This window comes from Kitasatospora sp. NPDC096140 (assembly GCF_040303045.1).
Lineage (GTDB): Bacteria > Actinomycetota > Actinomycetes > Streptomycetales > Streptomycetaceae > Kitasatospora.
Genome location: NZ_JBEOUW010000059.1, coordinates 1 through 49,215 on the forward strand (window position 1 = coordinate 1; position 49,215 = coordinate 49,215).

A 49,215-nucleotide genomic window follows, 5' to 3' on the forward strand; every position below is an offset into this window, starting at 1 on the left:
GGTTTTTGCGGGCCGCCGGCGTCCGTGGCACGGGCGGCCCGATGCCCTCGGGCCGCCCGTGCCGCACCCGGTCCGGCCGCACCCTGTCCGGCCACACCCCGGTCCCACCGCCGGGCTAGGACAGCAACTGCGCGGGGACGTCCGTGGCCCGGGTGAACACCGAGACCGGGTGCTGGGTGTCGCAGTACTTGTTGCCGGTGGAGACCACGCCGATCAGGACACCGCCGACCACCAGCGGCCCGCCCGAGTCCCCCTTGCAGACGCTGTCCGTCGTACCGGCCTGCGGCAGGCCGCAGACCTTGAGCAGCGGCGAGTCATCGGACGAGGTGAAGGGGTCGCAGGAGGCCGGCGGAGCCAGCGTCAGCACCGCCTGCTTGAGGTGCGTGCCGGGGCCGTCCGCGCCGGTGCGCCCGAATCCCAGCAGGGTGGCCTGGTTCCCGTACCGGTACAGCGCCTCGTCGCCCTTGCGCGCCACCCGGACCGTCTTGGACGGCAGCGGACGGTCCAGGACGAGGACGGCGGAGTCGTGGTCCAGGCCGGAGGTGAAGCGGGGGTCCACCCGGTAGTCCTTCACCCGGCGGACCTGGCCACCGGAGCCGGTCAGGTCGGTGCGGCCGGCGATCACCCGCAGCGAGCGCGGGTCGTCCGCCTCGCTGACGCAGTGGCCCGCGGTCAGCACCTTGGTCGGCGCGATCAGCGCGCCGGTGCACCACTGCTCGCCCGCGGCGGTCTGCAGCGCCACGACGAACGGGTGGGAGGCGGTCGTGGTGTCCGATCCGCCGTGGACGGCGGCGGCCGGCGCGGCCGCGGCGGCCACCAGGGCGGCAGCGGCCAGCAGGACGGTGACCGAGCGTCGGTTCGAGGTACGCATTGAGGAGGGCTTCCTTCCGATGTCGAGGCCCACAGACTGGCCGCCGGCCCGTCCCGCCTGCCACCCCTGCCCGGCGATCCGGGACGCCGGAACACCGCCACCCACCCTGACCTGCGGATTCGCCGCCGCCTGGAACGCCTCGACGGAACGTCAGGGGGCCTGGAACGGACCTCCGCCCCTCCTCACACCCGCCCCCGCCCCCGCCCGACCACGGTCGTGCAGCGCTGCTACCCGGCGGCGCGCCCGCTGCCGTCCCCGTCCGGGCCCGGGGTGTCCAGCCCCAGGCCCAGGCGGATCGCCGTCTCCACGGGCGAGTACGCGCCGTCGGCCCGCTCCAGTTCGTACGGCGCGGCCGGCATCAGCGGCGGCTGGGCCATGAAGCGCGGCCGCGCGCCGTGGTGCGGTTGCGCCGCGTGCACCAGGAACGGATGGCAGAGGTAGACGTCGCCCGGGGACCCGGTGGCGAGGGCGATCGGCCGGTGGTCGGACGCCGCCACCAGATCGGGCGCGATGACCAGCCCGCTCGCCCCGTCCTCCCCGTGCTTCTCCAGCACCTTCGGCACGTCGAGGTGCGAACCGACCCGGATCCTGGTGGGGGCGTCCCCCTCACCGACCTCGCTGAACAGGAACAGCATCAGCAGCGCCCGCCCCCGGGAGCGCAGGTTCGTGAAGTACCAGGTCTCGCCCTCCGGCAGGTAGCTCCCCTCGATGTGCCAGCCCGCGTCGTCCGGTTCCTCCTCGTGCGGGAAGCGCAGCGGGAACGTGCCCAGCGAGTACCGCGGCTCCCACCGTCCCGCGCCGACGAGCAGGTCGTACGCGCGGTGCAGGGACGGGGAGTTCGGGGCGGCGGCGAACGGCCCCTGTGCCATGCCGGCGACCCAGTGCACGGGCTGCGTCCACGTCGACGGGTCGTCCGGGTCGCAGCCCGTCTCCCGCCACAGCAGCCGCGCGCAGTCCTCCGCCACGCGCGGCGCGACGGCGCCCTCCATCTTCACGAAGCCGTCGCGGAGGAACCGGGCTACCAAGGTCGTGTCATCCATGCCCCCATCGTGCGGCGACACCGGTCCCGGCCGCCCGACATTTTCCGTACCGCCTTCGTCGGGTGGATCGCCCGATCCCGCTGACCCATGACGCTCCGACGGCCTTGACCTCAAGCGCACATGAGCTTCTAGGGTCGGCGGCATGATCTTCACCGACAGGGAACGCACGTACCTCGCCGCCCAGCCGCTGGCCCGCCTGGCGACCACCGGTCCCGACGGCGGTCCGCAGGTCCGCCCGGTGGGCTTCCGGCTCAACGACGACGGCACCATCGACATCGGCGGGCCGGCGAACGCCCGCAGCCGGAAGTACCGCAACGCCCAGGCCCGCCCCGAGGTCTCGGTACTGGTCGACGACCTGGCCCCGGCCGACGACCCCGTCGCCGGGGGGTGGGGGCGCGGCATCGAGGTCAGGGGCCGGGCCGAGGTGCTGGCCGTCGACGTGCCGCCCGTGTCACCCGACCACTTCAGCACGGACATCATCCGCATCCACCCCCGCCGAGTCATCACCTGGAACCTGGAATCGCGGGGGACCACCGCCCGCGACCTCGACTGACACCCCGTCCGTCGACGCCACGGTGACGCCCACCGCGATGCGAGCAACACCAGGACTTCGAAGGAGTACGCACATGGATCTGGCCGGCAGGACCGTGGTGGTCACCGGGGCCGGGCGCGGGTTCGGAAGGGCGTTCGCGCTGCAGGCGGGTCGGCTGGGTGCGCACCTGTTCCTCTCCGCCCGCACTTCGGCCGCCGCTCGGACGGTGGCCGAGGAGGTGGTGGCCGACAGCGGTGCGCGAGTGGACGCGTTCGCCTGTGATCTGGCAGACCCGGCCACCGTACGGGGCTTCACCGAGGGGGTCGCCGCGCATACCGACCGGGTGGACGTGTTGGTCAACAACGGCGCCCGGTACCTGGCCGGACCCGACCTGTGGGACGCCGACGACGAAGCGATCGCCGACACCGTCGCCTCCGGGGCCACCGGCACCCTCCTGACGGTCAAGCACTTCCTGCCCCTGCTGCGCGCCTCCGAGGGCGCGGACGTGGTCAACCTGGTCTCCTCGGCGGCGGAGGCCCGGGACCACCGGTCCCCGGCGCACCCCGCGTTCTACGCGGCCAAGGCCGCCCAGGCGGGCTTCGCCGACGTCCTCTCCCACCGGCTGCGCCCCGAGGGCATCCGCGTCATCTCGCTCTACCCGCCGGACTTCACGGACGGCGACCCGCTCCACGCCGGCTGGGACGGTGCCTCCCGGACCGCACGCGACCCGCTGACCGCCCGGTCCGTCCTCGACTGCGTCCTCTTCGCGATCGGGCAGCCGCGCGACTGCTTCATCCGTTCCTTCCACTTCGAGCAGCTGTAGAGCGGTCGGTCGCCTCACGGCTGCGCGAGCAGTTCCGTCGTCCACGCCCGCTGTTCGGCGGTGTCCGGGACGGCGAGCCCACGGGCTCGTTCGATCAGGTTCCAGGCGGTGTCGGGATCGACGCCGTCCAGGACGAGGAGTGCGGCCGCGAGCAGGGACGAACGTCCGATGCCGGCCCGGCAGTGGGTGACGACGTGTGCCCCGTCGCGCAGCCGTCCGGCCAGCCCGTGCAGGGTGGGCAGGACCGCGGCGCGATCGGGGACGGTGCGGTCGGGGACGGGTATCGCGACGAACTGCAGCCCGGCCGCGGCGGCGGCGCGGGGTTCGTCCGCGAGGCCGAGTTCGTCGAGTTCGGGTCCGGTGAGGGCGCAGACCAGGACGTCGACGCCGTGGTTCCTCAGCGCGGCCATCTCGTCGTCGAGCCAGTCGTGGCCACGGGGTCTGGCCATGGTGCTCAGCCGTCCCGGGCCGGGGTGGTCGACGGTGAAGAGGACGGGTCGCATGTCGGCAGCACTTTCGGTCGGTGGGGTCGGGTTCGGTGGGATCGGGTTCGGTGGGGTCGGGTGGTGATCGGACGGTCGAGCGGGCCGCGGTCGACCGGGGCGCGGCAAGTCGGCCGCGGCTTCGACGGGTTCGACCTTCGACGTTCGACGGGTTCGACGGGTTCGACAGGCTCGACGGGTTGGACGTCGTCGATTCCCTGATGGCGCGGAACGCGCAGCGGACGCAGGCCGTCCGGGGGCCGGCACTGTTCGAAGAACGAGTGGCAACGCGGCCCCGTGGCCGAGATCGTAGTACTGCCGTGCTTCACCGATGTCCGCGCCCCCGATCCCCCGCGACCCACCGATCCCCCGATCCCCCGCGGCCCCCGGCCCCGCGGCCACGCCGGGTGCCCCTGTGCTTGGGTGGTGGGGTGACATCTGCCGAACGCCTGACCTCCCGAGCCCGGCACGGCGGGCACCGCGAGGTGCTCCCCGAACTGCTCGCCCTGGCCACCGATCCCGCCGCACGACCCGACCCGGCGTGGGAGGCCGGAGCCGCGGCCGTCCAGATCCTCTGCTGGGAGGACCGCTTCGCGGAGGCGGGCGAGCTGGCCGAGCTGCTGATCGAGCGTCAGGGACCGGACGGCGGGGACCTGTGCGACCAGGACGTGCCGTTCGACGAGGCGTTCCTGGTCGCCCAGCTGTACGCGGGCGTCCCGGCGCAGCCCAGGCTGCGCGCCGCGGCCGCCAGCGTTCCGGAGGGCCGGATCCTGCGGGACCGGCTGCTCTGGCTGGCCGAGCAGCTCGACCTCCGCCCGGTGGAGTGGCTGCTGCCGTGCCACTACGACTGGGGCGGGCCGCTCGTACCGCGGGAGGGCGTGATCGGCGAGTGGCTGCTGGACCGCGAGTTCGCGGCGCTGGCGCCGCGCGAGAAGCGGGTCGCCTGGGAGGCGGTCGCCCGGACCAATGACTTCGCCCGTGCCCGCGAGCTGGTCGAGTCGCTCGGCGAGCTCCCGGAGCAGTACTACCTCTGCCTGTGGCTCGCCGGCTGGTACGCCGTCGAGGGCGATGTCGAGGGCGGCGAGCGGATGCTGCTGGCCGCGCACGGGCGGTGGTGGCCGTACATGCGGTGGGACGCGATCCCGACCTCCGAGGTGGTGCAGCCGACACTGCGGCGGGTGGTCACCGACCGGGTGCGGGAGCACTTCCTCACCAGGCCGATCGGCCCCGAAGCGGCGGCCCTGGCCACCCGGACGGAGTAGGCCCGGGCCCGGCGGCTCCCCCGCCCCGGCGCCGTTCGCGTGCGGGACGCCCGAACCCCGGCAGAATCGATGGGTGGGGGCGGCCCCGGCTGCGCCGCAGGCGCTACGTGAGAGGACCATGTCATGCCCGACTTCCACCCGAAGCACGACCACCTGATCGTCAAGCCGATCGGCGGGGCGGCCCCGCAGGACCCGGACCGGTGGAAGGGCGAGGTGGTGGCGGTGGGGCCCGGCCGGCCCCTGGGGAGCGGCAAGCCGCACCCGGTGGACGTCAAGGTCGGCGAGCGGATCCTCTTCAACCTGCGCGCCGGGGCGCAGTTCGAGGCGGACGGAGAGCAGTACGTCGAACTCCCCGAGGACGAGGTCCTCGCCCTCTCCGCGGAGTAGGAGGCCCGCCATGACCGCACAGGCACCGGCCCGGATCGGCGTCACCGGCCTGGCCGTGATGGGCCGCAACCTGGCCCGGAACTTCGCCCGCCACGGGCACCGCGTGGCCGTGCACAACCGCACGTGGGCGCGGACCGCGGCGCTGCTGGAGGAGTTCGGGCACGAGGGCGACTTCGTGGGCGCCGAGACCACGGAGGCGTTCGTCACGGCCCTGGAACGCCCCCGGCTGATCGTGATCATGGTCAAGGCCGGGGCGCCGACCGACGCCGTCATCGACGAACTGGTGCCGCTGCTCGACGCGGGCGACGTGCTGGTGGACGGCGGGAACGCGCACTTCCCCGACACCAGGAGGCGCGAGGCGGCCCTGCGGGAACGCGGACTGCACTTCGTGGGCAGCGGGATCTCCGGCGGCGAGCAGGGTGCGCTGGAGGGCCCGAGCATCATGCCCGGTGGCACGCCGGAGGCCTACCGGCTCGTGGGGCCGCTGCTGGAGGACATCGCGGCCGAGGTCGACGGCAAGCCCTGCTGCACCCACGTCGGGCCGGACGGCGCCGGCCACTTCGTCAAGATGGTCCACAACGGGATCGAATACGCCGACATGCAGCTCATCGCCGAGGCGTACGACCTGCTGCGGCACGGAGCCGGACTGCAGCCCGCCGCGATCGCCGACGTCTTCCGGGCCTGGAACGGCGGACGCCTGGAGTCCTACCTGATCGAGATCACCGCCGAGATCCTCGCCCACACCGACGCGGCGACCGGCAAGCCCTTCGTCGACGTGGTGCTCGACCAGGCCGAGCAGAAGGGCACCGGCCGCTGGACGGTCCAGAGCGCGCTGGACCTCGGCGTGCCCGTGAGCGGGATCGCCGAGGCGGTCTTCGCCCGCGCGCTGTCCGGCAGCGTGCCGCTGCGCCGGGCCGGCCGGGGCCTGCCCGGCCCCACCGAGACCTGGCTCGACAGCGCGGCGGCGGACCGGTTCGCGGAGGACGTCGAACAGGCCCTGTACGCCTCCAAGATGGTGGCCTACGCCCAGGGCTTCAACCAGATCCAGGCCGGCAGCGCGGAGTACTCCTGGGACATCGACCCCGGGGCGATGGCCACGATCTGGCGCGGCGGCTGCATCATCAGGGCCCGGTTCCTGGACCGGATCAGGGCCGCGTACGAGGCCGACCGGGAGCGCCCCACGCTGCTGACCGACGCGCACTTCCAGGAGGCGCTCGGCTCCGCGCAGTCGGCCTGGCGGCGGGTCGTCTCGGCGGCCGTCCAGCTGGGGGTGCCCGCACCCGGTTTCGCCACCGCGCTCGCCTACTACGACGGCCTGCGGGCGGGGCGCCTGCCGGCCGCGCTGGTGCAGGGCCAGCGGGACTTCTTCGGCGCGCACACCTACCACCGGGTCGACCGGGACGGGACCTTCCACACCCGCTGGGAGGTCCCGGACCGCCCGGAGGAGGAGCGCTGAGGCCCGGGAGCGGGCGGGCGCGGCACGGGATCGGGCGGGCGCGGCACGGCGCCCCGGGGCCGGTCGGGCCCCGGGGCGCTGCGGGGGCACCGGGCGGGCGGCGGCTCAGACGACCAGGACCCGGCGCCCGCGGGTGTGGCCGGCCCGGCTGTCGGCGTGCGCCGCGGCGGCCTCGGTGAGCGGGTAGGACTTCTCGACCGGGATGTGGAGCCTGCCCCGGGAGATGAGGTCGACAGCCTCGGCGAGCGCGTCCGGCACGCTCCCGGCCGCGCCGGAGAAGCGGACGCCCAGCTGCGGGGCGCCGAGGTCGGCGATGGAGACGACCTTGCGCGGGTCCCCGGTCAGCTCCACGAGTTCGGGGATCACGCCCGAGCCGGCCAGGTCGAGGGCCGCGTCGACCCGGCCCAGGCGCCGCACCCGTTCGACCCAGCCCTCGCCGTAGGTCGTGGCGAGGGCGCCCAGGCCGCGCAGGTAGTCCTGGTTCGCGGCCCCGGCCGTGCCGATCACCGTGATGCCGCGCTCGCGGGCGATCTGCAGCACCGCCGAGCCGACGCCGCCGGACGCGCCGCTGACCAGCAGCGTCTGCCCGGGCCGCACGCCGACCTCGCGGATGATGCGCAGCGCGGTCTCCACCACGGAGGGGTACCCGGCCGCCTCCTCGAAGGTCAGTCCCGCGGGCATGCGGGCCCAGGCGGACAGCACGGCGAACTCGGCGTACGTGTCGGTGCCTTCGCCGAACACGTGGTCGCCGATCTCGACCCCTTCGACCCCTTCGACGCCCTCGCCGACCTCGTCGACCACGCCGGCGGCGTCCAGCCCGACCCCGGCGGGCAGCGTGACCGGATGGGCTCCCAGGACCTGGCCCTCCCGGATCCTCCAGTCGACGGGGTTCACCCCCGCCGCCCGTACGGCGATGCGTATCCGGCCGGGGCCCGCGTGGGGTTCCTCGGCTTCCACCAGGTGCAGGACGTCGGGACCGCCGAACTCGGCGAAGCTGATTTTCCTCATGCAGCCGAAAATAGCCCTAACGGATAGCGTTTCGCAACGGTTAGTGATTCGTACCTGGTAGTGTCACGGCATGACCGAGCCGCCCGGACGCCGGGAACGCAAGAAGGCCGCGACCCGCCGGAAGATCGCCGACACCGCGCTGCGGCTCTTCCTGGAACGCGGGTACGACGCCGTGGGCATCCGTGACGTGGCGGCCGAGGCCGATGTGGCCGTCACCACGGTCTTCGCCCACTTCGCCTCGAAGGAGGCCCTGGTGTTCGAGCGCGACCAGGACTTCGAGCAGCGCCTCACGCAGGCGGTCACCGACCGCGGCCCGCACGAGCCGCTCATCGGGGCGCTGCACCGCGAAGTCCGGGCCCTGGTGGGGCACTGCACCGCGGAGGGCAGCGCCCCGGTCCGGCGCATGATCGAGGGATCGCCCGCCCTGCGGGAGTACGAGGAGTCGATGGGTCTGCGGCACGCGCAGGCGCTGGCGGCGGCGCTGGCCGCCGATCCCGGCCTGTCCCGCAGTACGACGGCCTGCCGGGCGACCGCACGGTTCGCCGTCGACGCCTACGCGCTGGCCTGCCAGGCGGACGATCCCGGGGCCACGGTGGACGAGGTCTTCCGGATGATCGAGGCGGCCTGGGAGGCCACCGCGCCCTGAGCCGGTGGCCGCACCCCGGCCGGGGCAGAGGTGCGGCAGAGGTGCGGCAGGGGCACGGCCGGGCGCCGGAGGGCCCGCCCGCCGTGCGGGCGTTCAGGCGGCCACCGGCGTGAACGGCCTGCTCAGTGGCCGACCGCCGCCCGCACGAATCTGCGCAGGTGCGCGCGGACGGCGTCGGGCTCCTCCAGCCAGGGCTCGTGCCCGGCGCCGTCGATGCGGGTCAGTGGCACTCCGAGCGTGCGGGCCAGGGACTCCAGCGCCGAGACGGGACGGGGATCGGCGGCGCCGCCGAGGATCTCCGTTCTCGGCGGCAGGCACCCCCGCAGCTCGTCCAGGTGCTGCTCGATCGGGTCCGCCCGTCGCTCCGCACCGAGTTCGCGGTTCATCTCCCAGTTGACGGGACGGCGTCGGCGGGCGCTCCGCACGGCCCGGCGCCAACCGTGGTCGGGGTCGGCGTGGTCGGTGAACCAGGACAGCGCGAGCAGCTCGACCTCCTGGTCGTCCGTGCGGCGCGGGATCCCCTCCAGCTCGCGGAGCCGCTCCTGCCGGGCCGGGGACATCCGGCGGTCGCGCTCCGCCCGGTACCCGGGACGGCCCTCATCGGTCATCGGCCCGCACATCAGCAGCACCGCGGCCACCCGTTCGGGGTGGGCCAGGCAGAAGCGGACGGCCAGGTCGGCGCCGTAGGAGTGCCCGATCAGCACGGCCTGCGGTGCGTCCCACCCGTCGAGCAGCTCGGCGAGGTCCGCCACGTGCCGGGCGAACGTGTGGCGGCCCTGCCACCGGGAACCGCCGGTGCCGCGCTGGTCGTAGCGGTGCACGGGCGCGAGGCCCGCGATCGCCGGGGCGACGTCGCCCAGGTAGTCCGGCAGGCCGGGGCCGCCGTGCAGCATGACCACGGGTGGTCTCCGCGTGCGGGCACCCGCCGCGGTCCACCGGATCAGCGCCCCGTCCGTCATCGACGCGAGGCCGTGTGTCTCGATCAAGGTCTCCTCCAAAAGGTCGCGGGGCCGGCGGGCGTCCCACGGTGACCTCGGCTCGGCGCGCCGCAGCTCGCCGCCCGACCGCCTGCCGAGGACACTGGACACTGTGACTGACGTGCGCGAGACCCTGGACTACCAGACCTTCGGCCGGGCGGTGCGCGAACTCGCGCAGACGATCGCCGCCGACGGGTACGAGCCCGACCTCATCCTGAGCATCGCCCGCGGCGGTGTGTTCGTGGCGGGCGGTCTGGCGTACGCGCTGGACTGCAAGAACGTCCACCTCGTCAACGTCGAGTTCTACACGGGCGTGGGCACCACCCTCGACATGCCGGTCATGCTGGCGCCCGTCCCCCAGGCGGTCGACTTCACCAGCAAGAAGGTCCTGATCGCCGACGACGTCGCCGACACGGGCAAGACGCTGAAGCTGGTGCACGACTTCTGCCTCGACCACGTCGCCGAGGTGCGGTCCGCCGTCATCTACGAGAAGTCGCACTCCCTCGTGCAGTGCGAGTACGTGTGGAAGCGGACGGACGACTGGATCGAGTTCCCGTGGTCGACGGAGGGCCCGGTCGTCAAGCGGCACGGCCAGGTGCTCGACGCCTGACCGGCGCCCGCGCCCGAGGACCGGGCCGGCCGGGGTTTCCGACCGTGACCGCCTCCTGGGCCGACGGCGGGTCATATGATCTTGGGCATGGCGACCCGACTCGTGCAGATCAACATGAAGGCCCAGGACGACGCTGCGCTCGGCCGGTTCTGGGCGGAGGCCCTCGACTGGGGCATCGACAGCGAGGCACCCGGCGTGACCAACCTCGAACCCGTGGGCTTCGCCTACCCCGACCCGGTGGCCGTCTGCATCGACATCGTCGCTTACCCGGACCCCAAGACGGTCAAGAACCGGGTCCACCTCGACCTGGCCACCACCTCGGCCGCGCACCAGGCGGAGCTGGTCGCGCGCCTGACGGACCTCGGTGCGCGGCCCGCCGACATCGGTCAGGGCGACGTCCCCTGGACGGTCATGGCGGACCCGGAGGGCAACGAGTTCTGCGTCCTGGATCCCCGGCCGGGCCACCAGGGCACCGGGCCGATCGCCGCGGTGGTGGTCGACTGCGCCGATCCGCGGGCGATGGCCGGGTTCTGGGGCGAGGCGATGGACTGGACGCTGCACGAGGTCACCGACGACCACGCGACCATGCGTTCCGCCCGGGGTGTCGGCCCCTACCTGGAGTTCCTCCGTACCCCCGACACCAAGAGCGGGTGGAACCGCGTCCACCTCGACGTCCGCCCCTACCGCGGTGACGACCCGGCCGCGGAGGAGGCCCGGCTGCTCGCCCTGGGCGCCACCGACCCCGGCGTCGACCGGTCCGCGATCTCCTGGACGGTCCTGGCCGACCCGGAGGGCAACGAGTTCTGCCTCCTCTCGCCGCTCTGACCTCGATCGGCCGGCGGCGGGGGCCGCCGGCCGCGGGGCCGAGCGCGGTGAACGGCGGGACGGGCCGGTGCGGCTGTCGGCTCAGCTCAGTCTTCTGGTCGTCCCGACGCACAGCGCCCAGATGACGAAGGCGTTGATCGCGATCAGGACGACCGCCCAGAACGGGTAGTGCGGGAGCCAGACGAAGTTGGCGATCATCGCGAGCCCGGACGCGATGACACCGACGACCCGCGCCCACACGGCACCCCCGCCCCCGACGAGCGCCGTCCCGGCCAGGACGAGGACGACGCCGAGGACCAGATCGATCCATCCCCAGCCCGTGGTGTTCATCGAGAACGTGTAGTCCTTGGTGACCACGACCAGGTCGTCGTGCGCGATGCCGGAGATCCCCTGGAACACCGCCATGATGCCGCCGAAGATCAGCATGATCCCGGCGAACGTGGTCAACCCGCCCGCGAAGGCACGCTCGACGGTGCGGCCACTACTGCCACTGCCACTGCCCGTGGTGCCACCAGCCATGGCACGGACTCCTTCGAAAGCACCGTGTCACCCGCGCGGGCGACCTGCCCGGAGACTCCACCTCCAGGCTGCCATGCACCCGCACCACCCCGCGAGGGCAGGACCGTACGGGAGCGGTCCCGCGGTGCGCGGCTCACCGGCGGCCGGCCACGGAGCGTACGTTGGACGGCCCCGCGGCTTCGGTCGCTTCAGTCGCTTCGGTCGCTTCGGTCGCTTCGCCGGGTTCCGGCCCCCGACCTCAGAGCAGACCGGGCGGGGGCGGGATGCGGACCAGGAGTTCACCGGCGGCCCGGGTCAGGTGCGCGGTGATCTCGTCCGGGGGCAGCTGCGGCCGGACCTGGGTCGTGTACGTCACCACCGCGTCGACCATCGGCGCCAGCTCCTCGCACGCCCCGTAGGCCTCGGCGACGTTCTCGATGATGAGCACGGCCCCCTCGTGGGGATCGAGCCACCCCCCGACGATCTCGGCGGCCCACCAGCGGGCGAGCGCCAGCCGGCCCTGCCAGTAGTCCTCGTGCTCCCCGAGCGGGTGGAGGCCGAACCCGAGCTCGTCCATCACGCGGCCGAACAGTTCCGGGGCCTGGTCCTCCTCACCGCTGAGCAGCCAGGCGAGGAGCCACAGCGACGGGGTGTCCACGCCGGAGGCCAGGGCGCGGAGCGCCGCCTGCATCAGGAAGTCCGGCTCGGCGTGCCGGCCGTCGACCCACCAGTGGGCGATCCCGCGCAGTTCCCGCACCGCCTCGGCCGCCGTCCCGGGGGCTCCGCTCGTCGTCATGACGGCATCCTGCCGGGCGCCGCCGACCGCAGGCCAGCGGATATCCCGCGGCCGGCCCCGACCGCGGCCACCGACACCTGACGTCGGCCGCCGAACGGCTGACGGCCGTACCGCGACGGCCGCCCTGCCGGGACCACGGGTCCGGCAGGGCGGCCGTCAGCGGGGAACGCAGCGTCAGGCGCTCACCGGCACCGCTTCCAGGCCAGGTGGTACACGGACGTGATGCTGCCGTCCGTCGAGTCCATCTCCATGAAGCTGGTGGCGCTCGGGCTCGACGTGCCCTGATCGACCTGCAGTTCGGTGTTGATGTCGAGGTTGCGTTCGGCTCCGCAGGGGGCGAAGACGCGGGCGCGGACGTCCACGCTGTCGGTCACCTCCCAGTCGTCGTTGAACGCGCCGTCGAAACGATGGGTCGAGTTGGTGGTGCGGTTGCTGCCCTGGAAGTGGTAGCCGGCCCGCTGGATCCCGGACGCGCCCGGCGCCAGTGACGCGAAGCCGCGGTAACTGGCGGACACGACCGCGTAGGTGTAGCCACCCGGGACGTGCACGACGAGGCTGAGCTGACAGTTCTTCCGGTAGTCGGTCGGCGACGACCCGGGCCCCACCTGGGCGAGGTACGTGCTGTAGGTGACGGTGAAGGCGGTGTTGTCGGGGGACACGCTCACGGCGGCCGTCCCCGTCGGGCAGCCGGAGCCGTTGGCCGTCACGCTGTCGATGACGATCGGGACCGGCGGCGGGTGCGGGCTGCCGCCCAGGCCCGACGAGCCGAACAACGATGCGGCGACACCGGTGGCGGCCAGCGCGCGGAGCAGCATGGGGGTTTCCTTCCGTGGTCCACGGCCCCGGGGCGGGCGTCGCGTCCCGAGCCCGGCCCCCGGATCTCACGTGGGCATCGCACCACACCTTGCGCCCCGAGCCTCAGAAGGTGACGCTCCCGTCACTCCAACGGCCTTCCGGACGTCGGCCGACCGCACCGCGCGTCCCCGGCCGTTCGCTCCCGGGTGCCGGCCGGGACCTCCTCCTTCCCCCGCGCCGTGCGGCGCCGCACGGCACCGCACAGCACCGCGCGGTTCGCGTCGCTTCGCTCAGGCTGCCCGGAGCACGCCGAGCAGGCGGGCGACCTCGACGGCGACGGAGGCGCGGCCGGCGCCCAGGTAGTGGCGGGTGTCCACCAGGTCCGGGCGGCCGTCGAGGCAGGCCCGTACGGCGGTGGTGAACGCCTTGTTGAGGTGGGTGGCGATGTTGACCTTCGTCATGCCGTGGTCGACGGCAGCGGCCAGGTGGTCGTCGGCGACTCCGGAGGAGCCGTGGAGCACCAGGGGCACGGGGACGGCGCTGTCGAGGGAGGCGATGAGCTCCAGGTCGAGGACGGCGTCGCGGGTGAGCATGGCGTGCGAGCTGCCGACCGCGACGGCGAGCGCGTCCACGCCGGTGCTCGCCACGAAGGCGGCCGCTTCGCCCGGGTCGGTACGGGCCCCGGCGGCGTGGACGCCGTCCTTGCCGCCGACCTCGCCGAGTTCGGCCTCGACCCACACGCCCTCCGCGTGGCAGCGGGACACGACGGCGGCGGTCGCCCGGACGTTGGCCTCGTAGTCGAGCGTCGAGGCGTCGAACATGACGGAGGTGAAGCCGAGTTCGACGCCCTCGCGGACCAGGTCGGTGGAGGTCACGTGGTCGAGGTGGACCGCCACCGGCACGGCGGCGGCGCGGGCCACGGCCAGCGTGGCCCGGCCGATCGGGGCCAGCGCGCCGTGGTAGCGGACGGCGTTCTCGCTGATCTGCAGGATGACCGGCGCTCCGGCCCGCTCCGCGCCGGCCACGATCGCCTCGGCGTGTTCGAGCTGGATGACGTTGAAGGCGCCGACTCCGTGTCGGCCGCGGGCGGCGGGCTCGACGATCGAGCCGGTGGCTACGAGGGGCATGGCTCTCCTTCGGGGGAGGGGGGAAGCGGGGGCGGGGGCGTGCTCGGCGGGTACACGGGCCGCACCGTGACCAGCGGGAGCAGCCGTCGGTGGTCGGCCGGGTCGAAGCTGCCGGCGAGCGGGGCGAGGACGGTGGCCGCGGACAGGGCGACCGCCTGGGCGAGTCGGTCGGGCCAGGGGGTGCCGGCGACCAGGCCGAGGGTGAGGGCCGCGACGGCGGAGTCCCCGGCGCCGGTCGGGTTGCCGTGCACCTGCTGCGGTGGGCGGGCCCGCCAGTCGCCGTCCCGGGTGCTGGCGAGCAGCCCGCCGGGGCCGAGGGAGACGACGACGGCCCGGGCACCGGCGGCGCGGAGCATCCGGGCCCCGGTGAGCGGGGTCACCGGGCCCGCGGTGGCCACGAGTTCGGCCGCGTTGGGCTTGACGAGTGCGGGGCCGGCGGCCAGCCCCGCGCGCAGGGCGGGGCCCTGCGCATCGAGGACGGCCGGGACACCGGCCCCGGCGGCGAGGGCGACCAGCGTGCCGTAGGCGTCCGGGGGGACGCCGGCGGGCAGCGAACCGGAGAGCACCACGGCCTCGGCCGTGCGCAGGAGCCGGCGGTACCGGGCGGTGAAGTGGGCCCACTCGTCGGCGCTGACGACGGGCCCCGGTTCCAGGTAGACGGTCGCGTCCCCGGCCGCGGCCTCGACCACCGCCACGGTGCGCCGGGTCGTCCCGTCGACCGTGACGAACTCGTCGCGCGGTCCGGCGGTGGCGAGGTCGGCGCGCAGGGCCTCGCCGGTGGCGCCGCCCGCGAGGCCGGTGGCCACGGTGTCGTGGCCGAGCGCGGCGAGCACCCGGGCGACGTTGACGCCCTTCCCGCCGGCCCGCTCGGCCACCGCGTCGACCCGGTTGCTGCCGTGGTGCGCCACCCGGTCGAGGTGGTAGGTGACGTCGACGGCCGGGTTGAGCGTGACGGTGAGGATCACCGGGGGCCTCCGGGTGCGAGGTCGAGGGCGAGCAGGGCGGCGCCGAGACTCCCCGCACGGTGGCCGAGTTCGGCCCGTAGCAGTCGGGGCGGCGGCCGGAACGCCAGGCGTTCGGCGAGCGAGGAGCGCAGCGGGCCGAGCAGGTCCTCGCCGGCCCCGGCCAGTCCGCCGCCGATGACGATCCGTTCGGGGTCGAGCAGGACGGTGGCGGCGGCCAGGCCGTCGGCCAGGGCGTCGACCGTCTCCGCCCAGATCCGTGCGGCCTCGCGCTCGCCGCCGTGCACGCGGCGGTGCACCTCCTCGGCGGTGGTCCCCCGGCGCCCCGTGAGGAGCGCGTACCGGCGGGCGACGGCGGAGGCGGAGGCGACGGTCTCCAGGCAGCCCCGGCCGCCGCAGGCACAGGGGTCGCCGCCGGGCCGGACGACGAGGTGGCCGAGTTCGCCGGCCGCCCCGAGGGCGCCGGTGACGGGCCTGCCGTCGTGCAGGACGGCGGCCGCGATGCCGGTGCCGACCGGGACGAACAGGAAGGAGTCGCTGCCGCGGCCCGCGCCGAGGCGGGCCTCCGCCAGGCCGCCGGCGCGGACGTCGTGGCCGAACGCGACGGGCAGGCCGAGGTGTTCGGCGAGCCACTGGCGGATCGGGACGTCGTACCAGTCCACGTTGACCGCCCGCAGGACCGTCCCGGCGGCCTCGTCGACCAGGCCCGGCACGGCGAGACCGGCCGCCCTGGGCGGTGTGCCCGCGCGGCGGGCGAGGTCGGCGAGTTCGGCGGCGCAGCCGAGGACGGTGTCGATGACGGCCCCGGGGCCGCGGTCGGGCCGGGTCAGCCAGCGCTCGGACTGCAGGACGGTGCCGTCGTCGGCGACGACGGCACCCTTGAGTTCCGTCCCGCCGACGTCGAGGGCGATGACGGTCACGGCTGGGCGAGGATGATCGAGCGGGTCAGGTTGCGCGGCCGGTCGGGGTCCAGGCCCCGCGCGCCGGCCACGGCGACGGCGAGCCGCTGGGCGCGGATCAGCTCGGCGAGCGGGTCGAGGTCGGAGCCGATGACGGTCGCGCCCGTGGCGCGGACCTGGTCGAGCAGACCGGCGGGCGGCTCGCCGAAGAACCAGACGACGCGTCCGGGCGCGCTGATGCTGACCGGGCCGTGCCGGTACTCCATGGCCGGGTAGGACTCGGTCCAACTCCCCGAGGCCTCCCGGAGCTTGAGGGCCGCCTCGTGGGCGAGGCCGACCGTCCAGCCGGTGCCGAGGAAGGTGAACTGCTCGGCGGCGAGGGCGCTTTCGGGCAGTTCCCGGTCGACGGCCCGGCGGGCCTGGTCGGGCAGGTCGGCCGGGGCGAGGCCGAGGTGGCCGCGCAGCAGGGCCAGGGTGGTGGTGGCGAAGCGGGTCTGCACGACGGACTTCTCGTCGGCGAACGAGAGGTCCACGACGGTGTCGGCCGCGGCGGTGACGGGGGTGTCGAGGTCGCCCGTGATCGCCGTGGTCGGGGTCTGCGACGTCCGCCGGAGGGCGTCGATCACCTCGGTCGTGGTGCCGGAGCGGGTGATCGCGAGCACCCGGTCGTAGCGGCGGCTCTCCGGGAAGGCGGAGGCGGCGAAGGCGTCGGTCTCGCCGAGGCCCGCGCCCTCGCGCAGTTCGGCGTAGGCCTGCGCCATGTAGAGGGAGGTACCGCACCCCAGGACGGCGACGCGCTCTCCGGGTTCGGGGAGGCCTTCGGGCCTCGACTCCAGTGCCCGGGACCAGCAGGCGGGCTGGCTGGCGATCTCAGCGGCGACGTGTGACATCGAGTCTCCTGCGCAAAGTTGCATGAAGCTGCTTGAAGATGCTTGAAGCTGAGCACAAGATAGACCATTCGATCAGAAATGAACACCTTGACCGAAGCATCACTCCCCGCCGATCACGGCCGACCCCGCACAGACGGCCCTCCAGGCGGTTCACACCGGCCCCGACCAGGCTTTTGATCGTTTTTCGATCGTGCGATACGATTCGATCGCTTGCCGGCAGTACAGGAACGACCAGGAGGCGACACCGTGGCCATCTCGGCGGAAGAGCGTCGGGCGCGAATCCTCGACGTCGTGCGCGAGTCGGGCTCCGTCCGCGTGACGGAACTCGCCGAGCGGCTCGGCCTGCCCACCGTCACCGTCCGCCGCGACGTCGCGGCACTGGCCGAGAACGGCCTGCTGCGGCGCTCCCACGGATCGGTCTCCCTCCCGCAGGGCGGTACGCCCGGCCACCGACGCGCCGGCGGCGCCGGACCGGTCGTCGGCATGCTGGTGCCGACCGTGGGCTCGTACTTCGACGAGATCATCGAGGGCGCCCGGTCGGCCGCGACGACGGCCGGCGCCCGCCTGGTACTGGGCATCTCCCCGTACGAGGCCCAGGACGACCGGGCCCAGGTGGAGCGCATCCTCGGATCGGGGATCGACGGCCTGCTGTTCACCCCGAACTGGCGGCCCGGCGCCCCGGACGAGGGCGACTGGCTCACCAAGCTCCCGGTCCCCACCGTCCTGGTCGAGCGCCGGGCGGCGGCCGGGGCCGTCGCCGCCGACCTCGACGCGGTGGTCTCGGACCACCGGCACGGGGTGCTGCTGGCGCTGCGTCACCTCGCCGCCCTGGGGCACCGGTCGGTGCTGCTCGCCGCCCGCAACGACACCTGGACCGCGCACGAGGTCCGGGCGGGCTACGCGGAGGCCGCCCGGGTGCTCGGGATCGAGGCGCACCCGGTCGTCGACGTCCATCCCTGGGGCACCGACCCGATCGCCCCCGCCGACCCCCAGTGGCTCGCCGACCGACTCGCCGACCACGCCGAACAGGGTGTGCGCGCCGTCCTCGTGCACAACGACCGGGACGCGATCCAGCTGCCGCAGCTCCTGCGCGCCCGCGGGCTGCGGGTCCCGGAGGACCTGGCGCTGATCTCCTACGACGACGTGTTCGCCGCGCTGACGACGCCTCCCCTGACGGCCGTCGCGCCGCCGAAGCAGGCCGTGGGCACCGTGGCCCTGGACCTCCTGCTGCGCCGGATGTCCACCGGCTCCGACCTGCCGGCGCACCACATCGGCCTGCTGCCGACCCTGGTGGTGCGCTCCTCCTGCGGCGCCCTGCCCGTCCGGGGCTGATCCCGCCGGGCGGGAGCGGTCCCGCGTCCGCGCCGGTCCGGGCCGCCGTCGGCGCCCGGCGTGCAGGGCCGCGGAACCCGCCGCGAGCCGCCGTCAGCCCCCGGCGCGCCACGCCGCGAGCCGGCGGGCCCCCTGCGCCAGGAGCGGGGCCAGCGGGGCCGCGGCCGGGTGCCACGGCGCCTCGTACTCCCAGCAGACCCAGCCGTCGGGCGGGAGCAGCCGTACGCACGCCGCGATCGGCAGGCAACCGGCACCGAGCGCGAGCGGGGTGAGATCCTCGGGCGCGGCGACGTCCTTGACCTGGACGTGGCCGAGGCGCCCGGCGAGTGCGGTGTGCGTGTCGGCGGGCCGCTCGCCCGCGAGGTGGGTGTGCATCAGGTCCCAGAGCGCACCCGCCGCGTCGTGCGGGACGCCGTCGAGCAGCCGGGCCACGTCGCGCCCGGCGCGGTGCGAGTCGTGGGTCTCCACCAGGACTCGGACGCCGAGCCTGCGGGCCTCCGGCGCGACCGCGGTGAGCCTGCGCGCCGCCCGCCGGTCGGCCTCGGCCACCGGGCCGTCGCCGCCCTGCGGGAAGACCCGCAGGGCGGGGCACGCCAGATCGGCGGCCAGGCGCAGCCGCGAGCGGAGGGCGTCCAGGACGGGCCGGTCGTCGCCGGGAGCGGCCACTCCCACGTAGGTGGCGAGGAGGACCGGGGCCACCCCGGCGGCCTCCAGGGCCCGGACGGCGCCGCGGCGTTCGGCCGGCGTCATCGCCGGGTGGACGCTCTCGCCCTCGGCGCAGCGCAGTTCGAGCCCGTTCCAGCCGGTGTCGGCGGCGAGGCGGGCGGCGGCGGCGAGGGGCAGGCCGGGGAGGCCGAGGGTGGACAGGGCGAGTGGCACGGGGGCTCCTCAGAGGGTGCGGACGGTGACGGATCCGACGGCGAGTTCGGCCCGCTGACGGGTGCCGTCCGGCCAGTCCACGGTCAGCCGGTGGCCGTCACGCGTCGGCTCGGTGCGCACGCGCGGCTGCTCGGTGCACACGCGCGACTGTTCAGTGCGTACGCGCGGCTGCTCGCCGGCCGGTGCGGGCTCCGCGGTGAGCCGGCCGGCGGAGACGAACAGCCGCGTCCCTTCGCCGGTGGTGCCGAGGAGGACGGGGACGGCGGCCGCGGGGCCGAAGGCCGTCCCTGCGGGGACGGGGTCGACGGACGCCCGGGTGTAGCCGTGAACTCCGGCGAGTTCCGCGGTCAGCCGCCGCTCGGTGCGGGCCCCGGCCGACGGCCGCTCGGTGCGGACCCTGGCCGACAGCCGTTCCGTGCCGGCCTCGACACCGGTGCCGGCGACGGCCCAGCCGCTCTCGCGGACGGTGGTCCCCGCCTCGGCGCCGGTGACCAGGTGGGCCCGCACCTCGTCACGGCCGCGGGCCAGGACGAGGGAGGTGACGGTCACTCCGGGAAGTGCCCCGCCGCCGGCGCGGGGCCGGTGGGAGGAGGCGGCCCAGCCCGGCCCGGTACCCAGCGGGCGGATGCGTCCGCGCTCGCTGGGGCGGCCGTCGACGAGCAGGGCGAAGTGGTTGTCGGCGGGGCCTTCGTGGACGGGTGCGGTCGCGGTGGAGTGGGCGAGCCGGGCGTACAGCGGGTCGTCGGCGTGGACCCGGTCGGCGGGCTGGTCGTCGCTGCCGTGGTTGTGCAGCCGGACGAGGCCGTCGGCGGCGGTCGACTGGACCAGCCAGCCCGGCTGCGGCAGGGGCACGACGGCGTCCTCCCGCTCGGCCGGGCCGGGTTCCTCGGTCGCGGTCCAGGCCGGGTGGTCGGCGGGGAGCAGCAGTCCGAGGAAGCCCTTGCTCGCCCAGTAGGGGGAGGCGGGGCCGGAGTACTCCTGGACCAGCGGGGGGTGGGCGGCGTACCAGCCGAGCGGGAGGAGGCCGTCGGCGGTGACGGCGCCCCGGTCGAGGAAGTGGCGCAGTGCGCCGGAGGCGATCCGGCGGGTGGTGCCGGGGGCGAGGGGGGTGTGGCCGGTGAGGGCGCCGGCCCACAGGGGTGCGGCGGCGGCGAACCGGTAGGTGAGCGAGCGGCCCTGGTGGACGGGGGCGCCGTCGGCGCCGAAGAGCCGGGCGTAGCCGTCGAGGTGGGCTTCGAGCCGGGCGCCGTAGCGGGCGAGGAGGGCGGCGTCGCCGGCGAGGTGGGCGTGCAGGACGGGGTAGAGGTGCAGGGCCCAGCCGTTGTAGTGGTCGAAGGCCCGGGGGCGGCCGTCGGTGTACCAGCCGTCGCCGAGGTACCACTGCTCGATCCGGCCGAGGCCGCGTTCGACGGCTTCGCGGGCGGCCTCGGTCTCGATGCCGGCCTCCGCGAGGAAGCCTCCGACGGTGAGCGGGAAGAGCCACCAGTTGTTGTCGACGGGCGTGCGCCGGAGCGCCTCGGCCAGCCAGGCGCCGGCCCGTTGGCGGACGGCGTCGTCGAGCCGGTCCCAGAGCCAGGGGCGGGTGAGGCGCAGGGCCAGGGCGACGGAGGCGGCCTCGACCATGGGCTGGGAGCGGTCGGCGATCACTCCCCAGGATTCGGCGTCGCCGTCGGCGAGGTCGCGTTCGAGGGTGGGGCGGCGGGTGCCGGCGTCGAGGCCGGCGGCGTAGCGGTCGAGCAGGCCCTGCGGGTCCGTTCCGTGGGCGCCGGCGGTGCGGAAGGCCGCGAGGAGGAACGTGCGGGCGTAGCCCTCCAGTCCGTCCGACCGGCGGCCGGAGATGCTCGGGCGGGGGCCCGGCAGGTGGATCAGCGCCTGGCCGGGGCTGGCGTGGGGGCGGACCGCGGCCAGCAGGCCGTCGGCGACGGCCTCCCAGTGGGCCCGGGTCCACCCGGTGTACGGGCTGCAGCGGCGGTCCTCGGCGGGCAGGTGCATGGGCGGTCCTTCGTCGGCTGGCTGACGCGCCGCCGAATGTAGGCAGGTATCGATCGTTCGTCAAGATCTTTGATCGAATGATCGAGCTGAGAGGCCGTCGACGTCCCCTCCGGAAAGCCTCTCCCCGGCCATCATCCATGCTCAAGCACTGGCCTGCCGAGCCGTCGGCCGACCATCTCCGAGCGCAATTAATCCAGATCATTCGATCAAACGGTCTTGACGTCGATCGAATGCCGGGGTCAGGATGGCCCCGCCCCGCTCGGCCGATGCTGAGCCCTCGGGTTCCCTCCGGCGTCTGCCACCTTCACCCTGGAGCTGAACCATGCCCTCCCCCACCCCCCGTCGCCGCAGAGCTCCCCGGCTCACCACCACCGCCGTCGTCGTCGCCCTCTCCACCGCCCTGCTGGCGGGATGCGGCAGCACCGGCGGCACGCAGGACCAGCCCGCCGCCGACGGAAAGCCCGTCACCATCACCTTCTGGGGCTGGGCCAAGGGCACCAAGGACGTGGTCGCCGCGTTCAACGCCTCGCACACCGACGTCAAGGTCGACTTCGAGGAGATCCCCTCCGGCGTGGCCGGCGGCTACGCCAAGATCTCCAACGCGGTGAAGGCCGGCAACGCCCCGGACGTCTTCAACACCGAGTACCAGCAGCTGCCCGACTTCGTCAGCCAGGGCGCGGTGCAGGACATCAGCAAGCTCGTGACGGCCGAACTCAAGGCCGACTACCTGCCGCAGGCCGTCGACCTCACCACGCTCGGCGGCAAGTCCTGGGCGCTGCCGCTGGACGCCGCACCCCAGGCCTTCTACTACCGCAAGGACCTCTTCGCGCAGGCCGGCATCACCGTCCCCAGGACCTGGGACGAGTTCCGCACCGCCGCGCAGAAGCTCAAGCAGGCCGACCCCGCCACCCGGATCGCCACCTTCTTCCCCGACGACCCGAGCCCCTTCGAGGCCCTGGCCTGGCAGGGCGGCGCCCGCTGGTTCGACACCGCCGACGGCGCCTGGAAGGTCGACATCGACTCCCCCGCCACCAAGCGGGTCGCCGACTACTGGCAGCAGCTCATCGACGACGACCTGGTGCGGGTCCAGCCTTCGTTCAGCCAGCAGTGGACCGCCTCGCTCCAGAAGGGCGAGACCGCCGGCTACGTGGGCGCCTCCTGGGGCGGCGGCGTGCTGAAGAGCACGCTCCCGGACGCCGCCGGCACGTGGGCCGTCGCCCCGGTGCCGACCTGGGACGGCACGCCCGCGAGCGGCATGCTCGGCGGCACCACCTTCGCCGTGTCCAAGGACAGCAGGAAGGCCAAGGCCGCCGTCGCCTTCGCCACCTGGGCGACCACCACACCCGAGGGCATCAAGGCCCGGATCGCCTCCGGCACCTCCTCAGCCTTCCCGGCCGCGCCCGCGCTCGTCCCGGTCGCCAAGGCCGCCTTCGACACCGGCTTCTACGGCGGCCAGGACGTCTACGCGCTCTACGCCGACGCGGCCAAGTCGATCCGCACCACGTGGACCTGGGGCCCCACCATGGGAGCCACCAACAACTCCCTCAAGGACTCCTTCGCCAAGCTCACCTCCGGCGGCGGCATCGCGCAGAGCGACACCACCGCCCAGCAGGCCACCGTGGCCGAGCTGAAGAACCGCGGGCTCAAGGTCGCCCAGGGATGACCGCCCGCACCCCCGCGGCCGACCGCCGCCAGGGCTCCGTCCGCGCCTCCACCGTCAGGCGGCGCGGACGGCTCGGGGCCCCCGCCCTGCTGCTCGCGCCCTTCCTGCTCCTGTTCACCGCCTGCACGCTGGTGCCGATCGGCTACGCCGTCCACCTCAGCCTGTTCACCGAGCACCGCTCCGGCCTCGGCTTCGGCGACGCCGAGACGGTCTTCACCGGCCTGGCCAACTACACCCGCGCCCTCGGGGACGACGCCTTCCGCAACGGCCTGCTGATCACGGCCGGCTACTGCCTGCTGTACATCCCGCTGATGGTCGGCCTCTCGCTGACCCTCGCCCTGCTGCTGGACTCGGCGCTCGCCCGGGCCCGCCGGTTCTTCCAGCTGGCACTGTTCCTGCCGCACGCCGTTCCCGGCATCATCGCCGCACTGATCTGGATGTACCTCTACACCCCGGGGATCAGCCCGGTCGTCGACGCCCTCGGCTCGGCCGGCGTGCAGCCCGACCTGCTCGGCCACCCGCTGCCGGCCGTCGTCAACATCGCGCTCTGGGAGTGGACCGGCTACAACATGGTCATCTTCTACGCCGCCCTGCAGGCCGTGCCGCGCGAGGTGCTGGAGGCGGCCGTGGTGGACGGCGCCGGACCGCTGCGCACCGCCCTGGGCATCAAGGTCCCGCTGATCCGCGCCTCGATCGCGATGGTCGCGCTCTTCACCCTGATCGGATCGCTCCAGCTGTTCACCGAGCCGATGATCCTGCACGGCGTCGCGCCCGGCGTGATCAGCACCTGGACCCCCAACATGTACGGCTACACCGCGGCCTTCGACCGCAACGACTACAACCTCGCGGCCGCCTCCTCGGTCCTGCTCGCCCTGCTCGCGGCCGGCCTGTCCTTCGTGGTCACCCGTTTCACGGGCGGCTCGCGGCCGAAGCGCAAGGAGTCCCCGGCATGACCGCGATCGCCCCCGAACGTCCCGCGTCCGCCACCCGCCCGCGCACCCCGGCACCGGCCCGGCGCCGGCCCTGGACGCTGTCCAGGGCGGCCGTCAACGGCACCCTGCTCCTCGCCACCGCGTACACCCTGCTCCCGCTCGGCTGGCTGCTGGCCGCCGCCGCCAAGAACACCGGGGACCTGCTCGGCGGCAACACCCTGAGCCCCGCCCGCTGGCACCTCGGCGAGAACCTGCACCGGCTCGCCGTCACCGGCGACGGCATCTACTTCCGCTGGTACCTCAACTCCCTGCTCTACGCCGGGATCGGCGCCCTGCTCTGCGCGCTGCTGTGCGTCGCGGCGGGCTACGCCTTCCACGTGTACGCCTTCCGCGGCAAGGAGAAGCTGTTCGGGCTGGTGCTGCTCGGCGTCCTGGTGCCGACCACGGCGCTCGCCCTGCCGATGTACCTGCTCGCCTCGCAGCTGCACATCGTCAACACCTTCTGGGCGGTGTTCCTGCCCTCCCTGGTCAACCCGTTCGGCGTCTACCTCGCCCGGGTCTTCTGCGAGGGCTACCTGCCCGGCGAGGTGCTGGAGGCCGCCCGGATGGACGGCGCCGGCGAGCTGCGCACCTTCCGGTCGATCGGGCTGCCGATGGTGATGCCGGGCTTCGTGACGGTCTTCCTCTTCCAGTTCACCGCGATCTGGAACAACTTCTTCCTGCCGCTGGTGATGCTCTCCGACAACCGGCTCTTCCCGGTCAGCCTCGGCCTCTACAGCTGGAACAGCCAGACCCACGCCTTCCCCGAGTACTACCCGCTGGTGGTCACCGGCTCGCTGCTCGCCGTCCTCCCGCTGGTGGTCGCCTTCACCGTCCTGCAGCGCCACTGGAAGGCCGGACTCACCGCGGGCAGCGTCAAGTGACCCGCCCCACCACCTCCGCCGAACGGGAGCCCCTGGTGCCCACCGCACCCGCCACACCGCCCGACGCCCCGCGCCGACCCCGCGCCCTGCTCGCCATGCAGCCCGGCCTGGCCGAACGACTGATCGCCCCCGCCACGATGGCCCGGCTCACCGAACTCGCCGTCCTCGACCCGGCCCTGGTCGTCGACGACTTCACCGCCCCCGAGGCGGCCGCCGCGCTGCGCGAGACCGAGGTGATCATCAGCTCCTGGGGCTGCCCGCCGCTGGACGCCCCGGTGCTCGCCGCGGCACCCGCCCTGCGGGCCGTCGTCCACGCCGCCGGCTCCGTCAAGCACCACGTCACCGAGGCCTGCTGGCGTCGCGGCCTGCAGGTCACCTCGGCGGCCTGGGCCAACGCCCTGCCGGTCGCCGAGTACACCGTCGCGGCCGTGCTCTTCGCCAACAAGCAGGTCCTGCAGCTGAGTTCCGCCTACCGCAGGGACCGCGAGGACTTCAGCCCGCACGCCGACCTCGGCGCCATCGGCAACTACCGGCGCACCGTCGGCATCGTCGGCGCCTCCCGGATCGGCCGGCGCGTCCTGGAACTGCTGCGCCCGTACGACCTGGAGCTGCTGGTCCACGACCCGTACCTCGGACCGCTCCAGGCCGCCGAGCTCGGCGCCCGCGCCGTCGACCTGGACACCCTGTGCGCCACCGCCGACGTGGTCAGCGTCCACGCCCCCGAGCTGCCCGGGACCAGGCACCTGATCAGCCGCGAACGGCTCGCCGCCATGCGCGACGGCGCCACCCTGGTCAACACCGCCCGCGGCTCCCTCGTCGACCAGGACGCGCTCACCGCCGAACTCGTCGCCGGCCGGCTGAACGCCGTCCTCGACGTCACGGTGCCCGAGCGCCTGCCCGTCGACTCCCCGCTCTACGACCTGCCCAACGTCCTGCTCACCCCGCACGTCGCCGGCTCCCTCGGCGGCGAACTGCACCGGATGGCCGCCGCCGCGGCCGACGAACTCGCCCGGTACGCCGCGGGGCTGCCCTTCGCCCACCCCGTGCTGTCCTCCGACATCCACCTCACCGCCTGACGGACCGTCGGCACCACTATCGGCACCACCACCCAGCACCAGAGGAGAACCCCCATGTCCCGCAAGGTCATCGGCGTCGTGATGAACGGCGTGACCGGCCGGATGGGCTACCGCCAGCACCTCGTCCGCTCCGTCCTCGCCATCCGCGAGCAGGGCGGGCTCCCGCTGCCCGACGGCGACGTCCTGTGGCCCGAGCCGATCCTGGTCGGCCGCAGCGAGGCCAAGCTGCGCGACCTCGCCGAGCGCCACGACCTCGCCCACTGGACCACCTCGCTCGACGAGGCCCTGGCCCACCCGCTCGCCGAGATCTACTTCGACGCGCAGGTCACCCCGGCCCGCGAACCGGCCATCAAGGCCGCCATCGCCGCCGGCAAGCACGTCTACACCGAGAAGCCGACCGCCGAGACCCTGGCGTCCGCCCTGGAACTGGCCCGGCTGGCACGGGAGGCCGGGGTGGCCAACGGCGCCGTGCAGGACAAGCTGTTCCTGCCCGGCCTGCTCAAGCTCAAGCGGCTGGTGGACAGCGGCTTCTTCGGCCGGATCCTGTCCGTGCGCGGCGAGTTCGGCTACTGGGTCTTCGAGGGCGACTGGCAGCAGGCCCAGCGGCCGTCCTGGAACTACCGCGCCGAGGACGGCGGCGGCATGATCCTCGACATGTTCCCGCACTGGCGCTACGTGCTGGACAACGTCATCGCCCCGGTGCGCTCGGTGTACGCCCACACCGCCACCCACATCCCGCTCCGCCACGACGAACGCGGCGAACCGTACCGGGCGACCGCCGACGACGCCGCGTACGGCATCTTCGAGCTGGAGGGCGGGATCACCGCCCAGATCAACTCCTCCTGGGCGGTCCGGGTGGACCGCGACGAGCTCGTCGAGTTCCAGGTCGACGGCACCGAGGGCAGCGCCGTCGCCGGGCTGCGCAACTGCCGCGTCCAGCACCGGGCCACCACCCCCAAGCCGGTCTGGAACCCGGACCTGCCGGTGACCGAGTCGTTCCGCGACCAGTGGCACCAGGTGCCCGACAACGACGCGTTCGACAACGGCTTCAAGGTGCAGTGGGAGCTCTTCCTGCGCCACGTCGCCACCGGCTCCCCGTACCACTGGGACCTCCTCGAAGGCGCCAAGGGCGTCCAGCTGGCCGAACTCGGCCTGCGCTCCGCCCACGAGGGCCGCCGCCTCGACGTCCCCGCGCTGGAGCTGTGATGACCGAGATCCTCCTGCCCGGCCACGGCCGGCTGCGGCTGCGCGACCCCGAGCCGCTGCACCTGCCCGCGCACCCGCCGCGCTCGCGCACCGCCTTCGCCGCCGCCCACGTCGTCGCCGACCCCCTGGGCGACAACGCGCCCGGCGCCCCGGCCGCCGTCGACTGGGACGCCACCCTGGCCTTCCGGCGCCACCTCTGGTCGCTCGGCCTCGGCGTCGCCGACGCCATGGACACCGCCCAGCGCGGCATGGGCCTCGACTGGGCCGCCACCCGCGAGCTGATCGTCCGCTCCGGCGCCGAGGCCCGGGCGTTCGAAGGGGCGGCGCACCGCGCTTCCGGCCAGGCTGGTGGCGGGCGACGCGAGGGCGCCCTGCTCGCCTGCGGGGTCGGCACCGACCACCTCACCGCCCCCGCCCCCACGCTCGCCGACATCGCCGCCGCCTACGAGCAGCAGCTCGCCGTCACCGAGGAGGCGGGCGCCCGCCCGATCCTGATGGCCAGCCGCGCCCTCGCCGCCGTGGCCACCGGCCCCGAGGACTACCTGACCGTCTACGGCGGCCTGATCCGCCAGAGCGCCCGGCCGGTGATCCTGCACTGGCTCGGCGAGATGTTCGACCCCGCCCTGGCCGGCTACTGGGGCTCCCACGACCTCGACCGGGCCACCGGGACGGTGCTGGACCTCGTCCACGCGCACGCCGACCGGATCGACGGCATCAAGGTCTCCCTGCTCGACGCCGCACGCGAGGTCGCGCTCCGCCGCTCCCTGCCCGCCGGGGTCCGCCTCTACACCGGGGACGACTTCCACTACCCCGAGCTGATCAAGGGCGACGACCTCGGGCACAGCCACGCCCTGCTCGGCGTGTTCGACCCGATCGCGAGCCGGGCCGCCGCCGCCCTGCACGCCCTCGACGCCGACGACCCGGACCGCTACGACGCGCTGCTGGCCCCCACCGTGCCGCTCGCCCGCCACCTGTTCGGCGCGCCGACATACCACTACAAGACCGGCATCGTCTTCCTCGCCTGGCTCGCCGGCCACCAGCCGCACTTCACCATGGTCGCCGGAGCCCAGAGCGCCCGCTCGACCCGCCACCTGGTCGAACTCTTCCGCCTCGCCGACGCGGCCGGCGTCCTGCCCGACCCCGACCTCGCCGCCGGCCGGATGCGCGACCTCCTCAAGCTCGCGGGGGTCACCGCATGACCAGGCTCTCGCTCAACCAGATCACCACCCGCGACTGGAGCCTGGCCGAGGCCGTCGACGGCTGCGTCGCCGCCGGGATCCCCGCGATCGGGCTGTGGCGCGACAAGGTCGCCGAGACCGGCCTCGCCCGCGCCGCCCGCCTCGTCCGCGAGTCCGGACTGGCCGTCAGCAGCCTCTGCCGCGGCGGCTTCCTCACCGCCACCGGCCCCGAGGCCACCCGGGCCGCGCTCGCCGACAACCTCGCCGCCCTGGAGGAGGCCGCCGAACTGGGCACCGACACCCTCGTCATGGTGGTCGGCGGCCTGCCCGACGGCAGCCGGGACCTCGCCGGCGCCCGCGCCCGGGTCGCCGACCTCCTCGCCCGGCTCGCCCCGCACGCGGGCGACCTCGGCGTCCGGCTGGCGATCGAACCGCTGCACCCGGTGTTCTGCGCCGACCGCGCCGTCGTCTCCACCCTCGGCCAGGCCCTGGACCTCGCCGAGGCCTTCCCCGCCGACCAGGTCGGGGTGGTCGTGGACAGCTACCACGTCTGGTGGGACCCCCAACTCGACGCACAGCTCGAACGCGCCGGACGCGGCGGCCGGATCGCCTCCTACCAGGTGTGCGACTGGACCCTCCCGCTGCCCGCCGACACCCTGCTCGGGCGCGGCCACGTCGGCGACGGCCACATCGACTTCGCGGCGCTCACCGCCAAGGTCACCGCCGCCGGCTACACCGGCTGGGTCGAGGTCGAGATCTTCAACGAGCAGGTCTGGAACACCCCGGGCCCGCGGACCCTGAGCCTGCTCGCCGAACGCCACCGCACCCACGTCGAACCGCACCTCGCACCGGCGGCCGCCCGATGAGGGTCGTCCTGGCCCCCGACTCCTTCAAGGGCACCGCGACCGCCGCCGAAGCCGCCGCCGCCCTGCGCGAGGGCTGGCTCTCGGTCCGGCCGCGCGACGAACTCCTCACCCGCGCCATGGCCGACGGCGGCGAGGGCACCACCGCGGCCGTCCTCGCCGCCACCCCGCGGGCCGTCGTCCGCCGGGTGCCCGGCTGCACCGGACCGGACGGCCGACCCGTCACCGGCTCCTACGCGCTCCTGCCGGACGGCACCGCCCTCGTCGAACTCGCCGTCACCAGCGGCCTGCCGCTGATGGCCGCCCCCGCCCCGCTCACCGCCACCACCCGCGGCACCGGCCAGGTGATCGCCGCCGCGCTCGCCGCCGGAGCCCGCCGGCTGACCGTCGCCCTCGGCGGCTCCGCCTCCACCGACGGCGGCGCCGGGCTCCTCGGCGCCCTCGGACTCCGTCTGCTCGACGCGGACGGCAACCGACTCCCGGACGGCGGCCATGCCCTGACCGCCGCCGTCCGGGCCGACCGCTCCGGACTGCTCCCGCCCCCGCCGGACGGCGTGCGGCTCCTCACCGACGTCACCGACCCGCTCCTCGGCCCGGACGGCGCCGCCGCCGTGTACGGGCCGCAGAAGGGCGCCGGACCGCAGAACGTCCGGGCCCTGGAGGCCGGCCTCCGACAGCTCGCCGCCCTGCTCGGCGGCGACCCCGCGGCCCCCGGCGCCGGGGCGGCCGGCGGGACCGCCTACGGACTGGCCGCCGCCTGGGGTGCCGTCACCACCCCCGGCGCGGCCGCCGTCGCCGACCTGCTGCACCTGGACGAAGCGCTCGCCGACGCCGACCTGGTGATCACCGGCGAAGGCCGCTTCGACGCCACCAGCCTGCGCGGCAAGGCGGCCGGCGAGGTCCTGTACCGGGCCCGCCGGGCCGGCACGCCGGCCGCCGTCGTCGCCGGGGACTCCGCCGTCCCGGCGGTGCTCACGCTGACCCGGCTGGCCGGGTCCGCGGAGGCCGCGTGCGGCCGGCCGCTGCACTGGCTGCGCCGCGCGGGCGCCCTGCTCGCCGCCCGCCGCTGGGCGCTCGCCGAGCACCCCCTGACCAGCCGCCGCTGAGCGCCCACCCCCTGACCACCCCCCTCCTCCCTGCCCACCAGACCCCCCAAGGAGCCCCCGTGCGACGCAACAGACTGCCCGCACTCGCCGCCGCGACCCTCGTCGCCGCGGCCGGACTGACCACCGGCCTGCCCGCCCAGCCGGCCGCCGCGGAGTCCGCGCCCGGCAACATCGCCGACCACACCCTGCAGGCCACCCCCACCATGATCGTCCGGCCCGGCAGCTGGCGGCAGACCAACGACGCGCTGGTGCGCGCCGACACCGACGCCGTCGTCGCCAACGGCCTGGCCGCCAAGGGCTGGAACATCATCGCCGTCGACGACGACTGGATGATCAAGGACAACGGCCAGGACTGGAACGGCACCCAGGTCGTCCCCGCCGCCCAGCACGGCCGCGACCAGGCCGGCAACCTGATCACCTCCCCCAGCAAGTACCCGCAGGGCATCAAGGCCACCATCGACTACGTCCACAGCAAGGGCCTCAAGTTCGGCATCTACGAGGACGGCGGCGACCTCACCTGCGACGGCGGCTCCGGCAGCTACGGGCACTTCACCCAGGACGCCGAGTACTTCGCCTCACTGGGCGTCGACTACATCAAGATGGACTACTGCTACCCGCACACCCGCACCTCCACCTCCGGCCTGCTGCTCACCACCGACCACGACGCCGACGTCGCCATCGACGCCTACCGGCAGGCCGCCCGAGCCATCGCCAAGGCCAACGCCGCACACGGCACCCACATGACCCTCAACTGCTCGGCCCCGGCGTACTTCAACTGGGACAACCAGAGCACCGGCTCGCCCGTCTTCCAGAAGGTCATGGCCGGCATCGGGCAGACCTCCCAGGAGTGGCGGATGGCCGCCGACGTGGGCGGGAACAACTGGGCCGCGACCCTCACCAGCCTGGAGCAGACCGACGCCACCGCCGGCTACGCCCGCGCGGGCCACTTCAACGACCCGGACCAGCTCGCGCTGGGGCAGAGCTCCATGACGCCGGACCAGCAGCGCGCCCAGCTCAGCATGTGGGCGATGTACTCCGCGCCGCTGAACATCAAGATGACCGGCGCCGCGGCGTTCACCCCGCAGGTCGTCGCCGACGCCGGGAACACCGACATCATCGCCGTGGACCAGGACCGCCTCGGTGTCCAGGCCACCCCGGTCGCCTCGGACGACGACACCGCCGTCTACGCCAAGCCCCTGGCCAACGGCGACGTCGCGGTGGCCCTGCTCAACAAGTCCGCCACCGTCCGGACCGTCTCCACCACCGGCGCCGCGGTCGGCACCTCGGCCTCCGGCTTCACCCTCAAGGACCTGTGGAGCAAGGCGGTCACCAACAGCTCCGGCACGATCTCCGCCACCGTCCCGGCCACCTCCGCCGTCGTCTACCGGCTGCACCCCGACGCCGGCGCCACCTACGCGGACTGGACCACCGCCCTCAACTCCACCGCGATCAGCGACGACGACGCGGCCACCGCCGGCTCCTTCGACCGTGCCGGCGACAGCTTCTCCTCCGACGCCCTGGCCGCGGCGGGCGTGACCCGCGGCTCCACCGTCGCGGCCGGCGGCCAGACCTTCGCCTGGCCGGCCGGCGGCTCCGGGCAGTTCGACAACATCGTGGCCCGCGGCCAGACCATCGCCTTCCCGACCGACGGCAGCACGATCGGCTTCCTCGGCGCGTCCAGCGGCGGCGACGTCTCCGGCGCCCTCACCCTCCACTTCACCGACGGCACCAGCGGCCAGGCCACGCTCGGCTTCCCGAACTGGCTGACCGCCGACCCGACCGCCTTCGGCGACAGCACCGCCGTCACGACCACCCACCGCAACAGCCCGCACGGCCCCGACCAGTTCGGTACCAGGTACGTGGTCTCCTACGCGTCGGTGACCGTGCCGGACGGCAAGACCCTGCAGTCCATCACCCTGCCGGACAACGCCGCCCTGCACATCTTCTCGCTGACCGACTACTGATCCGACCGGACCCCCGGACCCCTGGCCACCCCAGACACCGTGACGGCGGCGCGGTGCGGCCAGGTCCCGGAAGGCGGCGCTGCCCCAACAGCGCCGCCTTCCGCTCGTCCGCGCCGACCACTCCCGGAGGTGCCTCCGCATGACCACCACTGACCGTGACCGTACTGTCCTGGCCGGTGCCCGGCTGGTCCTGCCCGGCGGTGTCGTCGACGACGGCCGCCTGACCGTCCGGGGCGACCGCATCACGGCCGTCACCAGCGGTCCGACCGAACCCGGCGACCTCGACCTGACCGGTCACACCGTCGTCCCCGGCTTCGTGGACCTGCACGTCCACGGCGGCGGCGGCGCCTCCTACGCCTCCGGCAACGCCGAGGAGGCCCTGCTCGCCGCCCGGACCCACCTCCACCACGGCACCACCACCACCGTCGCCTCCACCGTCACCGGCGAGATCGACGAGCTCGCCCGCCAGGCCGCCGTCCTCTCCGAACTCGTCGAGGACGACGTGCTGGCCGGCATCCACTTCGAAGGCCCCTTCATCTCGCACAACCGCTGCGGCGCCCACCGCCCCGATCTGCTGCGCGAGCCCGACCCGGCCCTCGTCCGCAAGCTCGTCGACGCCGCCCGCGGCCACGCCACCATGGTCACCCTCGCCCCCGAACTCCCCGGCGGCCTCGACTCGGTGCGCATGCTCGCCGACCTCGGCATCATCGCCGCCGTCGGCCACACCGACTCCGACTACGCCACCACCCTGCAGGCCATCGACGCCGGCGCCACCGTCGCCACCCACCTCTTCAACGCCATGCCCGCCATCGCCCACCGCGCCCCCGGCCCGATCGTCGCCCTGCTGGAGGACGAACGGGTCACCGTCGAGCTGATCAACGACGGCGTGCACCTGCACCCCTCCGTCCTCGACCTCGCCTACGGCACCGCCGGCCCCCACCGCGTCGCCCTCATCACCGACGCCATGGCCGCCGCCGGCATGGGCGACGGCCTCTACCCCCTCGGCCCCCTCCAGGTCCGCGTCACCAACGGCATCGCCATGCTCCCCGACGGAAGCTCCATCGCCGGCTCCACCCTCACCCTCGACCAGGCCTTCCGAAGAGCCCTCACCATCGGCAAACTGACGCTCCACCAGGCCGTCCAATCACTGTCCACCACCCCCGCCCGCCTCCTCGGCCTCGACCACCGCACCGGCTCCCTGGAAACCGGCAAACTCGCCGACCTCGTCATCGTCGACTCCGAGAGCTTCGACCTGGTCGCCGTCATGCGCCACGGCCACTGGGCCCGCGGCGCCGACCGCTTCCGAACCGTCCGAACCGTCCGAACCGCCTGAACGAGGATCCGTCACCCTCCTCCGGGGAACACCTTGCCCACGTTCCTCCTGACCGTGCCCAGCTTCCTGAGCACCTGCGCGACGTGCTTCTCCACCGTCCGCTGGGACAGCACCAGGGCCCGGGCGATGTCGTGGTTGGTGGCACCCCGGGCGAGCAGTTCGGCGACCTGCTGCTCGCGCGGGGACAGCCGGTCGCCGTAACCGCGCCCGCTGCTCGACGGCTCGGGCCGCGCCAGTCCCAGCCCGCGGACCGCGCGCCCGCACCGGGCGGCGTCGGCGCTCGCGCCGAGGCGGGTGAACCCGTCCAGGGCCTGCGCGAGATACCCGCCCGCCTCCTCGGGCCGCCGCTGCGCGAGCGCGCGGCCGAGGTGCTCCGCAGCGCGGGCGCAGTCGTACGGGCGGCCGATCCCGAGCCGGATCCGGTGCGCGTCCGCGAAGTGTCCGGCCGCCGCGTCCGGTTCGCGTTCCAGGAGCAGGAGGCCCCGGGCGAGGGCGAGTTCGGCCTCGGCGGCCGGGGCGTCGCGCCCGGCGAGGCCGGCTTCGACGTCGCCGGCCAGGCCTTCGGCGACGTCCCGGTGGCCGGTGCGCAGTGCGGCGTCGACGGCCGCCGGGACGAGGCCGATGGCCTGTGCCCAGGTGCCGGCCTCCCGCAGGGAGGCGACGGCGGGGACGGCGGCCGTGTACGCCTTTCCGGGCTCGTCCTGGGCGAGGCGGACGGTGGCGAGCCCGGCAGCGACGTTCAGCGCGTAGCCGACCTGGGCGTGCTGCCCCGCGCGGGCGGACGCGGTCCGCAGGTGGTCGACGGCTCGGCCGAACTTCCCTTGGGCGGAGGCGAGTTGCCCGAGCAGAAGCTCCTCCTTGACCTCGGCGAGCGGAGCCATCTCCGGGTACTCGGCCCGCAGTGCGGCGAGGCGTTCCGCCAGGCCCGACCAGTGTCCGCCGAAGAAGTCGAAGTGCAGCAGGGCGAACCGGCCGAAGCACACCGTGTTCGTGAGACCGAGCCGTTCGGCGAGCTCCAGGCTTTCGGCCAGCAGCGGCGCGGCACGCCGGTCGTGCCCGGCCATGATCAGCCCGCTGGCCGCGTTGAACAGCGCCCGGGCCGTCTGCGCGAGGACCGCGGTGTCCTCACCCTCGCGGGGCAGCCGGTCGAGCAGGGGCCAGATGCCGGGGTCGGCGTCGCGGGCCAGCACGGTGAGCCTGGTGGCCCGCACGGTGGCGCGGGCCACCTCGTCGGTGCTGTCGAGCAGCACCAGGTCGGCCCGGTCGAGCCGGCTCCGGGCCAGGGCGGTGGCGCCGTCGCGTTCGTCGAGCGCCAAGGTGCTCAACACCCGGGCCACCAGGTCCGGGCGGGTGGCGAGTTCGTCGACCGCCCGTTCCAGGTCCTGGAAGCCGGTGCGGTCGCCGCCCTGGTTGGTGGCCAGCACACCGAGGGCGAACCGGATCTCGCCCCGGACGGCCACCGGCAGCCGCGGATCGTCGAGGAGCAGGCGCAACCGTCCGGCGCTCGCGGAGAAGTCCACGCCGTTCACGGTGATCCCGGCCAGTGTGAGGGCGGCCTCGGCGCGGCGGGCGTCGGGCAGTTCGGGCGCGTCGAGGATCTGCCGCAGGAGCCGGGCCGCCGTTCCGTCGTCGCCCAGGGCCACGGACTCGCGGACCGCGTCCTGCGCCCGGTCCAGCCAGGCGCGGCGGTCTCCGGTGGCGAGGGTGTGGTGGGCGATCCGGACCAGGGGCGCGGGCGTCTGGGCCCGCAGCACCCGCACGGCCCGCTCGTGCAGCCGCACCCGGGACGGCCCCGGGACGTGCCGGTGGGCGACCTGCTGCGCGAGGACGTGCCGGAAACCGTAGTGGCCGGGCTCGGCCTCCGCCAGGACCGCGGCCCGGAGGGCGGCGGTGAGCCCGTCGGCCGCCGGCTCCGGGTCCAGCCCGGCGACGGCGGCGAGCACCGCCTCCGTGCCGGGCACGGCGAGGACGGCGGCCGCGGCGGCGATCGACGTGCCGTTCGGGGGCAGCGCGTCGAGGCGTTCGATCACCGCCTCGCTCAGCCCGGCCGGGACCCGGGCGCTCCGGAGCCGGCCGACGAGGTCGCGGCCGGCGCCCTCGTCGCGCAGGGTGCGCAGGTCCTCCTCGACGACCAGGGGCAGGCCCTGGCTGCGCTCGTACAGGGCGGCTCCGAGCTCCGGTGTGGCGTCGTGCCCGAGCACGGCCTCGGCCAGGGCGCGCACGTCCGGGCCGGTCAGCCGTTCCAGGGCGATGGTGGTGCCCCCGACACCCGGCGGGCGGCGGTAGGCGGCTCCGAGCGCGGGCGTTCCCGGCGGGAGGTCCTCCGTCCGGACGGTGAGCAGCAGGCTCAGCCGCCCGGGCAGGTCCCGGGCGAGCAGGAGGAGCAGTTCGCGCGTGGCCTCGTCGGCCCAGTGCAGGTCCTCGACGACCAGGACGGCCGGTCCGATCGCCGCCAGCAGGGACCGGACCCCCAGGACGATGCGGTGCTGCCGGGCCAGGGGGCCGTGCGGAGCGGGCGGGGGCGGCGGCAGCCGGTCGGCGACGTCCGGCAGCAGCTCCGCGAGCGCGCCCGCCGTGGCCGGGATCCGCTCCGTGGCGGGCAGCAGCGCGCCAACCCCGCGCAGGGCGTCCACGACGGGGCCGTAGGGGAAGGGTTCGCGCAGCGGGTGGCAGGACCCGGCGAGCACGGGCCGCCCCTCGGCGGCCAGGGCCGCGGTGGCCTCCCGCACCAGCCTGGACTTGCCGATGCCGCCCTCGCCCTCCAGCACGGCCACGGCCGGCGGGTGGCGGAGCGCGTCGAGCAGCAGTCCCAGCTCGCGGTCGCGTCCGACCAGGGCGAACCCCCACCGGGGCGTCGGGGCGTTGTCGCGTCCCACACTCCGCGTCACACGACCACCGCCCTTCCCGGCCACGCTAGTGCGCGGCGGCGGACCGGGCAATCGTGCGCCGGAGGCGGTGAACCCGCTGGTCAAGCGCGGTCGGGGTCGGCGGCGACGGTGGCCACCACCCGCGTGCCGGCCGGAGACAGGAAGGCCAGCCACCCGTCCGTCACCCGGGCGACCAGGTCGAGCCCCCGCCCGAACGCCGCGTCCGCGTCCTCGGGCATCCGGCGCGGCACTTCCCGGGCCTTCCACCGTCCGGAGTCCTTGACCTCGACCGTGAGCTCGGCGCCGCGGTAGGTGATCAGCACGGTGATGTCCGGGCTGCCGCTGTGCAGGACCGCATTGGTCACCAGCTCGCTGACGACCAGGGCCAGCGCCCTCCTGCGCGCCGGCGGGACGGACCACCGCAGTGCGGTGTGGCAGGCGAACCGGCGCAGCGCCGGGACGGCTTCCAGGGTCGCCGGCATGCTGCTCAGCGCACTGGTCGTCGGCGGGAGGGAGACCGCGTTCCGGCGGCGGGTACGGACGGCCGCGGGCCGGAGGGCTTGGGTGATGACCATGATCAGGCTCCTGGATCGCCCCGCCGTCGGTGCATCGGCGGGCCTGCCTCGACCGTGCGGCAGCGCGGGTCGGCCGGGCAATGGGGGCGGCCGGAAAGGCGTATGCCCAAAGTGCCCGACGTGCCGCTCCCCGGCGATGGGTAGTGCCGTAACAACACCTCCGGGCACCACCCCGAGGACTTCACAGGCCTCGACGATCAGCGATCTTTTCATCATCTGTCCCCGGAATGCACGGTTCCCAGGAATTCTGGCCGACCTGTCTGCCGGTCGTACGTCGCGAAGGCCCGAAAATTCCGGTCACGAGCCCGGCTCACATATTCCGAGAGTGCTGCTCGTGGAAGCACAGACCTTCCGGGACGCGTCGCCGACCCCGCCGCGCCAGCGCTACCTCCACTCCCGTTCGTGGGCGCGGACAGCCCCGGCGACAGCGCCGCAGAGGCTCCTGGCCTGCGGCGCAGGCGCGCGGAGCATGGTGACATACGCCGGAGTGCGCCCCGATGCGGCAGATGGTCGACACCATCCGACGCCTTCCGAGAAGGGCCATCCGTTCACGATCCGAATATCGTGTGCATGACCTTTTCGCGACATGGATCGAACAACACATCTCGCGTCGCACATTCCTCGACTCCCCCTCCCTTAAAGGGATGCGCAATACGTTGGCAACGTGCACAATCATCACCTCCGCGCATTCTCAACATTGCTCCGGAAAGGGGGAGGATCTGTCATGTCCGAGCAGCAGCAGCCGGAATCCGGCGGTCCCGAGACCTCGGGCGGGATCTCCATCGTGGCGAGGTTCAAGGGTCTGACCAGGGAAGGAAGGGTGGCCGTCTCCGCCGGAGCCGGCGTGCTCATCCTGCTCTGCGCGGGCGTTCCGATCGTTCTCTCCCGCGGCAGCGACACCCCTCAGCCACCGCCACCGCCCGCGACGACGGTGGCAACGGCATCGGTCGGCGGCGTCTCGGGGGGCCCGACCGTTCCACTCCCGCCCTGCGGCGAGTCGAAGTCCGGTGTCAGCCTCGGCAGTGCCGACGTCGTCACCGAGCGAACGAAGGCCGAGGTCAAGGCCGAGATCAACTGCGCGGTCCAGCCCGGCGGCCACCTCGTGTGGATGATCGTCCGAGACGGGATGGGGACACCGGAACCACACACCAACTACTACCCGAAGGGAGAGCTGCCGGGTATCAACCCCCTCACGATCCCGGTGTCCGGGGACACTCCCGGGACGGTCCGCACCGTGCAGGTCGCCATCCTGAACCAGGAGACCTTCGAGGCACTGGCCCGCAAGGCCGCCCAGACCACGGACGGCGCGATCCCGGAGAAGGAGATGCCGCCAGCCATGCGCTGGGCATCCAACCCGATGCGCGTGGTCCGGGGAAGTTAGGGCCCGCCACCGGCCTGCCGCTCGGCGGGCCGGTGGCGTACTTGCCCTGGCATACGGGCAGTTGCGGCACGGCGCCGAGCCGAATTGGGCTGCCGTCGGTGGGGCCGAGCGGGCGGTGGGGCCAGCGGTCGGCGCTACCCGGTGAGGATGCCCAGGGCGTTGGGGATCGGGCGCTCCCGGCCGTGGTCGAGGTGGTTGCGCACCGTCAGCTCGCCGGTGGCCCGGTCGCGGGTGACGAGTGTGGCGGAGGCGCCGCCGTCCAGGTAGGCGCCGTCCGGACAGCCGAGGTCACGCACCGTTCGGGCGAGTTCGGTCAGCGTCAGGCCGGTGGAGGTGCCCTCGCGTCCGTCGGTGGACACCAGCGTCAGCACCCGCCCGCCGTCCGCGAGGCCGAGCGCGCTGCGCGGCTCGGCGACCGTGTCGTCCAACCCGGCCGGCGCCTCCCCGCCGCGCAGCAGCCGGTGGGCGCCCAGCGCGAAGCGGAAGGGCACCGGCCCGCTCGACGCCAGCCGGTAGTCCACGGCGACCGGCGTGCCGACGGGCAGGCCCGCCAGCGCGCGGGCGCCCGCCTCGCGGCCGAGCAGCACGGTGCTCCCCGCGGGGATCGGACCCGTCCCCGGGGTCGCGGAGACCGCCGCCACCCGGCCCTGGCGGACCGTCACCTCCCAGGTGTCCGCCGTGCAGGGGGCCTTCCGCGACTCGTCGCTCCCGCATGCGGCGCGGGCCCGGGACACCGCGCCCCAGTCGGAGGTGAACACGCCGATCGAACCGACCGGGAGGGCGTACTGGTTCAGCCCGCCCAGCGGCCAGGCACCGCCGCCCGCGGCCCGCAGCCGGCCCCGCAGCACCAGACGGCCCAGGCGGGCCACCCCGTCCACACCGACCCCGAGCACGTCCTCGGCCGTGTCACCCGGCGGCGGTTGCCAGCCGAACCGCTGCGCCTCCGGGACGGCCGCCTTCAACGCCCGGCCCCGGTACACGGCCGGCCCGGAGGTCGCCCCGGTGACCTCGACGCCCGGGTGCTGTGCCTCGCTGATGTCGAAGAAGTCCCCGTTCACCGCCGCCACCGCCCGGCGTGCGCCGGCCAGCACGGTCAGCGGCGCGCGGGCGGCCACCGCGCCCGGAAACAGCAAGTCCGCCCGCACGCCCGGCCGGCGCAGGTCGGCACGGACGGCGTACACCCGCGCGCTGCCGTGCGGGGTGTGCACCGTCAGCTCCCGGTACGCCACCCCGGGCGCGAGCGCCGTCCAGCCGGACGCGGCCCCGGGCCCGACCGGCTCCGCCCCGGCGGGCGGGACGACCGGGCCGGCCGCAGCCACGGCCAGCCCCAGGGCAACCACACAGCGCAGCGCATGCCTCACACCGCCATGCTGACGGCCGGTACGGCGGTCCCGCCGCACTGCCGTCGGCGCGTCGCGCATCGGCCCGGCCGCCGTCGGCCGTCCGCCGTCGAGCGGGCCGACGGACGGAGAGGGTCACACACACCTGAGTACGCGTACTCAGGCGCGGGGATCGCCGGTCCGGTGAGCATGGGCGGATGAGCGAGGGGCGCCGCGGGCCGGCGAAGGTGAAGCAGTTCCTGGGCGGCGCCGCCGTCATCGCACCCGTCCTGCTGCAGGCGGCTTTCGGCTCCGGCGTGCCCGCCGCGTGGCGGCTGCGGCGGCTGTCCCGTTCGAAGGCCGTCCGGCAGGCCTGCGAGGACACCGAGGCACAGCTGCGGACGCGGCTGGCGGCGATCGCGCGGACGTACGAGCTGTGGCCGGTCTTCAGCCAGGCGGTCGACACCTGCACCTGATGACCACCCCGCCACCGCCCGGGAGGGACCGGCACCGCCTGCGCCGGCGGGTCTCGACCGATCCGGCCGGCATGACCGTGGAACGGGCCCGGGAGGAGCACGGCCCGCTCATCGCCTGGACCCTCAGCGCCACGTACTACACGAAGGCGAAGGCCCGGTAGCCCCGCGGCCCTGTTCCTCAGCCGTGTCCCAGAGGCCGAGGAGGACGGACGGTACGGCGGCCGGATCGGCGACGCGCAGGAGGAGGTGCCCGATCCCGGCGGACCCGATCATGAGCGACGGGCTGTCGGCGCCGCCCGGCGAGCCGGAGCGCAGCTCGTCGAGGGAACGCCCGGCCAGGCGGAGCGCGGCGTCGCGTGCTGCGGCGAGGAGGTCCGGGCGGCCGAGGAGGTGGCCGGCGGTCCACAGGACGTCGATCAGCCCCGCGAGGCCGTGGCAGAGGGTGGCGTCCGAGTCGACGAGTGCGATCCGTCGCTGCAGGGTGCTCAGGGTGGTGGCCAGCGCGGCCTCGGTGGAGTGGCGGTAGGCGGCGCGCCGTTCGGGGTCCAGTTGCTCGGCGCGCAGGCGGGTCAGGGCGATTCCGGGGGCGCCGTTGCACCACGCCACCATGAACGCCGGGCCGCCGGAGGTGTCGTAGGGGCGTTCCCGGTGGTCGGGCCAGTTCCCGGCCGCGGGGTCGAACTGGCCGTCCTCGGCGGCGAATCCGTCCCGGGCGGCCCGCAGGAGGGTACGGTCCCCGGTGCTCCGGGCGAGCGCCATGAGGGCCAGCGCGACACCGGCCGCGCCGTGGGTCAGGCCCGTCCACGGGGGTGTGTCCGGCGTGCGGTTCCGTCCGGCCGGCCCGGATGCGGTGACGTGGGCGAGGAGCGCGGACCCGAGTGATTCCGCCCGGGCGAGGGCCGGGCCCGGCCGTCGCCAACCGGGTGCCTCGGCGAGTTGCAGGAGAGCGAGGACGGCTCCGGCCCGCCCGGCCATCAGGTCGTCCTCGGCGTCGCCGTCCGGGTCGTCGACGAGGCTGTCGAGCAGCGGCTCGACGGGACCGGTGCCGGGGGCGTCGCCGAGCAGTCGGCGGATCCGTACGGCGGCCAGGAGCACGCCCGGCAGGCCGGTGTACAGACCGGGTGGGGCCGGGGTGGAGCGGGTGGGGCGTTGTGCGGCGGCGAGGGCCGCGGCCAGCGCGCCGTGTGCGGTGCGGGCGAACTCCTCCTCGCCGGTGCCGGCGGCGAGTTCGGCCAGGAAGAGGGCGGTGCCGGCGGTGCCGGAGTAGAGGTCGGGGCCCAGCGTGCCCGATCGCGGTGTGAAGGCGTTCGGGCCGACGCGGCCGGTGAGGGTGCGCGCGATCCACGTGCAGCGGGTCCGGGTGGACTCCCAGCGGGCGTCGGCGCAGATCGACCGGCCGATGCGGCGGGCGGTGGCGAGCAGGGCGTCCGGGTCGGCGGTACGGGGCGGGGGCGCTGCGCTGCCTGGTGGTCCGGCGCTGGGTGACGGTCCTGTGCTGCCCGGCGGTCCCGGCCGGTGGCCGCGGGGTCCGGGCCGTCGGCCCTGGCCGGGCCACTCGTAGCCGGTGCGCGAGTTCGCGGCCAGGTGGGGAGCGAGGGGGTCGAGACCGCGGCGCCGGAACTCCGCTGCCACGGCTGCGGTTGCCCGCTCCGGGCGGGTGGGGCCCTGCGGACCGTCCTCGTCGTACAGCCGCCACAGTGCGTCCGCCACCAGCCGGCAGCGGTGCCGACCGAAGCTGGTGCCCGGGCCGGGGTCCTCGGCCAGTCCCAGGCCGTGGTCGAGGCGGAGGGTGAGCAGGGGCGGGTCGGCCCGCAGGTCCGGTGCCAGGCGCCGGTGGACGCTGCGGAGGACGGGGAGCGCCTCCGGGTAGCGGGTCCGGGGGAGGTAGAGGACTCCCGCGTCCGCCCGGGCGTACCGCGAGGGGTCGCGCAGGACCTTGAGCGTGAAGGGGACCGCCGCGGAGTCGAGGCCGGTGCTCAGGGCGTCGAGCAGGGCGGGGGCGCCGCCGTCCCGCAGGTGCCAGTAGAGGCGGACCAGTCCGGCGGCCTGGTCCGCGGCCGTTCCGGGGTCGGAGCCGGTCACCGTGTGGAAGCCGGTCAGGAGGTTGCGCCGGACGCGGGGGGCGAGGACCAGGCAGGCGTCACCGACGGCCGGCAGCGCGGGTTCGCCGGGCGCGGCGGCGTCGGCCGGGCGCGCGCGCTCCGAGGCCGGGAGCGCGCGGACCCGCGCGGGCGCCGTCCAGTACACGACGCCGTTGCTCCGGACCTGCACCCGGCCGTCCGGGCCCGCCCCGACCAGCCGCCAACCCCTCTCCCACACCCAGTCGTCCGGGACGGCGGCGCTCAGGGCGGCGGCGAAGCGCCCGGCGAGGTCGGCGTCGACGATCCCCGGCTCCAGCCGGCCGCTCGGCCGGACGTAGCAGCGCCAGTAGAGCGCGGAGGCCAGGTCCTCCACCCGGTCGCCCGGCGCGGTGCCGGCCGGTGCGCCCTGCCCCGGGGGCTGCCCGGGGGAATGCCCCCTGGCCTGCCCTGCAGCCTGGCCCGGACCGGCCGGTGTGCCACCGACGTGGGCCCGTTCCGCATCCGGGATGGTGACCGCCAGCGTGAGCGCCGTCAGGTCCGGATGGAGTGCCACCGTGGTGCCCGTGGTCATGTGAGGGCCAGGAACTCGGTCGCCGCCCGGTCCGGGTCGGTGAAGATGTTGGCCGCGATCTCCAGCATCGCGCAGCCGCCGACGGACACGGCCTCGCTGCGGCCGGCCTCCTCGACCTGGGTCTGGACCAGCCGGGCCGCGGTGAACGCCGCGGTCCGGGCGGCCAGGTCCCGTTGCGCCGTCACCGTCGGCGGGCGCACCGACAGGTACGCCCGCCACACGGCGCGGCAGGTGGCCTGCAGGACGAGGCCCGCGGCGGCGACACCCGGTCCGGTCGGGGGCGGGCCCGTGCCGGTCGGGCGGGACGGGGGTGCGGCGAGGGCGGGATCGAGGACGGGGCCGAGGGCCGCCCGGACGACCGATTCGAGCAGCCCTGCCAGGTCCTGGGCCGGGTCGCCCAGGTGCCACAGCTCCCAGTCCACCAACCGGATGTCCCGACCACGGGCCGCGCCGGGGTGGGCTTGAGGCGGACGCGCCGCGGCGGGACGGACCAGCACGTTGGCGGCCCGAACGTCGCCGTGGACGACGGTTCCGGGCCGCCAGCGGCTCACCAACCCGGTGAGCCCCGAGCTGAGTTCGGAGGAAGTCTGGACCATCTCCACCAGCATCAGCGTGCCGCGGCTGGCGGTGCACAGCAGCCACGGGTCGGGGCGGCCGTAGTCGGTCACCGGAGCCACCTCGGGCGGTGCCGTGGGTGCCGCGGTCCAGTCCGGGCCGGCCGCGTGGAGCTCGCCGAGCAGGCGGCCGGTCTCCTGGTAGAGCGAGACGGGGAACTCCCCGGCCGGGCGCTCCCGGACGATGTCGCCCAGTCCACGGTGCTCGGGGCGGAACTCCAGGACCAGGAGGGGCCGTTGCCGGTCGGCGTGCACCAGCCGCACGAGCAGGGCGTCGAAGGGGTGGCCCCGCCCGGCGGCGGCGCGGTAGAAGTCGATCTCGGAGCGCAGCGTCGACCGGCTCATGGGCGACTGCTCGTTGGGCACCTTGACGAAGTATCCGCTGCCGTCGGGCCGCGTGATCACCAGATTGCGGTTGCGTCGGGCACCGACCTCAACGGCCAGGCCGGTGTCGACGACCTCGTCCGCGCTCAACACCCCTGCTGCCACCAGCTCGTCGACCGTGCCCAGCGCCGTGGGGGCCGCCTGGTCGGGCACCTGCGCCACGTCCGGCATCTGCATGGCCTGGCCGGTCCCGCTCAGCAGCAGTCGGGGCACTGGGGCCAGACGTCCGTGCCCGAGCACGGCCAGGTGCCGGTGGTCGCCTCGGTGACCGAGATCTCGGTGGGGCACGTCCAGAACGGGTCGGACTCCGGCTCCTTCTGGTGGATCGCCCGGGACACCAGCCGGGAGGCGAACCGGCTGCGCAGGCGCCCCTGGAGGAACGCCGCCGGACCGGTCACCTGGTTGACCCGCACCAGGCGGACCTGGGCGGCGTCCCTGATCCAGAGCCGACGGGGGCTGTCGGCGTTGTCCGGGTCGACCGACGCGGTACGGACCACGTCGTCGGCGGCGAACTCGTAGTAGCTCGCCAGGGTCACGTCGACGTAGAGCCGGATGAGGTCGTCCGTCGGCCCGGTGCCGACGTAACCGACCAGCACGGTCAGGTTGTCGCCCGACGGTTCGGAGCCCGGTCTCGGCGTGAACGAGTGCGGGGAGAGGTCCCGCTGGTCCTTGCTGTCGCCGCTCATCGGAGTGCCCTTTCCGCCGGCACGGCGCCGCCCGTCGACCGCACGGCGTCCCTGGCACGAGCCGAAGACGGCGTCGGCCCGCGCGCATGCCGGTCCTTTCTCCCACCATAGGCCTCACCGCCCGCCGACGCCGCGCCAACTCCCCTGCGGGAAGGCCGGATCCGGCGTCGCCGACGGGCGAACACACGGAGTACGGACACCCGCCGTGATCGCCGCTGGTCCGGTCCGTTCCGCGCCGCCGAGCGCCACGTTCCGTGGCAGGTTCCGGTGCCGGTCCCGCGGAGGCAGTCCGCGTACGGGTCGTCGACACGTGCACGCAGACCCGGACGCGGATCACGGATCACGGATCACGGATCACGGATCACGGATTCGGTCGGCCGCTCACCCCGCTGTCGCACCCGCCGCGACGCGGGCCACGATCGTGACGCAGTCGAACGTGGTGAATCCCACGCCGAGATCGTTGGCCAGGGTGACGGTGAGCCGGTAGTCCCCGGCCGCGAACGGTCCCACCGAGGGGTTCATCAGCGGCCCCGCCGTACCGGCGGGAAGGTCGGGTTCGGCGAAGTCGCTCGCGGCCCCGTCCACGTCGCTGTCGAACACGGTGTCGTGATCGACGCTGTCGGATCCCGGGCATCCTTCCGGGATGCTCTGGATGACCAGACGATCGACGAAGGCGGCGATGTCATGGTTGCTGATGTTGCGTGCAGACCATTGAACGCGAAAAGAATCGTCGTCGTGAATGATGGAAATGTCCGGAGTGATCGGATTACTGACGTTGGCAAACACGATGTCCGTCATGACGTGACTCCCGTCCACGAAATCCACGCATGCACAAGGGTCCCGTTCACCATCATTCACCGCGGCTCCGGCCGACGCCAAGCGAGGACCGAGGACCTCCCGTACGCCCGGGGCCGCACGGCGGAGTGCCCGTGACCGGGCCCGTCCTGCGGGGGTTGCACCGGCATGACGATCCCTCCGCTGTCCCGGCCGCCGATCCCCGCCCCGCTCGACCCCGGCTCCGCGCCCGAGCCCAGACCGGTCGAGGGACACGGCCGGGCGCCCTCGTCCGCACGGCGGACACGAGCCGTCGGACGGGCTGCGGCGGTCGCCTCCGCCCTGGTGCTGGGTGCCGGGCTCGCCCCGACGGCGTCGGCGGCAACCCCGTACCCGGGCAATCCGGTCGCGGAGCAGCTCGGCAGGTACTGGACCCCGGCCCGCATGGCGGCCGCGCAGCCCGTCGGCGCCGAACCCGCCGCGCCGGGCGCACCGGCCACGGCGGACGGGCCTCGGCCCGGCGAGTTGGTCCCCCCGAGCAGGAGCTTCGACGGCATGCCGCAGACCGGCACGTTCTTCTGGACCGACGCCGTCGGGACGCACCGCACCTGCACCGGCTCCGTGGTCCGCAGCCCCGGCCACGACCTCGTGCTGAGCGCCGGGCACTGCCTCACCGGATCCTCCGGCACCTCCCCCAGGCGGCACCTCGGATTCGTTCCGCAGTACCACGACGGACTCGCGCCGTTCGGCATCTTCCCGGTCAGGACCGGCGGCGTCTACGTCCCGCAGGAGTACTACGACCGGGGCCCGCACGCCGGGGCCGCGTACGACTTCGGCTTCGCGAGGACCGAGCCCGACCGGGACGGCCGGCGGATCGAGGACGCGGTCGGCGCGGTCGAGCTGCTCACCGGCTCCGGCCACCGGCACGCTGCGGTGCGGATGATCGGGTACCCGGCCGCCGCGCAGCGGCCACTGGAGTGCCTGAGCCGGACCACCCGGTGGGCCAGCGACGACCCCGCGGATCCCGGCACCTTCGTGCGCATCGCGTGCGACGGCTTCGTCGGCGGGACGTCGGGCGGGCCCATGCTGGTGCCCCGGCCCGGCGGCTGGGCCGTGATCGGGACCATCGGCGGCTACCACATCGGCGGCAACACCCGCCAGGTCTCCTACAGCGCCTACTTCGGCTCCGTCACCCGCGCCCTGTACGAAGCCGCGACCACCGGCGCAGCCCCGGCGGGCCCGAGTTCCTGAGCCCGGACCCGGGGACCCGGGAGTCCCACCGCCGTGTCGGTCGGGCCGACCGGCCGGGGTCTCGCGAGCGATGGGGGTGACTCGCGAGGCCCCGGCCGTGTGGGAGGCCAGCCGCGGTGACGGGGGGCGCGGCTGCTCGGCGGCCCGACTGCGGTGGGGCCGCCGTGCCGGGAATGCTAGACCCGCGAACCGGCCACGAACAAGGCTTTGACCTGGGATTTTCCGGCCGCGGACATGCCATCCGGAAGGGGTCGCTCCGGACCCCCGGTTCCTCGGCCGTCCGTACGTACGCGCCCGAGGAAGCGGGGGCACTCGTGGCACTCTTCACGCCGAGCCAGGCCGGGCCGGGCTGGGCTGGGCTGGGCTGGGCTGGGCTGGGCTGGGCAATGTCGGCCGAGTGTCGGCCGGCTGTCAGCGGGGACAGCGACCTGTCGGCGGGCTGTGAGCCGCCGCCGGGACGGTGGGAGCCGGACGCGGCCCGCCGTGCAGGTGCGGGCCCGCCCCCAGCCAGACCACTCCGAGCCTCCGGGAGCCCGCCATGCCCACCACGCCCTCCGTACCCTCCGTACCCTCCGCGTCCCGGGCCTCGCGGTGGGACGTCCACCGGCTGCCTCCCGCAGCAGGAAGGAACGTCCTGGTCACCGGCGGCAACGCGGGGATCGGGTACTTCGTCGCCGAGCAGCTCGCCGAGGCCGGGGCCACGGTCGTCCTCGGGAGCCGCGACCGGGCGAAGGCCGAGGCCGCGATCGCCTCCATCGGCTCGCGCGTCCCCGGCGCCAGGGTGCGGCACGTGGCCCTGGACCTGGCCGGCCACGCTTCGCTCGGGGCCTCCGTGGACGCGCTCGGGCTGGACCGCCTCGACGCGGTCGTCCACAACGCCGGTGTGGCGCTCGACCATCCGCCGCGGCGCGAGACCAGGGACGGCCACGAGCTGATGTTCGCCACCAACCACCTGGGCCACTTCGCACTGACCCACCACCTGGCCCCGCTGCTCATGGCGACCCCGGGCAGCCGGATCGTCACCACCGGCAGCTTCGCCGCCAAGTCCGAACGCCTGGACCTCGACGATCTCCAGAGCGCGCGCGACTACCGGCCCAAGCGCGCCTACGCGCGGTCCAAGCTGGCCCAGATGCTCTTCGCCGTCGAACTCGACCGCCGCCTGCGCGCCGCCGGCAGCACGACGCTGAGCATGCTCGTCCACCCCGGCGGCGCACTCGACTCCCTCACCCCTTCGCGCCCGCCCGTCCACGTCCGGACCACCGGCGAACGGCTGCGCCACCTACCGCTCGGCCTCGTCGTCCAGGGCAAGGACGCCGCCGCGTGGTCCGCTGTCCGGGCCGTCCTCGACCCGGGCGTCCGCGGCGGCCAGATGTGGAGCCCCCGGGCGTTCGGGCTGCGCGGTGCGCCCAGGATCGAACCCCTCTGGGACCACCTCACGGACGCCACGGCCGCGGCACGCCTGTGGGCCGCCTGCGCCGACCTGACCGGCGCCGACCCGATGGCCGCTCACCGCGCCGAGGGTCCGGCGGGCGGCCCGGGCCGCCCGCCGGTCCCCACCGATGCCGGCCGTCCGTCTATCTGACGTGTCGTCAACTGTCGTTCTGCGGACCGGTGAGGTTCTTGGTGAGCCATTCCAGCCCCATCGGGATCAGCTTCTCGAAGTCCACGGTCTTGTGCCGGCCGCCCGGCTGCTCGTAGTACTCGACGGTGGTCGGGGGGACGGCCTTGGCGACCCAGTCCTTGACCAGGTTGACCTCGTAGGAGGTGCCGCCGCCGGCGGTGGCGAGCATCCTGACGTCGGCCTTGCTGGTGGCGATCAGCTTGTCGGGGCCGTTGGCGGCCTGCTCGGCCTCGTGCCCCTTCCACAGCAGGGAGTCCGCCTTGAAGTCGCCGTCGATCGGCACGGCGGCCCGGTAGACGTCGGGGTGCTGCAGGGCCAGCTTGGCGCTGCAGTCCGCGCCGCTGGAGGCGCCCATCAGGCCCCAGCTGTCGGCGCCCTTGAGGGTACGGAAGTTGGCGCGGACGAAGTCCGGGACGTCCTGGGACAGCCAGGTGCCCATCTTCGGCTGGCCGGGTATGTCGGAGCAGTCCAGGGACCGGTGCTCGTCGCCCGTCAGGTTCTGCACCGGCATGATCATGATGAAGGGGTGCGCCTTCTGCTCCTGGACGAGCTGGGCGTCGATCTCCTGGACCGGCAGCTGGTTGTCCGTCCAGGTGTTGTAGCCGTTGCTCTGACCGCCCGCGAAGAGGGTGAGCACGGGGAAGCCGGACTTGGCGTACTTCGGGTCACCGTACTGCGGCGGCAGCCAGACCCAGACCTGCGCGGAGACCCCGGACTTCCGGCCCGCCAGGGTGGTCATCATGATCGGCCCGGCCTTGGTGTCCCGGGCCTTCTTCAGGTCGGCGGCCGGGCCGGTCGGCAGCACGACCCTGGAGTCCTTCGGCGGCGCGCCGCCCGCCGCACCGGACGGGGCGGACGAGGTGCCCGCCGCCGTGTTGCCGCCCGCCCCGGGATGGGCGGCCGACGTGCTGCCACTGCTGCAGGCCGCCAGCGCGGCGGACAGTGCGAGCGCGGTGACACCGGCCAGGACCGCCCGGGTACGCGCCGGCCGCGACGCCGACGGCGACTGCGGCGGCGACGGCGACTGCGGCGGCGACGGCGACTGCGGCGGCGACGGCGGCGGTGACTGCGGCGGTGACGGCGGCGGTGACTGCGGCGGTGACTGCGGCGGTGACTGCGGCTGGTGCACGGTGAGAGCTCTCCGATCGGTGTCCTGGACGGGGGCCCCCCCCCCGGGGGGGGGGGGGGGCCCGCCCCCGATAATGTCGGTAGGTTAGGCCGTGCGGGGTGCCCGGGGGGGGCCGGCCGGTGGGGGGACCGCCCCCCCCGCCCCGGGCCGGGG

46 protein-coding genes are annotated in these 49,215 nt (G+C 74.5%); 24 read left to right on the forward strand and 22 right to left on the reverse strand.

Features of this window, described 5'->3' with window-relative positions; genetic code table 11:
• Positions 1–115: 115 nt before the first annotated feature.
• Positions 116–871 (reverse strand): S1 family peptidase, encoded by a 756-nt coding sequence (locus ABT048_RS37430; RefSeq protein WP_350526087.1) that lies wholly within the window; start codon positions 869–871, stop codon positions 116–118.
• Between the two features lie 227 nt (positions 872–1,098).
• Complete coding sequence (locus ABT048_RS37435; RefSeq protein WP_350526088.1) at positions 1,099–1,911, reverse strand: phytanoyl-CoA dioxygenase family protein; 813 nt, start codon at positions 1,909–1,911, stop codon at positions 1,099–1,101.
• Between the two features lie 142 nt (positions 1,912–2,053).
• Here ABT048_RS37435 and ABT048_RS37440 point away from each other — a divergent pair, with 142 nt between their 5' ends.
• Both ABT048_RS37440 and ABT048_RS37445 read left to right on the forward strand, forming a co-directional pair.
• Entirely contained in the window at positions 2,054–2,464 is a 411-nt protein-coding gene (locus ABT048_RS37440; RefSeq protein ID WP_350526089.1) for a PPOX class F420-dependent oxidoreductase, read from the forward strand.
• Between the two features lie 73 nt (positions 2,465–2,537).
• The gene (locus tag ABT048_RS37445; RefSeq protein ID WP_350526090.1) at positions 2,538–3,266 is read left to right on the forward strand and encodes an SDR family oxidoreductase; all 729 of its coding nucleotides are present in this window, start codon (positions 2,538–2,540) and stop codon (positions 3,264–3,266) included.
• Positions 3,267–3,280: 14 nt separating this feature from the next.
• On the opposite strand, the gene ABT048_RS37450 is transcribed toward ABT048_RS37445, so the two are convergent.
• A complete protein-coding gene (locus tag ABT048_RS37450; RefSeq protein WP_350526091.1) occupies positions 3,281–3,769 on the reverse strand; it encodes a phosphatase domain-containing putative toxin in 489 nt (162 codons plus the stop codon).
• Positions 3,770–4,179: 410 nt separating this feature from the next.
• On the opposite strand from ABT048_RS37450, the gene ABT048_RS37455 reads away from it, so the two are divergent.
• The 3 genes from ABT048_RS37455 (at position 4,180) to gnd (ending at position 6,853) form a co-directional block, all read left to right on the forward strand.
• The gene (locus ABT048_RS37455; RefSeq protein WP_350526092.1) at positions 4,180–5,010 is read left to right on the forward strand and encodes a hypothetical protein; all 831 of its coding nucleotides are present in this window, start codon (positions 4,180–4,182) and stop codon (positions 5,008–5,010) included.
• Between the two features lie 123 nt (positions 5,011–5,133).
• Positions 5,134–5,397 (forward strand): co-chaperone GroES, encoded by a 264-nt coding sequence (locus ABT048_RS37460; RefSeq protein ID WP_350526093.1) that lies wholly within the window; start codon positions 5,134–5,136, stop codon positions 5,395–5,397.
• 10 nt (positions 5,398–5,407) lie between these two features.
• On the forward strand, positions 5,408–6,853 hold the full coding sequence (gnd, locus tag ABT048_RS37465; RefSeq protein WP_350526094.1) for an NADP-dependent phosphogluconate dehydrogenase: 1,446 nt from the start codon (positions 5,408–5,410) through the stop codon (positions 6,851–6,853).
• Positions 6,854–6,958: 105 nt separating this feature from the next.
• On the opposite strand, the gene ABT048_RS37470 is transcribed toward gnd, so the two are convergent.
• Positions 6,959–7,861, reverse strand: coding sequence for an NADP-dependent oxidoreductase (locus ABT048_RS37470; RefSeq protein WP_350526095.1), 903 nt, complete (start codon positions 7,859–7,861; stop codon positions 6,959–6,961).
• A gap of 70 nt (positions 7,862–7,931) precedes the next feature.
• Here ABT048_RS37470 and ABT048_RS37475 point away from each other — a divergent pair, with 70 nt between their 5' ends.
• On the forward strand, positions 7,932–8,507 hold the full coding sequence (locus ABT048_RS37475) for a TetR/AcrR family transcriptional regulator (RefSeq protein ID WP_350526096.1): 576 nt from the start codon (positions 7,932–7,934) through the stop codon (positions 8,505–8,507).
• A gap of 122 nt (positions 8,508–8,629) precedes the next feature.
• Here ABT048_RS37475 and ABT048_RS37480 read toward each other — a convergent pair whose 3' ends face one another.
• Positions 8,630–9,400, reverse strand: a complete 771-nt coding sequence (locus ABT048_RS37480; RefSeq protein ID WP_350526131.1) for an alpha/beta fold hydrolase — start codon at positions 9,398–9,400, stop codon at positions 8,630–8,632.
• A 196-nt stretch (positions 9,401–9,596) separates the two neighbouring features.
• Here ABT048_RS37480 and ABT048_RS37485 point away from each other — a divergent pair, with 196 nt between their 5' ends.
• Positions 9,597–10,094, forward strand: a complete 498-nt coding sequence (locus ABT048_RS37485; RefSeq protein ID WP_350526097.1) for a phosphoribosyltransferase — start codon at positions 9,597–9,599, stop codon at positions 10,092–10,094.
• An 87-nt stretch (positions 10,095–10,181) separates the two neighbouring features.
• A complete protein-coding gene (locus ABT048_RS37490; RefSeq protein WP_350526098.1) occupies positions 10,182–10,919 on the forward strand; it encodes a VOC family protein in 738 nt (245 codons plus the stop codon).
• Between the two features lie 81 nt (positions 10,920–11,000).
• On the opposite strand, the gene ABT048_RS37495 is transcribed toward ABT048_RS37490, so the two are convergent.
• The 7 genes from ABT048_RS37495 to ABT048_RS37525 form a co-directional block, all read right to left on the reverse strand.
• A complete protein-coding gene (locus tag ABT048_RS37495; protein WP_350526099.1) occupies positions 11,001–11,438 on the reverse strand; it encodes a DUF7144 family membrane protein in 438 nt (145 codons plus the stop codon).
• Between the two features lie 238 nt (positions 11,439–11,676).
• Positions 11,677–12,213, reverse strand: a complete 537-nt coding sequence (locus tag ABT048_RS37500) for a hypothetical protein (RefSeq protein ID WP_350526100.1) — start codon at positions 12,211–12,213, stop codon at positions 11,677–11,679.
• Positions 12,214–12,395: 182 nt separating this feature from the next.
• Positions 12,396–13,028: a DUF4360 domain-containing protein gene (locus tag ABT048_RS37505; RefSeq protein ID WP_350526101.1), complete on the reverse strand. Its 633-nt coding sequence runs from the start codon at positions 13,026–13,028 to the stop codon at positions 12,396–12,398.
• A 270-nt stretch (positions 13,029–13,298) separates the two neighbouring features.
• Positions 13,299–14,135, reverse strand: coding sequence for a class II fructose-bisphosphate aldolase (locus tag ABT048_RS37510; protein ID WP_350526102.1), 837 nt, complete (start codon positions 14,133–14,135; stop codon positions 13,299–13,301).
• On the reverse strand, positions 14,123–15,100 hold the full coding sequence (locus ABT048_RS37515; RefSeq protein ID WP_350526103.1) for a 1-phosphofructokinase family hexose kinase: 978 nt from the start codon (positions 15,098–15,100) through the stop codon (positions 14,123–14,125). The genes ABT048_RS37510 and ABT048_RS37515 overlap by 13 nt, the downstream gene beginning before the upstream one ends.
• Positions 15,097–16,017 carry an ROK family protein gene (locus ABT048_RS37520; protein ID WP_350526104.1) on the reverse strand — a complete coding sequence of 307 codons (921 nt, stop codon included), beginning with the start codon at positions 16,015–16,017 and terminating at the stop codon, positions 15,097–15,099. The genes ABT048_RS37515 and ABT048_RS37520 overlap by 4 nt, the downstream gene beginning before the upstream one ends.
• On the reverse strand, positions 16,014–16,886 hold the full coding sequence (locus ABT048_RS37525; protein WP_350526105.1) for an SIS domain-containing protein: 873 nt from the start codon (positions 16,884–16,886) through the stop codon (positions 16,014–16,016). The genes ABT048_RS37520 and ABT048_RS37525 overlap by 4 nt, the downstream gene beginning before the upstream one ends.
• A gap of 246 nt (positions 16,887–17,132) precedes the next feature.
• Between ABT048_RS37525 and ABT048_RS37530 the strand changes: the two genes are divergently transcribed.
• Complete coding sequence (locus ABT048_RS37530; RefSeq protein WP_350526106.1) at positions 17,133–18,218, forward strand: substrate-binding domain-containing protein; 1,086 nt, start codon at positions 17,133–17,135, stop codon at positions 18,216–18,218.
• Positions 18,219–18,311: 93 nt separating this feature from the next.
• Here the strand turns inward: ABT048_RS37530 and ABT048_RS37535 are convergent, their stop codons facing one another.
• Together ABT048_RS37535 and ABT048_RS37540 are read right to left on the reverse strand one after the other, a co-directional pair.
• Entirely contained in the window at positions 18,312–19,097 is a 786-nt protein-coding gene (locus ABT048_RS37535; RefSeq protein ID WP_350526107.1) for a sugar phosphate isomerase/epimerase family protein, read from the reverse strand.
• 9 nt (positions 19,098–19,106) lie between these two features.
• On the reverse strand, positions 19,107–21,089 hold the full coding sequence (locus ABT048_RS37540) for a DUF2264 domain-containing protein (protein ID WP_350526108.1): 1,983 nt from the start codon (positions 21,087–21,089) through the stop codon (positions 19,107–19,109).
• A 322-nt stretch (positions 21,090–21,411) separates the two neighbouring features.
• On the opposite strand from ABT048_RS37540, the gene ABT048_RS37545 reads away from it, so the two are divergent.
• The 10 genes from ABT048_RS37545 to nagA all read left to right on the forward strand — a co-directional run bounded on the left by ABT048_RS37545 (position 21,412) and on the right by nagA (position 33,333).
• A complete protein-coding gene (locus ABT048_RS37545) occupies positions 21,412–22,752 on the forward strand; it encodes an ABC transporter substrate-binding protein (RefSeq protein WP_350526109.1) in 1,341 nt (446 codons plus the stop codon).
• Positions 22,749–23,705 (forward strand): carbohydrate ABC transporter permease, encoded by a 957-nt coding sequence (locus ABT048_RS37550; RefSeq protein ID WP_350526110.1) that lies wholly within the window; start codon positions 22,749–22,751, stop codon positions 23,703–23,705. The genes ABT048_RS37545 and ABT048_RS37550 overlap by 4 nt, the downstream gene beginning before the upstream one ends.
• Positions 23,702–24,607, forward strand: a complete 906-nt coding sequence (locus ABT048_RS37555; RefSeq protein ID WP_350526111.1) for a carbohydrate ABC transporter permease — start codon at positions 23,702–23,704, stop codon at positions 24,605–24,607. The genes ABT048_RS37550 and ABT048_RS37555 overlap by 4 nt, the downstream gene beginning before the upstream one ends.
• Positions 24,608–24,702: 95 nt before the next feature.
• On the forward strand, positions 24,703–25,683 hold the full coding sequence (locus ABT048_RS37560; RefSeq protein WP_350526132.1) for a hydroxyacid dehydrogenase: 981 nt from the start codon (positions 24,703–24,705) through the stop codon (positions 25,681–25,683).
• 54 nt (positions 25,684–25,737) lie between these two features.
• Entirely contained in the window at positions 25,738–26,889 is a 1,152-nt protein-coding gene (locus ABT048_RS37565) for a Gfo/Idh/MocA family protein (protein WP_350526112.1), read from the forward strand.
• A complete protein-coding gene (locus ABT048_RS37570; protein WP_350526113.1) occupies positions 26,889–28,088 on the forward strand; it encodes a dihydrodipicolinate synthase family protein in 1,200 nt (399 codons plus the stop codon). Before ABT048_RS37565 ends, ABT048_RS37570 begins: the two co-directional genes overlap by 1 nt.
• Entirely contained in the window at positions 28,085–28,933 is an 849-nt protein-coding gene (locus ABT048_RS37575; protein ID WP_350526114.1) for a sugar phosphate isomerase/epimerase family protein, read from the forward strand. Before ABT048_RS37570 ends, ABT048_RS37575 begins: the two co-directional genes overlap by 4 nt.
• Positions 28,930–30,036 (forward strand): glycerate kinase, encoded by a 1,107-nt coding sequence (locus tag ABT048_RS37580; RefSeq protein ID WP_350526115.1) that lies wholly within the window; start codon positions 28,930–28,932, stop codon positions 30,034–30,036. The genes ABT048_RS37575 and ABT048_RS37580 overlap by 4 nt, the downstream gene beginning before the upstream one ends.
• Positions 30,037–30,095: 59 nt before the next feature.
• Positions 30,096–32,000: a glycoside hydrolase family 27 protein gene (locus ABT048_RS37585; protein WP_350526116.1), complete on the forward strand. Its 1,905-nt coding sequence runs from the start codon at positions 30,096–30,098 to the stop codon at positions 31,998–32,000.
• 139 nt (positions 32,001–32,139) lie between these two features.
• Positions 32,140–33,333 (forward strand): N-acetylglucosamine-6-phosphate deacetylase, encoded by a 1,194-nt coding sequence (nagA, locus tag ABT048_RS37590; protein WP_350526117.1) that lies wholly within the window; start codon positions 32,140–32,142, stop codon positions 33,331–33,333.
• 11 nt (positions 33,334–33,344) lie between these two features.
• Here the strand turns inward: nagA and ABT048_RS37595 are convergent, their stop codons facing one another.
• Positions 33,345–36,221, reverse strand: a complete 2,877-nt coding sequence (locus ABT048_RS37595; RefSeq protein ID WP_350526118.1) for an ATP-binding protein — start codon at positions 36,219–36,221, stop codon at positions 33,345–33,347.
• A gap of 80 nt (positions 36,222–36,301) precedes the next feature.
• Entirely contained in the window at positions 36,302–36,775 is a 474-nt protein-coding gene (locus tag ABT048_RS37600) for an ATP-binding protein (RefSeq protein WP_350526119.1), read from the reverse strand.
• Positions 36,776–37,499: 724 nt separating this feature from the next.
• Here ABT048_RS37600 and ABT048_RS37605 point away from each other — a divergent pair.
• Positions 37,500–38,156: a hypothetical protein gene (locus ABT048_RS37605; RefSeq protein WP_350526120.1), complete on the forward strand. Its 657-nt coding sequence runs from the start codon at positions 37,500–37,502 to the stop codon at positions 38,154–38,156.
• 134 nt (positions 38,157–38,290) lie between these two features.
• Here the strand turns inward: ABT048_RS37605 and ABT048_RS37610 are convergent, their stop codons facing one another.
• Positions 38,291–39,517: a phosphodiester glycosidase family protein gene (locus tag ABT048_RS37610; RefSeq protein WP_350526121.1), complete on the reverse strand. Its 1,227-nt coding sequence runs from the start codon at positions 39,515–39,517 to the stop codon at positions 38,291–38,293.
• A gap of 176 nt (positions 39,518–39,693) precedes the next feature.
• Here ABT048_RS37610 and ABT048_RS37615 point away from each other — a divergent pair, with 176 nt between their 5' ends.
• The gene (locus ABT048_RS37615) at positions 39,694–39,951 is read left to right on the forward strand and encodes a hypothetical protein (protein WP_350526122.1); all 258 of its coding nucleotides are present in this window, start codon (positions 39,694–39,696) and stop codon (positions 39,949–39,951) included.
• The gene (locus tag ABT048_RS37620; RefSeq protein WP_350526123.1) at positions 39,951–40,112 is read left to right on the forward strand and encodes a hypothetical protein; all 162 of its coding nucleotides are present in this window, start codon (positions 39,951–39,953) and stop codon (positions 40,110–40,112) included. Before ABT048_RS37615 ends, ABT048_RS37620 begins: the two co-directional genes overlap by 1 nt.
• On the opposite strand, the gene ABT048_RS37625 is transcribed toward ABT048_RS37620, so the two are convergent.
• The 4 genes from ABT048_RS37625 to ABT048_RS37640 form a co-directional block, all read right to left on the reverse strand.
• A complete protein-coding gene (locus tag ABT048_RS37625) occupies positions 40,075–42,603 on the reverse strand; it encodes a lanthionine synthetase LanC family protein (RefSeq protein ID WP_350526124.1) in 2,529 nt (842 codons plus the stop codon). The two genes, ABT048_RS37620 and ABT048_RS37625, sit on opposite strands and share 38 nt — an antisense overlap.
• On the reverse strand, positions 42,600–43,814 hold the full coding sequence (locus ABT048_RS37630; RefSeq protein ID WP_350526125.1) for a phosphotransferase: 1,215 nt from the start codon (positions 43,812–43,814) through the stop codon (positions 42,600–42,602). Before ABT048_RS37630 ends, ABT048_RS37625 begins: the two co-directional genes overlap by 4 nt.
• Positions 43,796–44,287 (reverse strand): hypothetical protein, encoded by a 492-nt coding sequence (locus ABT048_RS37635; protein ID WP_350526126.1) that lies wholly within the window; start codon positions 44,285–44,287, stop codon positions 43,796–43,798. Before ABT048_RS37635 ends, ABT048_RS37630 begins: the two co-directional genes overlap by 19 nt.
• Before the next feature lie 381 nt (positions 44,288–44,668).
• On the reverse strand, positions 44,669–45,085 hold the full coding sequence (locus tag ABT048_RS37640; protein ID WP_350526127.1) for a hypothetical protein: 417 nt from the start codon (positions 45,083–45,085) through the stop codon (positions 44,669–44,671).
• 165 nt (positions 45,086–45,250) lie between these two features.
• On the opposite strand from ABT048_RS37640, the gene ABT048_RS37645 reads away from it, so the two are divergent.
• Both ABT048_RS37645 and ABT048_RS37650 read left to right on the forward strand, forming a co-directional pair.
• Positions 45,251–46,312 carry a trypsin-like serine peptidase gene (locus tag ABT048_RS37645; protein ID WP_350526128.1) on the forward strand — a complete coding sequence of 354 codons (1,062 nt, stop codon included), beginning with the start codon at positions 45,251–45,253 and terminating at the stop codon, positions 46,310–46,312.
• A 538-nt stretch (positions 46,313–46,850) separates the two neighbouring features.
• The gene (locus ABT048_RS37650) at positions 46,851–47,894 is read left to right on the forward strand and encodes an SDR family NAD(P)-dependent oxidoreductase (protein WP_350526129.1); all 1,044 of its coding nucleotides are present in this window, start codon (positions 46,851–46,853) and stop codon (positions 47,892–47,894) included.
• A 7-nt stretch (positions 47,895–47,901) separates the two neighbouring features.
• Here ABT048_RS37650 and ABT048_RS37655 read toward each other — a convergent pair whose 3' ends face one another.
• Positions 47,902–49,062: an alpha/beta hydrolase gene (locus ABT048_RS37655; protein ID WP_350526130.1), complete on the reverse strand. Its 1,161-nt coding sequence runs from the start codon at positions 49,060–49,062 to the stop codon at positions 47,902–47,904.
• Positions 49,063–49,215 lie beyond the last annotated feature (153 nt).

What these genes read in the sequence shown, in the direction of transcription:
- ABT048_RS37430 (WP_350526087.1), bottom strand. Translation starts at nt 871, where the DNA reads ATGCGTACCTCGAACCGACGCTCGGTCACCGTCCTGCTGGCCGCTGCC.
- ABT048_RS37435 (WP_350526088.1), bottom strand. Translation starts at nt 1,911, where the DNA reads ATGGATGACACGACCTTGGTAGCCCGGTTCCTCCGCGACGGCTTCGTG.
- ABT048_RS37440 (WP_350526089.1), top strand. Translation starts at nt 2,054, where the DNA reads ATGATCTTCACCGACAGGGAACGCACGTACCTCGCCGCCCAGCCGCTG.
- ABT048_RS37445 (WP_350526090.1), top strand. Translation starts at nt 2,538, where the DNA reads ATGGATCTGGCCGGCAGGACCGTGGTGGTCACCGGGGCCGGGCGCGGG.
- ABT048_RS37450 (WP_350526091.1), bottom strand. Translation starts at nt 3,769, where the DNA reads ATGCGACCCGTCCTCTTCACCGTCGACCACCCCGGCCCGGGACGGCTG.
- ABT048_RS37460 (WP_350526093.1), top strand. Translation starts at nt 5,134, where the DNA reads ATGCCCGACTTCCACCCGAAGCACGACCACCTGATCGTCAAGCCGATC.
- gnd (WP_350526094.1), top strand. Translation starts at nt 5,408, where the DNA reads ATGACCGCACAGGCACCGGCCCGGATCGGCGTCACCGGCCTGGCCGTG.
- ABT048_RS37470 (WP_350526095.1), bottom strand. Translation starts at nt 7,861, where the DNA reads ATGAGGAAAATCAGCTTCGCCGAGTTCGGCGGTCCCGACGTCCTGCAC.
- ABT048_RS37475 (WP_350526096.1), top strand. Translation starts at nt 7,932, where the DNA reads ATGACCGAGCCGCCCGGACGCCGGGAACGCAAGAAGGCCGCGACCCGC.
- ABT048_RS37480 (WP_350526131.1), bottom strand. Translation starts at nt 9,400, where the DNA reads ATGCTGCACGGCGGCCCCGGCCTGCCGGACTACCTGGGCGACGTCGCC.
- ABT048_RS37490 (WP_350526098.1), top strand. Translation starts at nt 10,182, where the DNA reads ATGGCGACCCGACTCGTGCAGATCAACATGAAGGCCCAGGACGACGCT.
- ABT048_RS37495 (WP_350526099.1), bottom strand. Translation starts at nt 11,438, where the DNA reads ATGGCTGGTGGCACCACGGGCAGTGGCAGTGGCAGTAGTGGCCGCACC.
- ABT048_RS37500 (WP_350526100.1), bottom strand. Translation starts at nt 12,213, where the DNA reads ATGACGACGAGCGGAGCCCCCGGGACGGCGGCCGAGGCGGTGCGGGAA.
- ABT048_RS37505 (WP_350526101.1), bottom strand. Translation starts at nt 13,028, where the DNA reads ATGCTGCTCCGCGCGCTGGCCGCCACCGGTGTCGCCGCATCGTTGTTC.
- ABT048_RS37510 (WP_350526102.1), bottom strand. Translation starts at nt 14,135, where the DNA reads ATGCCCCTCGTAGCCACCGGCTCGATCGTCGAGCCCGCCGCCCGCGGC.
- ABT048_RS37525 (WP_350526105.1), bottom strand. Translation starts at nt 16,886, where the DNA reads ATGTCACACGTCGCCGCTGAGATCGCCAGCCAGCCCGCCTGCTGGTCC.
- ABT048_RS37540 (WP_350526108.1), bottom strand. Translation starts at nt 21,089, where the DNA reads ATGCACCTGCCCGCCGAGGACCGCCGCTGCAGCCCGTACACCGGGTGG.
- ABT048_RS37545 (WP_350526109.1), top strand. Translation starts at nt 21,412, where the DNA reads ATGCCCTCCCCCACCCCCCGTCGCCGCAGAGCTCCCCGGCTCACCACC.
- ABT048_RS37550 (WP_350526110.1), top strand. Translation starts at nt 22,749, where the DNA reads ATGACCGCCCGCACCCCCGCGGCCGACCGCCGCCAGGGCTCCGTCCGC.
- ABT048_RS37555 (WP_350526111.1), top strand. Translation starts at nt 23,702, where the DNA reads ATGACCGCGATCGCCCCCGAACGTCCCGCGTCCGCCACCCGCCCGCGC.
- ABT048_RS37560 (WP_350526132.1), top strand. Translation starts at nt 24,703, where the DNA reads ATGCAGCCCGGCCTGGCCGAACGACTGATCGCCCCCGCCACGATGGCC.
- ABT048_RS37565 (WP_350526112.1), top strand. Translation starts at nt 25,738, where the DNA reads ATGTCCCGCAAGGTCATCGGCGTCGTGATGAACGGCGTGACCGGCCGG.
- ABT048_RS37570 (WP_350526113.1), top strand. Translation starts at nt 26,889, where the DNA reads ATGACCGAGATCCTCCTGCCCGGCCACGGCCGGCTGCGGCTGCGCGAC.
- ABT048_RS37575 (WP_350526114.1), top strand. Translation starts at nt 28,085, where the DNA reads ATGACCAGGCTCTCGCTCAACCAGATCACCACCCGCGACTGGAGCCTG.
- ABT048_RS37580 (WP_350526115.1), top strand. Translation starts at nt 28,930, where the DNA reads ATGAGGGTCGTCCTGGCCCCCGACTCCTTCAAGGGCACCGCGACCGCC.
- nagA (WP_350526117.1), top strand. Translation starts at nt 32,140, where the DNA reads ATGACCACCACTGACCGTGACCGTACTGTCCTGGCCGGTGCCCGGCTG.
- ABT048_RS37600 (WP_350526119.1), bottom strand. Translation starts at nt 36,775, where the DNA reads ATGGTCATCACCCAAGCCCTCCGGCCCGCGGCCGTCCGTACCCGCCGC.
- ABT048_RS37605 (WP_350526120.1), top strand. Translation starts at nt 37,500, where the DNA reads ATGTCCGAGCAGCAGCAGCCGGAATCCGGCGGTCCCGAGACCTCGGGC.
- ABT048_RS37615 (WP_350526122.1), top strand. Translation starts at nt 39,694, where the DNA reads ATGAGCGAGGGGCGCCGCGGGCCGGCGAAGGTGAAGCAGTTCCTGGGC.
- ABT048_RS37620 (WP_350526123.1), top strand. Translation starts at nt 39,951, where the DNA reads ATGACCACCCCGCCACCGCCCGGGAGGGACCGGCACCGCCTGCGCCGG.
- ABT048_RS37625 (WP_350526124.1), bottom strand. Translation starts at nt 42,603, where the DNA reads ATGACCACGGGCACCACGGTGGCACTCCATCCGGACCTGACGGCGCTC.
- ABT048_RS37635 (WP_350526126.1), bottom strand. Translation starts at nt 44,287, where the DNA reads ATGAGCGGCGACAGCAAGGACCAGCGGGACCTCTCCCCGCACTCGTTC.
- ABT048_RS37640 (WP_350526127.1), bottom strand. Translation starts at nt 45,085, where the DNA reads ATGACGGACATCGTGTTTGCCAACGTCAGTAATCCGATCACTCCGGAC.
- ABT048_RS37645 (WP_350526128.1), top strand. Translation starts at nt 45,251, where the DNA reads ATGACGATCCCTCCGCTGTCCCGGCCGCCGATCCCCGCCCCGCTCGAC.
- ABT048_RS37650 (WP_350526129.1), top strand. Translation starts at nt 46,851, where the DNA reads ATGCCCACCACGCCCTCCGTACCCTCCGTACCCTCCGCGTCCCGGGCC.